The 57,131-nt window shown below is 58.0% G+C and carries 53 protein-coding genes and 2 pseudogenes (1 of these 55 running past the window's edge); 32 read left to right on the forward strand and 23 right to left on the reverse strand.

What is annotated here, in order from left to right; genetic code table 11:
- From ACM6I0_RS06655 to ACM6I0_RS06665, 3 genes are all read left to right on the forward strand, one after another.
- Nucleotides 1–265 (forward strand): hypothetical protein (locus tag ACM6I0_RS06655; protein WP_414921786.1); only part of this gene is annotated, 265 nt, incomplete at its 5' end.
- Nucleotides 258–686, forward strand: coding sequence for a nuclear transport factor 2 family protein (locus ACM6I0_RS06660; RefSeq protein ID WP_285435056.1), 429 nt, complete (start codon nt 258–260; stop codon nt 684–686). The genes ACM6I0_RS06655 and ACM6I0_RS06660, both read left to right, overlap by 8 nt.
- A gap of 222 nt (nt 687–908) precedes the next feature.
- On the forward strand, nt 909–1,973 hold the full coding sequence (locus ACM6I0_RS06665; RefSeq protein ID WP_285435058.1) for an alpha/beta fold hydrolase: 1,065 nt from the start codon (nt 909–911) through the stop codon (nt 1,971–1,973).
- 105 nt (nt 1,974–2,078) lie between these two features.
- On the opposite strand, the gene ACM6I0_RS06670 is transcribed toward ACM6I0_RS06665, so the two are convergent.
- On the reverse strand, nt 2,079–2,420 hold the full coding sequence (locus tag ACM6I0_RS06670; protein ID WP_285435059.1) for a hypothetical protein: 342 nt from the start codon (nt 2,418–2,420) through the stop codon (nt 2,079–2,081).
- A gap of 183 nt (nt 2,421–2,603) precedes the next feature.
- Between ACM6I0_RS06670 and ACM6I0_RS06675 the strand changes: the two genes are divergently transcribed.
- The gene (locus tag ACM6I0_RS06675) at nt 2,604–2,867 is read left to right on the forward strand and encodes a hypothetical protein (RefSeq protein ID WP_285435060.1); all 264 of its coding nucleotides are present in this window, start codon (nt 2,604–2,606) and stop codon (nt 2,865–2,867) included.
- Here the strand turns inward: ACM6I0_RS06675 and ACM6I0_RS06680 are convergent.
- Both ACM6I0_RS06680 and ACM6I0_RS06685 read right to left on the reverse strand, forming a co-directional pair.
- Entirely contained in the window at nt 2,864–3,025 is a 162-nt protein-coding gene (locus tag ACM6I0_RS06680) for a DUF2986 domain-containing protein (RefSeq protein ID WP_285435061.1), read from the reverse strand. The genes ACM6I0_RS06675 and ACM6I0_RS06680 overlap by 4 nt on opposite strands.
- 91 nt (nt 3,026–3,116) lie before the next feature.
- Nucleotides 3,117–4,904 carry a SulP family inorganic anion transporter gene (locus tag ACM6I0_RS06685; RefSeq protein WP_414921787.1) on the reverse strand — a complete coding sequence of 596 codons (1,788 nt, stop codon included), beginning with the start codon at nt 4,902–4,904 and terminating at the stop codon, nt 3,117–3,119.
- Nucleotides 4,905–5,203: 299 nt separating this feature from the next.
- On the opposite strand from ACM6I0_RS06685, the gene ACM6I0_RS06690 reads away from it, so the two are divergent.
- The 3 genes from ACM6I0_RS06690 (at nt 5,204) to ACM6I0_RS06700 (ending at nt 8,242) form a co-directional block, all read left to right on the forward strand.
- On the forward strand, nt 5,204–5,782 hold the full coding sequence (locus tag ACM6I0_RS06690) for a hypothetical protein (protein ID WP_414921788.1): 579 nt from the start codon (nt 5,204–5,206) through the stop codon (nt 5,780–5,782).
- Between the two features lie 64 nt (nt 5,783–5,846).
- Nucleotides 5,847–7,325, forward strand: a complete 1,479-nt coding sequence (locus tag ACM6I0_RS06695; protein WP_414921789.1) for a DUF3300 domain-containing protein — start codon at nt 5,847–5,849, stop codon at nt 7,323–7,325.
- A gap of 26 nt (nt 7,326–7,351) precedes the next feature.
- A complete protein-coding gene (locus ACM6I0_RS06700; protein ID WP_285435162.1) occupies nt 7,352–8,242 on the forward strand; it encodes a DUF2950 domain-containing protein in 891 nt (296 codons plus the stop codon).
- Between the two features lie 27 nt (nt 8,243–8,269).
- Here the strand turns inward: ACM6I0_RS06700 and ACM6I0_RS06705 are convergent, their stop codons facing one another.
- Nucleotides 8,270–8,704 carry a GFA family protein gene (locus ACM6I0_RS06705; RefSeq protein WP_414921790.1) on the reverse strand — a complete coding sequence of 145 codons (435 nt, stop codon included), beginning with the start codon at nt 8,702–8,704 and terminating at the stop codon, nt 8,270–8,272.
- 113 nt (nt 8,705–8,817) lie between these two features.
- Here ACM6I0_RS06705 and ACM6I0_RS06710 point away from each other — a divergent pair, with 113 nt between their 5' ends.
- Complete coding sequence (locus ACM6I0_RS06710) at nt 8,818–9,273, forward strand: VOC family protein (RefSeq protein ID WP_414921791.1); 456 nt, start codon at nt 8,818–8,820, stop codon at nt 9,271–9,273.
- A 57-nt stretch (nt 9,274–9,330) separates the two neighbouring features.
- Here the strand turns inward: ACM6I0_RS06710 and ACM6I0_RS06715 are convergent, their stop codons facing one another.
- The 6 genes from ACM6I0_RS06715 to ACM6I0_RS06740 form a co-directional block, all read right to left on the reverse strand.
- Nucleotides 9,331–9,855, reverse strand: a complete 525-nt coding sequence (locus tag ACM6I0_RS06715; protein ID WP_414921792.1) for a DUF3833 domain-containing protein — start codon at nt 9,853–9,855, stop codon at nt 9,331–9,333.
- A gap of 19 nt (nt 9,856–9,874) precedes the next feature.
- Nucleotides 9,875–10,426, reverse strand: coding sequence for a chalcone isomerase family protein (locus ACM6I0_RS06720; protein ID WP_414921793.1), 552 nt, complete (start codon nt 10,424–10,426; stop codon nt 9,875–9,877).
- Between the two features lie 380 nt (nt 10,427–10,806).
- Entirely contained in the window at nt 10,807–11,187 is a 381-nt protein-coding gene (locus ACM6I0_RS06725) for a fe2+ zn2+ uptake regulation protein (protein WP_285435076.1), read from the reverse strand.
- Nucleotides 11,188–11,263: 76 nt separating this feature from the next.
- Entirely contained in the window at nt 11,264–13,504 is a 2,241-nt protein-coding gene (locus ACM6I0_RS06730; RefSeq protein ID WP_414921794.1) for a TonB-dependent receptor, read from the reverse strand.
- 110 nt (nt 13,505–13,614) lie between these two features.
- Nucleotides 13,615–14,016, reverse strand: a complete 402-nt coding sequence (locus ACM6I0_RS06735; RefSeq protein ID WP_414921795.1) for a ParB N-terminal domain-containing protein — start codon at nt 14,014–14,016, stop codon at nt 13,615–13,617.
- Nucleotides 14,017–14,042: 26 nt separating this feature from the next.
- Nucleotides 14,043–14,933 (reverse strand): HpcH/HpaI aldolase/citrate lyase family protein, encoded by an 891-nt coding sequence (locus ACM6I0_RS06740; protein WP_414921796.1) that lies wholly within the window; start codon nt 14,931–14,933, stop codon nt 14,043–14,045.
- 610 nt (nt 14,934–15,543) lie between these two features.
- Between ACM6I0_RS06740 and ACM6I0_RS06745 the strand changes: the two genes are divergently transcribed.
- The 12 genes from ACM6I0_RS06745 (at nt 15,544) to ACM6I0_RS06800 (ending at nt 30,679) form a co-directional block, all read left to right on the forward strand.
- Nucleotides 15,544–16,938 (forward strand): Y4yA family PLP-dependent enzyme, encoded by a 1,395-nt coding sequence (locus ACM6I0_RS06745; RefSeq protein WP_414921797.1) that lies wholly within the window; start codon nt 15,544–15,546, stop codon nt 16,936–16,938.
- A gap of 14 nt (nt 16,939–16,952) precedes the next feature.
- Nucleotides 16,953–17,996: a PLP-dependent cysteine synthase family protein gene (locus tag ACM6I0_RS06750; protein ID WP_414921798.1), complete on the forward strand. Its 1,044-nt coding sequence runs from the start codon at nt 16,953–16,955 to the stop codon at nt 17,994–17,996.
- Between the two features lie 28 nt (nt 17,997–18,024).
- Complete coding sequence (locus ACM6I0_RS06755) at nt 18,025–19,173, forward strand: NAD/NADP-dependent octopine/nopaline dehydrogenase family protein (RefSeq protein WP_285435082.1); 1,149 nt, start codon at nt 18,025–18,027, stop codon at nt 19,171–19,173.
- A gap of 49 nt (nt 19,174–19,222) precedes the next feature.
- Nucleotides 19,223–21,073: an IucA/IucC family protein gene (locus tag ACM6I0_RS06760; RefSeq protein ID WP_414921799.1), complete on the forward strand. Its 1,851-nt coding sequence runs from the start codon at nt 19,223–19,225 to the stop codon at nt 21,071–21,073.
- A gap of 16 nt (nt 21,074–21,089) precedes the next feature.
- Entirely contained in the window at nt 21,090–22,334 is a 1,245-nt protein-coding gene (locus tag ACM6I0_RS06765; protein WP_285435084.1) for an MFS transporter, read from the forward strand.
- A 15-nt stretch (nt 22,335–22,349) separates the two neighbouring features.
- Nucleotides 22,350–23,534: an aminotransferase class V-fold PLP-dependent enzyme gene (locus ACM6I0_RS06770; RefSeq protein WP_414921800.1), complete on the forward strand. Its 1,185-nt coding sequence runs from the start codon at nt 22,350–22,352 to the stop codon at nt 23,532–23,534.
- A gap of 85 nt (nt 23,535–23,619) precedes the next feature.
- Nucleotides 23,620–24,135, forward strand: coding sequence for a sigma-70 family RNA polymerase sigma factor (locus tag ACM6I0_RS06775; RefSeq protein ID WP_285435086.1), 516 nt, complete (start codon nt 23,620–23,622; stop codon nt 24,133–24,135).
- Nucleotides 24,136–25,113, forward strand: coding sequence for a FecR domain-containing protein (locus ACM6I0_RS06780; RefSeq protein ID WP_414921801.1), 978 nt, complete (start codon nt 24,136–24,138; stop codon nt 25,111–25,113).
- A gap of 94 nt (nt 25,114–25,207) precedes the next feature.
- Nucleotides 25,208–27,622, forward strand: a complete 2,415-nt coding sequence (locus tag ACM6I0_RS06785; protein ID WP_414921802.1) for a TonB-dependent siderophore receptor — start codon at nt 25,208–25,210, stop codon at nt 27,620–27,622.
- Nucleotides 27,623–27,684: 62 nt separating this feature from the next.
- A complete protein-coding gene (locus ACM6I0_RS06790) occupies nt 27,685–28,872 on the forward strand; it encodes an ABC transporter substrate-binding protein (protein ID WP_222587472.1) in 1,188 nt (395 codons plus the stop codon).
- Nucleotides 28,869–29,930, forward strand: coding sequence for a FecCD family ABC transporter permease (locus tag ACM6I0_RS06795; RefSeq protein WP_285435090.1), 1,062 nt, complete (start codon nt 28,869–28,871; stop codon nt 29,928–29,930). The genes ACM6I0_RS06790 and ACM6I0_RS06795 overlap by 4 nt, the downstream gene beginning before the upstream one ends.
- Nucleotides 29,924–30,679 (forward strand): ABC transporter ATP-binding protein, encoded by a 756-nt coding sequence (locus ACM6I0_RS06800; protein WP_414921803.1) that lies wholly within the window; start codon nt 29,924–29,926, stop codon nt 30,677–30,679. Before ACM6I0_RS06795 ends, ACM6I0_RS06800 begins: the two co-directional genes overlap by 7 nt.
- 110 nt (nt 30,680–30,789) lie before the next feature.
- Here ACM6I0_RS06800 and ACM6I0_RS06805 read toward each other — a convergent pair whose 3' ends face one another.
- The 3 genes from ACM6I0_RS06805 to ACM6I0_RS06815 all read right to left on the reverse strand — a co-directional run bounded on the left by ACM6I0_RS06805 (nt 30,790) and on the right by ACM6I0_RS06815 (nt 34,062).
- Nucleotides 30,790–31,911 carry a P1 family peptidase gene (locus tag ACM6I0_RS06805; RefSeq protein ID WP_285435166.1) on the reverse strand — a complete coding sequence of 374 codons (1,122 nt, stop codon included), beginning with the start codon at nt 31,909–31,911 and terminating at the stop codon, nt 30,790–30,792.
- Nucleotides 31,912–31,994: 83 nt separating this feature from the next.
- Nucleotides 31,995–33,104, reverse strand: a complete 1,110-nt coding sequence (locus tag ACM6I0_RS06810) for a polyamine ABC transporter substrate-binding protein (RefSeq protein WP_414921804.1) — start codon at nt 33,102–33,104, stop codon at nt 31,995–31,997.
- Nucleotides 33,105–33,246: 142 nt separating this feature from the next.
- The gene (locus ACM6I0_RS06815; protein ID WP_414921805.1) at nt 33,247–34,062 is read right to left on the reverse strand and encodes a carbon-nitrogen hydrolase family protein; all 816 of its coding nucleotides are present in this window, start codon (nt 34,060–34,062) and stop codon (nt 33,247–33,249) included.
- 134 nt (nt 34,063–34,196) lie between these two features.
- Between ACM6I0_RS06815 and ACM6I0_RS06820 the strand changes: the two genes are divergently transcribed.
- Nucleotides 34,197–34,982 carry a helix-turn-helix transcriptional regulator gene (locus tag ACM6I0_RS06820; RefSeq protein ID WP_285435094.1) on the forward strand — a complete coding sequence of 262 codons (786 nt, stop codon included), beginning with the start codon at nt 34,197–34,199 and terminating at the stop codon, nt 34,980–34,982.
- A 147-nt stretch (nt 34,983–35,129) separates the two neighbouring features.
- On the opposite strand, the gene ACM6I0_RS06825 is transcribed toward ACM6I0_RS06820, so the two are convergent.
- Nucleotides 35,130–35,528, reverse strand: a complete 399-nt coding sequence (locus ACM6I0_RS06825) for a DUF5329 domain-containing protein (RefSeq protein WP_414921806.1) — start codon at nt 35,526–35,528, stop codon at nt 35,130–35,132.
- 194 nt (nt 35,529–35,722) lie between these two features.
- Here ACM6I0_RS06825 and ACM6I0_RS06830 point away from each other — a divergent pair, with 194 nt between their 5' ends.
- Nucleotides 35,723–37,774, forward strand: coding sequence for a phosphatase PAP2 family protein (locus ACM6I0_RS06830; protein ID WP_414921807.1), 2,052 nt, complete (start codon nt 35,723–35,725; stop codon nt 37,772–37,774).
- 25 nt (nt 37,775–37,799) lie between these two features.
- Here ACM6I0_RS06830 and ACM6I0_RS06835 read toward each other — a convergent pair whose 3' ends face one another.
- From ACM6I0_RS06835 to ACM6I0_RS06850, 4 genes are all read right to left on the reverse strand, one after another.
- Entirely contained in the window at nt 37,800–40,877 is a 3,078-nt protein-coding gene (locus ACM6I0_RS06835; RefSeq protein WP_414921808.1) for an efflux RND transporter permease subunit, read from the reverse strand.
- Entirely contained in the window at nt 40,874–42,040 is a 1,167-nt protein-coding gene (locus ACM6I0_RS06840; RefSeq protein ID WP_414921809.1) for an efflux RND transporter periplasmic adaptor subunit, read from the reverse strand. Before ACM6I0_RS06840 ends, ACM6I0_RS06835 begins: the two co-directional genes overlap by 4 nt.
- Nucleotides 42,037–43,455: an efflux transporter outer membrane subunit gene (locus tag ACM6I0_RS06845; RefSeq protein WP_414921810.1), complete on the reverse strand. Its 1,419-nt coding sequence runs from the start codon at nt 43,453–43,455 to the stop codon at nt 42,037–42,039. The genes ACM6I0_RS06840 and ACM6I0_RS06845 overlap by 4 nt, the downstream gene beginning before the upstream one ends.
- Before the next feature lie 102 nt (nt 43,456–43,557).
- Entirely contained in the window at nt 43,558–44,247 is a 690-nt protein-coding gene (locus ACM6I0_RS06850; protein ID WP_414921811.1) for a response regulator transcription factor, read from the reverse strand.
- Between the two features lie 116 nt (nt 44,248–44,363).
- On the opposite strand from ACM6I0_RS06850, the gene ACM6I0_RS06855 reads away from it, so the two are divergent.
- From ACM6I0_RS06855 to ACM6I0_RS06870, 4 genes are all read left to right on the forward strand, one after another.
- Nucleotides 44,364–45,056 (forward strand): response regulator transcription factor, encoded by a 693-nt coding sequence (locus ACM6I0_RS06855; RefSeq protein ID WP_208668519.1) that lies wholly within the window; start codon nt 44,364–44,366, stop codon nt 45,054–45,056.
- Complete coding sequence (locus ACM6I0_RS06860) at nt 45,034–46,428, forward strand: ATP-binding protein (protein WP_285435101.1); 1,395 nt, start codon at nt 45,034–45,036, stop codon at nt 46,426–46,428. The genes ACM6I0_RS06855 and ACM6I0_RS06860 overlap by 23 nt, the downstream gene beginning before the upstream one ends.
- A gap of 219 nt (nt 46,429–46,647) precedes the next feature.
- Nucleotides 46,648–46,857 (forward strand): co-regulatory protein PtrA N-terminal domain-containing protein, encoded by a 210-nt coding sequence (locus ACM6I0_RS06865; protein WP_414921812.1) that lies wholly within the window; start codon nt 46,648–46,650, stop codon nt 46,855–46,857.
- A gap of 73 nt (nt 46,858–46,930) precedes the next feature.
- Nucleotides 46,931–47,725, forward strand: coding sequence for a glycosyltransferase (locus tag ACM6I0_RS06870; protein WP_285435103.1), 795 nt, complete (start codon nt 46,931–46,933; stop codon nt 47,723–47,725).
- Between the two features lie 182 nt (nt 47,726–47,907).
- On the opposite strand, the gene ACM6I0_RS06875 is transcribed toward ACM6I0_RS06870, so the two are convergent.
- A complete protein-coding gene (locus tag ACM6I0_RS06875) occupies nt 47,908–48,219 on the reverse strand; it encodes a hypothetical protein (RefSeq protein ID WP_414921813.1) in 312 nt (103 codons plus the stop codon).
- Between the two features lie 268 nt (nt 48,220–48,487).
- On the opposite strand from ACM6I0_RS06875, the gene ACM6I0_RS06880 reads away from it, so the two are divergent.
- The 6 genes from ACM6I0_RS06880 to ACM6I0_RS06905 all read left to right on the forward strand — a co-directional run bounded on the left by ACM6I0_RS06880 (nt 48,488) and on the right by ACM6I0_RS06905 (nt 54,670).
- Nucleotides 48,488–49,432, forward strand: coding sequence for a chromate resistance protein ChrB domain-containing protein (locus tag ACM6I0_RS06880; protein WP_414921814.1), 945 nt, complete (start codon nt 48,488–48,490; stop codon nt 49,430–49,432).
- A complete protein-coding gene (gene chrA, locus ACM6I0_RS06885; RefSeq protein WP_414921815.1) occupies nt 49,425–50,783 on the forward strand; it encodes a chromate efflux transporter in 1,359 nt (452 codons plus the stop codon). The genes ACM6I0_RS06880 and chrA overlap by 8 nt, the downstream gene beginning before the upstream one ends.
- Nucleotides 50,784–50,931: 148 nt before the next feature.
- Nucleotides 50,932–51,783 carry a class I SAM-dependent methyltransferase gene (locus ACM6I0_RS06890; protein WP_414921816.1) on the forward strand — a complete coding sequence of 284 codons (852 nt, stop codon included), beginning with the start codon at nt 50,932–50,934 and terminating at the stop codon, nt 51,781–51,783.
- A gap of 105 nt (nt 51,784–51,888) precedes the next feature.
- On the forward strand, nt 51,889–52,335 hold the full coding sequence (locus tag ACM6I0_RS06895; RefSeq protein WP_414921817.1) for a GNAT family N-acetyltransferase: 447 nt from the start codon (nt 51,889–51,891) through the stop codon (nt 52,333–52,335).
- Between the two features lie 167 nt (nt 52,336–52,502).
- The gene (locus tag ACM6I0_RS06900) at nt 52,503–53,048 is read left to right on the forward strand and encodes a DinB family protein (protein WP_414921843.1); all 546 of its coding nucleotides are present in this window, start codon (nt 52,503–52,505) and stop codon (nt 53,046–53,048) included.
- Between the two features lie 989 nt (nt 53,049–54,037).
- Nucleotides 54,038–54,670: a VOC family protein gene (locus ACM6I0_RS06905; protein WP_414921818.1), complete on the forward strand. Its 633-nt coding sequence runs from the start codon at nt 54,038–54,040 to the stop codon at nt 54,668–54,670.
- Between the two features lie 54 nt (nt 54,671–54,724).
- Here ACM6I0_RS06905 and ACM6I0_RS06910 read toward each other — a convergent pair whose 3' ends face one another.
- The 4 genes and pseudogenes from ACM6I0_RS06910 to ACM6I0_RS06925 form a co-directional block, all read right to left on the reverse strand.
- Entirely contained in the window at nt 54,725–55,423 is a 699-nt protein-coding gene (locus ACM6I0_RS06910) for an ion channel (RefSeq protein WP_414921819.1), read from the reverse strand.
- 169 nt (nt 55,424–55,592) lie between these two features.
- Nucleotides 55,593–55,727, reverse strand: a pseudogene (locus ACM6I0_RS06915) (DUF6632 domain-containing protein); the annotation flags it as partial.
- A 20-nt stretch (nt 55,728–55,747) separates the two neighbouring features.
- Nucleotides 55,748–56,408 (reverse strand): annotated as a pseudogene (locus ACM6I0_RS06920) (hypothetical protein).
- A 297-nt stretch (nt 56,409–56,705) separates the two neighbouring features.
- Nucleotides 56,706–57,131, reverse strand: the 3' portion of a protein-coding gene (locus ACM6I0_RS06925) for a YybH family protein (RefSeq protein WP_285435113.1). 60 nt of this gene lie beyond the right edge of the window; the window shows 426 of its 486 coding nt (coding positions 61–486); its start codon lies off the right edge, out of view; it ends in the stop codon at nt 56,706–56,708.

Genomic DNA, 57,131 nt, shown 5'->3' on the forward strand with positions numbered 1-57,131 from the left:
GACGTCAGGGGCGCAAGCGCTTGGTTACTTGGCGCTTCTCCAAGTGACCCGCCGTCAGGGCGGAACCAATAGCCGCCGTTACCCAAGTAACGGATATGTACCCAACCCCAACCCCAACCCCAAAACATTCTTAAACGAACCACATTACAGCCCAATCCACCGAACTTTTTTTTCAGCTATGTTTAGTCCCTGCACACAATCGCCAGTGCTGCCTAACGACCCAATCGATGCCTCGCGCCAAACAACAGGAGTTGAAAATGTCTGAACCGAAACTGCATCCCAATGCCGCCCAATCCCTGAAACAGTGGCACGACATGATCCGCAAGGGCGACTTGAGCGACCTGCCCGGTTTGCTTGACCCGCAAGCGATATTTCGCTCACCAATGGCGCACAAGCCTTATTCGGGAGCCGCCGTGGTATCGATGATTCTCAACACCGTCGTCAACGTATTCGAAGACTTTGCCTACCACCGGGAATTGTCGACAGCAGACGGCTTGAACGTGGTCCTGGAATTCAGCGCCAAAGTCGGAGAGAAAGAGTTGAAAGGCATCGACATGATCCGATTCAACGAACAGGGGAAAATCGTCGAGTTCGAGGTCATGGTCCGCCCGTTCAGTGCCCTGCAAGCCTTGGGCGAGCAAATGGGACAACGCTTGGGCGCTTACCTGGCGGCCAGCAAAACCTGATGTCCTGCCAGCGTCCTGGGCTGCTAATACCAGTGCCGGACAACAACATCAGGCACCGTCGGCTGTGTATCACAGTGTGTCTGGCTATCCCCTTGATACATGAGTTTTCACCTGGCCTGCGATTCGACACAGGCCAGATACGTCACCGGGTTCAAATGCATGCAAGGTTTCAAGGGGCTCAGCCGGAACCCCTGGCCAATGGCATGCGACGGAGACATCACGATGAAGATGGCATTGCACAACAAAAACACCAAAACCCAAGGCCGTCTGATCGGCTCGTCGGTCCTCGCGCTCGCCCTGTTCGGCGTTCTCGGTGCGGCCCACGCACAAACGTCCGCCGCCGCACAGCCAACTGCGATCAAGGCCGGCACCGTCCAAGCAGAACCTTCCCCATTTGGCCCGTTGAAGCACGTCAACGCAGGTTTGCTCACCGTGGCGTATGCCGAAACAGGCCCGGCCAATGGGCCTGTGGTGATTCTTCTCCATGGCTGGCCGTACGACATCCATAGCTATGACGAGGTTGCGCCGCTGCTGGCCGCCAAGGGCTATCGCGTGTTGATGCCGTATGCGCGAGGTTATGGCGACACGCATTTTCTCTCGGAGAAAACTGTTCGCAATGGCCAGCCTGCCGCGCTGGCCAGTGACGTCATTGACTTCATGGACGCGCTGAAGATCAAACAAGCCGTGCTCGGTGGCTACGACTGGGGCGCGCGTTCGGCCGACATCGTTTCGGCACTGTGGCCAGAACGAGTGAAAGCGCTGGTCTCGGTCAGCGGCTATCTGATCGGCAACCAGGCCGCCGGCAAGAACCCGCTCCCGCCCAAGGCTGAATTGCAGTGGTGGTATCAGTTCTACTTCGCCACCGACCGTGGCCGCGCCGGTTACGAGAAAAACACCCACGACTTCGCCAAGTTGATCTGGCAACTGGCTTCGCCGAAATGGGCGTTCGATGACGCCACGTTTGACCGCAGCGCCAAGGCGCTGGAAAACCCCGACCACGTCGACATCACGGTATTCAACTACCGCTGGCGCCTGGGCATGGTCCAGGGTGAGCCTCAGTACGAAGCGCTCGAACAGAAACTGGCCACGGCGCCGTCCATCAGCGTGCCGACCATCACCCTGGAAGGCGATGCCAACGGTGCTCCACACCCCGCTCCTGAGGATTACGCCAAGCGCTTCACCGGCAAATACGAGTTCCGGCTGATCAACGGCGGCATCGGCCACAACCTGCCCCAAGAAGATCCGCAGGCGTTCGCCAAGGCGATCATTGATGCGGACCACCTCTGAAGCGCGCACAAAAAAAAGCCCCGCAACCAACTGGGCTGCGGGGCAAAAAATTGGTTGGTTGCGGCCAACCAAAGGAGCTCGATAAAAAAGTGCAGCCGGCCTGTGTCAGATGCAATCCTGTGCGGCGCGTTCAAAACTCGAAGGCAGGAAGTTGGAAGCCAGCAAATGCCGCTCGTAGATGAACACCTTGCCACCGCTGCCGGCCTTGTAAGCTTCCAGCACGTTATCCGCCGAGACTTTGCTCGGCACCACGATGCGGTAGCTGCGTTGAGTCTGTGAGACCGTCGGGGTCAACGCGCTGCCCTGCAATTTCGGCACGACGCAGTCGGCGTACTGGGCAGGCGTCTTGCGAGTCTGCAAGGTCAGGGTCGGATCGTTCGGTGCAGAGGCGCAACCGGCGAGCAACAAAGAGGCAACCGCCGTGGCAGGGACGAATAAAGCGCGCATCGGTCTCATCCTGAAATTAAAAGTTCGGTTCTTTCAGCTAATGGAGGCGATTTTCCGACGATTGCCGGCAAAGCAGAACTTGCGTTTAGTAATGGTCACTATTACTTCTAACGATAGTTGTGCGCCGCGCGCGAGAATGCACACTCCATCACCACTGGAAATGACCTTAGTGAGGATCTCACCTTGAGAACTTTTGACCTGATCCGCGACGCCGTTCTGCCCGACTTCCGTGAGCGGGTGGCCGACTACCTGACCCAATATGAAAGTGTGCTGTTGGGCGAAACAGCGGCCGAACCGGAGCTCGTGCGCGACACCGCCAATCAATTGCGTGGTTATTTGCGCGGGTTGAACACCACGCGGGTGTTGGGCATGGCGGATTGGGAGGAGTTGGATCGACGGGTGACTAATACGTGGCTGCATAAGCTGTCGGAAAACAGCCAGGATTAGCTCTCAGAGGTATTGTCTGCGTCCTGAGTGGTTTCAGCAGCCAGCTTCAGTCGGTCAGCTTTACTGATGTATTTCGATTTGCTGGCGGGTGCCAATTTGGCGCTGGCCTTTTTCGCGTGAGCCTTTAATAGCTGCGTTATCTTTTTACGACGGTTCATGTCTTTTGCTCGGCGTGTAAGTGCTCGAATGATATCAGCTTACGAAATCGGACCACATCACCACAGCGCCATTACCGCTGATCGTGATCGCCTATTCACGGTCCTCGCCCTTCCCTTCCAGCCCCTTCGCCCGAAGGGTCTGGAGATAACCGCTGACCGCCGTGTCGATCGTAGGAAAGAACGCCGTTTCGCCGAGGCGAGCGAACAATCCGAATCGCTTCATTTTGTCCTTCACCGGATCCTTCATCTCAGCCACGCATAACTTGATGCCGCTCGCGTGTAGTGTTTCATCAAGCTCGGCCAGCATGTCGGCGGACGTCACGTCCACGCTGGTGACCGGCTCCGCCGCCACGACCAGCCAGCGTACCGGCGTCGGCGATGTGGCCACGGCCTCCAGGACCCGATCATGAAAGAGTTCGGCGTTGGCAAAGAACAGCGGCGAATCCCAGCGAAACAGCACCAGGCCGGGAATAAGCTGCGCATCGGGATAACGCGTGATGTCGTGATAGCCTTCGACACCTTCGGCGCGCCCCAATACCGTCGAATAGGGACGCCAGCCATCCCACAGGAATTCGATGACAGCAATGACGATCGCCAGGCCAATGCCTTCGATCGCGCCGAATACGGCCACGCCTGCGGTGCAAGCAATCGAGAGCCAGAACTCCCAGCGCTGAATGCGATAAATGCGCCGCAGGTCGGTGATCTCGAACAGGCCGATGGCCGATGCGATCACCACCGCCGCCAGCGCACTGGTCGGCAGGTTCTTCAACAAATCGGGTTCCACCACCAACAGCAAGGCCACTGCCAGCGCACCGACGACACCGGCCAGTTGGGTCTTGGCGCCCGCCGCTTCGGCGACGGGAGTGCGTGACGAGCTGCTGCTGATCGGGAAGCCCTGGAAAAAACCGCCGGCGAGGTTGGCAACGCCGAGGCCGACCATCTCCTGGTTCGGATCGACATAGGTTTGGGTTTTCGCCGCGTAGACCCGCGAAAGCACGCTGGTATCGGCAAACGACACCAGCGCAACGGCGAAACCACCGATCAGCACCGGGACGATATCGGCTCGGCTGATCCAGGGAATGACCAGCGAAGGCAGGCCTTGGGGAAGTGTGCCGAGGACCGCTACGCCGCGTGCGGCGAGGTCGAGCATGCCAACAACGAGGGTGGCGGCGGCCACGGCGATCAGAATGCCCGGCACGCGCTTGTAGTTCTTGAGGGCCAGGATCACCACCAGGGTGGCTGCGCCGATCATGAATGTGATCCAGTTGGTTTTCCCCTCCATCACCGCGCTGGCAATCGCCCATATGTTCCGCAACGGCCCATCGGATTCGATCTTGAAGCCGAACAACTTCGGCAACTGGCTGATCAGTACCGTCAGTGCGATGCCATTCATGTAGCCATAGCGAATGGGTTTGGACAGCAACTCGGTGATAAAACCCAGTCGCGCTAACCCCGCCAGGATGCACACCGTCCCGGAGACGATTGCCATCATGCCTGCCAGGGCGATTGCACGATGCGGGTCGCCCCCGGACAGGGGCAGGATCACGGCGAGAATGACCGCGGCCAAAGACGAGTCAGGTCCCAGCACCAGAATGCGGCTGGGGCCGAACAAGGCATAGGCAAGCAAAGGAACGATGGTCGCGTACAGGCCATAAATGCCGGATACACCCGACGCCACCGCGTAGGCGATACCGACGGGCACCAGCATCGTGGTCAGTACCAGTCCGGCCACGATATCGTGCCCCAACCATTCCATCTTGTAGCTGCGCAGTGTTCGTAAACCGGGCAGCCAGCGACTCCAGCCAGAGGGCTTGGTTGTGCGGCTACGCGCAATGCGGCCGGGTTCCGGAACAGGAGACGACGTCTGCGAATCACTCATACGACTTGCCTTTTGCCATGGCCAGACAGTTCGATGCGTCGGTAACAGCGATTTGAGAGAGCTTAGTCGTTAGTTCCACAATACAAATAAAAGTAAAGGCGCCTGGTTTCGTTTGTTCTGCTGTTTCGGCATATCGTCCAGTTCGAATCAGCCTAAGCAACACCGAAAAAACATGAATATCCACGGTATGAGTGATCGAACACATCGGCAATCACTGACTATGCTTTGACCTAAGTGCAAGGCTCTGACCCGAGATACGTCGCGCTGTTTTGCCCGCCATCACATGGAATAGCAGGCTCATGAAACCGATCCGCGTTCTTGCCAACGCTGTGGCTCTTGCCTCAATCATCCTCACCGCCGGCTATACAACCCGTGCTGCCGAAGTGCCGTTGGGCAGCACTACGATGAAAGGTCACATCGTCACGCAGGTACTGGCCGTCGATCCGGCGAATTATCAGATCACCATCGAAGGCGCCGATAAAAGTCCGATGCCCCTCCAACTGACCGACAAAGCCAAGGCACTGCACAACTTGAAAGTTGGCGACAAGGTCGACATACATGTCATTCGCACAGTCGCCTACACGCTCGACACCAATGTCGACAGCACGCCAGGTATCAGCAACGAATCAAAGACCGTGCGCGCCAGCAAAGACAACCCCAATCCGGGAGGCGAGGCGATTCGTCGGGTCAAGGTCACTTCGAAGATCACTCACATTGATTTGAAAAAACATGAAGTGACTTTGCTGCCGCCGGAAGGAGAAGCAAAAGTCATGAAGGTCGAGGACCCCAAGCTACAGGCCCGAATGAAGAAGCTCCAGGTGGGTCAGACAATCAACGCTATTTACACCGAAGTCATGCATGTCAAAACCTCACGCTAGCAAGGTAGGCGGACAACACAGGCGTCAAAAAATACGGTCTGCATAACCACATGAGGGTGGAGCGATGCGTATTTCATTGTTTTACGTAGTGTCAGCGGTGCTGCTTCTCGGTGGCCCCTGGAGCCTGGCGCAGCCATTGGACGCGACCGCAAACGCTGCCGATACAGCGTCGGCGACGGCAGCGACCAAAGAGGCCGTGTTTAACCAGGAGCAACTGGATCAGATGTTGGCGCCCATCGCGCTGTACCCGGATCCACTGCTGGCGCAGGTACTGATGGCTGTCACGTACCCGGGGGAAATCGCTGAAGCGGTGACGTGGTCAAAAGCGCATCCGGACGCCAAGGGCGATGAGGCGGTCAAACAGGTGGCGAATCAGCCCTGGGACCCGAGCGTTCAGGCGCTGGTCGCCTTCCCGCAGGTCCTGGCAACGCTGGGACAGGATCCCGTCTGGGTCCAGCGCCTGGGTGACGCCTTCCTGGCGCAACCGGACGATGTCATGGGAGGCGTGCAACGCTTGCGTCATCAGGCGCAGGCCGCAGGTAACCTCCAGAGCAACCAATATCAGAATGTGACGGTTCAGAACCTCGCGCCGCCGGCCCCCTCCTCCACAGCGCCAGCGCCAGCTCCGGCTCCGGCCAGCAGCACCTCCACCATCATCATTCAGCCTTCCGATCCACAAGTGGTGTACGTGCCCAGCTATAACCCGACTACAACCTACGGCACCTGGGCCTATCCGGCATCGCCGCCCACGTACTATCCACCGCCGCCCGCTTACTACCCCGGTTCGGCATTGGTGGCCGGGCTGGCGTTTGGTACAGGTGTAGCGATCGTTGCTTCGTTGTGGGGCAATTGTAATTGGGGCAATAACGACGTCGATATCAACGTCAACCGCTACAACAACATCAACCGCAACAACCAGATCACCCAGAATCAGAACAAGTGGCAGCACAACACCGCTCATCGCGATGGCGTTCCCTATCGGGACAGCCGCAGCCGTGAACAATACGGCCGACAACTCAACGGCGCCAATCAGCGTGAGGCCTTTCGAGGGGACAATGCCCAACGAGCTCAGGCTCGAGAAAAAGCCCGTGGCTCAATGGACAAATACGGTATCGAACGACCTGCCACCAGCAATCGCCAGGCCCGTGATCAAGCGCGCAAAGCTCAGTCCACCCCCTCAGCCGGCAATCGCATGCAAGCTGGTGCCGACAGACCCAAGGCGTCGGACCGGAGCCAAGGCACTGCACGAAACACTCGGGAAAACCAGCAACCCAGGCACCAGACCGCTCAGACAAATCAACGCAGGCAGGACTACTCGCAGACGCGCCAAGGCACGCAAAATCGAACGGCTGCCAGTGCGGGCAGTGCCCGCAACAACGCATTCGCCGGCGCCCGCTCACCGTCCCAGACCAGCGCACAAGCCGCCCGCGGCCGAACCAGCGAGGCATCCGCGCGGCGCCCCACCGCCCAGCGATCGGCTGGCCATCAGATCAGCAGGCCATCCAGTCCGCCCATGCGACAACGATCGGGAGGCCGGCGTTGAAAAACCATGCTCGATTGACCGCATTCATGGGCTTGCTCCCGCTTATCCTGACGATCACCGTTAGCGTGGCGTGGTCGTGCATGGCGGCGGCACAGCAAGCATTTCCAACGCCGGAAAAGGCTGCTGAAGCGTTCGTCGAAGCGCTGGGTACGGAACACGCCGATCAGGCGCGCCTGACAGAGCTGCTGGGTCATCAATGGCGCAGCCTCATCCCGCAAGGTGGTGTGCAGCGCAGTGACGTGGATGCTTTTTTGAAGCTGTATCACGAGCAGCACAAGATCGAAAAACCCAGCGATCGCAAGGCCATTCTGTCTGTCGGCAACGATCAATGGACGCTGCCGATCCCCCTGATAAAAGCCGGGAACGGTTGGCGCTTCGATATCAAGGCCGGTGACGCCGAAATCCGTGCACGTCGCATCGGCAGGAACGAACTCGCCGCGGTGCAATCGGTGATGACCTATCACGACGCCCAGATGGACTATGCGTTAGTGGATCATAACGGTGACGGCGCACTCGAATATGCGCAGAACATCTTCAGCACACCCGGCACGCACGACGGACTCTATTGGGCGGACGACGACAGTGGTCAAATCAGTCCATTGGGCCCCCTGTTCGGCGAAACCATCGCCGGGGAGGATTGGCATGGTTACCACTTCCGTATCCTCAAGGGACAAGGTCCCTCGGCACCGGGTGGCGCCTACAGCTACCTCATCGGCAACAAAATGAGCCGTGGCTTTGCGCTGATCGCCTGGCCGGCAAAATACGCTGACACTGGTGTGATGAGCTTCATGATCAGTCACGATGGCCAAGTCTTTGAGAAAGACCTGGGACCTGAGGGTAATAAAGTGGCGCAGTCGATGAAGCGTTTTGATCCAGATGACAGCTGGCAGGACATTACCGAAGACCAGAAGCATTGATGGATTCAGATCCTGCAAGCTGGCGGGTCAGTCAACATCAACCTGGAGTTCACGCAAAAGAAACCCAAGTGAATCCGGGGCTGTGGGATGACTTTTTTCCGAGCGCTGTTGATCCCATGGCATCGCGTCATCGGTGCAGAAATCCCCGACACACGCCATGCTCGACTGGACATCGAGCAGTCCAAGCGGAATCCAGAAGTACGGCGTCTCACGAAGAATATTGGGCACGGTCGAGCCACATTGCGAGCAAAAGTCATTTCTGTAACCGCTGGGTTTACGCCAACTGGCGATCACTGTTTGCCCTTCTTCCCACCGAAAGTCGCGAACGTTGACCAGCGTCGCGAGATTATGGCCGACCCCGGTTTGCTTGCGGCACAGGCTGCAATGACAGCGATAGAAAAATCGAGGTTCAACCGTCAGGGAAAAGCGTACAGCCCCGCAAAGACATTGTCCTGATGCCATGGATATCTCCTTTGAAAAAACAAGTTATCGGTGCCTTTCCCGTAGAACTTTGGTATTGAAACAGCGGTAGCCGACATATTTACCATGGACGCAGGCTTAGCAGGAGGCATGCAATGGAACTGAAGTTCAGTCACGTCGATGTACTGGTCAAGGATCTCAAAGAAGCCTGCGCCTACTACGCGCAGATATTGAACGCGAGGATCTCAAAAACACTCGTCTGGGAACGCGGTGGCCTGCACGTGCGCTATGCAATTGCATTGATCGGTCAAGAGCGTTTCATGCTGGTACAACCGTTGGCGGGAAACCTCAAAGAGCTGATGGACTCATCGGGCGAGGGAATGATCTACCGCCACTGCTACTCGACACCGGACATCGAGCAAGCCTATGACGAATTGATCATCGCCGGCGTTCAGCCCGAGGACGAAAACGGCGCGTCATTGACCCGCGAGAATCTGCAGTCTCCTTCCGGAACACGCATCATCTGGCTGCCCAAGCGATTCGGGCATTTCTCTATCGAGATTTTGGAAGACAAGGCGCTAGAGGCGTTTATCGAGGCGGCGTTTGCTTGAGGAAGGGCCTGCACGACAGGCAAAAAAAGGCCAACAGCGGCGCAGTCAGTTTTTGAATCAAGGTTGCTTGCGAAAGAACAAGGTGATCTGGCCTACCTCCACTCCGAACTTGGACATGAACGAGCGATTGATCATGGTGTTCTTGTCCATAAGGTACATCCAGTCGTCCAACTGAACCTGATACTCCTTGCCATCCACCGGCAGGCTCAGCACATAGTTCCAGCGCAGCGTATTGCCTGCCACCTCACCCAGCGCCTCGCCCACCACGTCGCCAGCGGTTCCGCGCCATTGACTGGAGCCAACCGGGGTTAACGTCCACACGCGTTTTTGCTTGGTACCGTCGCTGTACGTAAATGATTCGTCGAGTATCAGCTTGCTACCTTCGGAGTGGCCATTGATCTCCACGTGGAAGCGCTTGGCGACCAAGCCAGAACGCTTTTGGAACATCCCCCAGGCTTCAACCCAGCCCTCGAAGAACTCGCGCAACTCAAGCGCGGGCTTCTCCTGGTTGTAGGTGTGCACATCCACCTGGCTGCAACTTGCAAGGCCAATGCAAAGCAGCAGTATGCCTATCTTCAACATGTGCATTTCCTCAACGGTCTCAGGGTTTAGCTACGCCCAGCAATTGGGCGCGCAGTTCGGGGTTGCGTGTTCGGGGGTCAAGCCATATCGCAAAAAAAGCTTTGGCGAACGCAACATCTCTCACCACATGCTGAAGGTGCTCACCGACGTAAAAACGTACGCCCTCTCCAGGCATATAAACTCCGGTAATGCGGTCACCGGCACGCACATCGACAAACGCCTTAGACATCTCCGACGCCCAGCGAGCCATCAGCTCTGGATTCGGAGTGTTGGGCGACAGGCGACGGATTTCCTTGAGGCTGGCCTCAACCAGATCCTCTCGACTGATAGCGCGAAGGTAGGTCAGCTCCAGCGCAAAAGGCACATCCGCATCCAGCGTCTCACCGGCAATAAGACGTGAGCTCCAGAACTGCGCGCTGTAGATGGAAAACCCGAATACGCGCATCTCCCCGTACCCCAACCGATGAGCGTTGGGGATAGCCTCGCGCCAATCAGCAAGCAGTTCTGCGCTCTGCAGCATCAGAGCAAAACAGATAGCGCGGCGGATGAAGCGGCCCGTCTGCATAGACATGCGAAACCCTCGATATGACTCAATAGGCGCCCCTAAAAGTTATACCAAATAATTATTTTGTACAGCTATCGTCTCAAACTCGATTACCCGCACAAAAAACCGACACCACCGTCCCGGTCAAATGACGCAATTTACACGCAATTGAACGCCATCTGCGCCGAAAAAACGAATCGAGTGCGCGATACACTTTGACGAAAATACTCCGCCGATGAGAGGTGCCAGGGTGGCTTCGGCGCGCGTTAATCAACCGCTAGCGTCGACTGGTGATATGGAGGTCAGAAATAGGTGCGGAATTGGCGATTGTCAGATGGCTTTTTTAGGCCTATTTCGCAAAAAACATATACAAACTTATCCGCCACGTACAAAAAATCAGCGGCCATTCACGCTTTTCTTAGATTTGGTTTGAGGATTTCCCACGCTTCGGTAGTAAAGCGGTAGCTCTTGTCCGCTTGAAAAACGATCACGCCTTCCTCAGCCAGACGCTTCAGTACTTCACGCACACTGACGAGCTTAAGCTCTACAGAGGACGACTCTAAATAGGCACGCACCCCACACACACCGATTGAGCGCCCCTCCAGCGTAGCCAAGACCAGTGCGTTGATAACTTTAAGACGGAACAGACTGGTGCGCAGTCCATGCAATCGCAGCAGCTCACGGATATGCACGTTCGCACTGCGATCAGACTCGGGGGGCAGTGAATGAGTCGTTGCGAGGAACGGACGACGTTTAACAGCAGAGGACAGGTCGTGGTTAAACAACATGCAAATACTCCTGTTCAGCAATGATCAGGTCGGGGGGCAACAACGCTCAATAGTCGCTCCCCCCTTCCCGTCCTTCTCAAAAATCGACCGTGGCCGATAACTGCAAGGTGCGCGGATAACCCGCCGAGAACGCGCCGTAGGAGGCGACGCCCGACCAGTACTCACGATCGAACACGTTCTGTACGGTGGCGCGGAAGGTCGTCGGCCGCCCTTCGATTTTGGTGGCGTAACGCGCGCCGGCATCAAAGCGAGTCCAGGAAGCCAGCTCCTGGGTATTGGCTTGATTGACGTATTGGCTGTCGGTGTAAATGGCGCCGCTGGTGAGGGTAAAACCCTCAAGCCAAGGCGTGTCATATTCGGCCCACAGGTTGGCTTGCACGTCTGGAACGCCTACCGGTTTGTTGCCGCGATTGGCGGCAGTCGCCGAATCGGTCAACTCACCATCGAGCAGCGTCACGCCCCCCATCAAGCGCGTGCCCGGTGCCACTTCGCCGAACATGCTTAACTCGACACCGCGGTTACGCTGCTCGGCTTGCACCGAAAACACGTTACCGGCACCGATTTCGCCACTCGGTTTTTCGATCTGAAACAACGCCAGCGTGGTCATGAACGTGCCGTGTTCATACTTGACGCCGATTTCATGCTGCTTCGATTCGTAAGGTGCGAACGTCTCGCCGGCGTTGGCCGCCGAGCCCGGTGCGATATCGCCTTTGCTCAAGCCTTCGACGTAGTTGTAGTAGAGCGAAACGTCTTCCCAGGGCTTGACCACCACGCCAACCAGCGGGGTCGTGGCGCTCTCGTTGTATTTCGAGCTGACCGAGCCTGCCGCGTTGTAATTACGTGACTCGATGTCTTGTCGACGCACACCCAGGGTCAACTGAAAGCGGTCATCAAGCATGGACAGCGTGTCGGTCAACGCGACACCGGACAAATCCGATTCGGAAACGCGCAGCACCTGGGGCGAGTTGATAAATTGCTTGGGCACTTCCACCGGATGGTAGATGTTCGAACGCACTTCAGTGCCGTTGTTGATCCCTCGGGACAGCTCATCCTGGTATTGGGTCGCCATCAGCGTCGTCGTGTGGGTGACGGGACCGGTTGCGAACACTCCGCGGATCCCTACGTCGGCGGTCGAGCGGTCGACGTTGAATTTGTAATACCCGGGAATGTTGCTGGTATCGCCGGCCTCATTGATGATTCTCGGCACCTGGTCGGACATCCGCTTGACGTCTGACTTGCCGCCCCCCGCATGGGCAAACACGGTGACCGCATCACTCAGGTCATATTCGCCGCCCAGCAATGCCGACTGCTCTTTGGTATCTGACCAACCCCAGTCCTGCGACACATTGGTCCGGCCATTGGGGGCGGAGGAAATATCAATTCCAGGCGCGACAGTGAATGGCCTCGACGGTGCATCGAAGCTTTCTTTCTGGCTGATGAAATCAAGGTTCAAGCGCAAGCGCTCGCCTCGATAATCCAGCGCGATGGCACCGATCCCCAGGTCTCGGTGCTGATCATCAACGGCAGTGTCACCGCCTTGCAGGTTGCCGTTGAAGCGCACGCCGAACTGATTGTCTTCACCAAAGCGCCGGCTGACATCCAGGTGACCGCCGACTTGGGAGTCCGAGGCGTAGCTGGTGGTAACACGGGTCAGGTCTTCGTCCAGTGGACGTTTGGGAACGATATTGATCACGCCACCGACGCCACTGTTTGGCGAAATGCCGTACATCAGGGCGCCCGGCCCCTTCAGCACTTCGACACGCTCGGCATACTCGGTGAATACCCGGTAGTTGGGCGCCACGCCATACACGCCATCGAACGCCAGTTCGCCGAGGTTGCCTTCACCCACCGGAAAACCACGGATGAAAAACGAATCGACGATGCCGCCCGTCTGACCGGTGGAGCGCACCGAAGGGTCACGTTCCAATGCATCGGCCACGGTCACCGTTTGCAGGTCGGCCAATGTCTTGGCGGTGTAACTGGTCACGCTGAACGGGGTGTCCATCACATCTTTGTTGCCCAGCATGCCCAGTCGGGCACCGCGCGCCACCTGGCCACCGGCGAAAGCTTCCGGCAACGCGGTTGGACCGCTGTAACTGGCGTTGATGTCAGTGGTGCCGAGCGTCAGCGTATTGGTGCTGTGTTCGGCCGGCGTCGCGGCCGGAGTGTTCGTGGTTGCGTCAACGGCAACGTCCTGTTGCTCAGGGGCTGCGGCCCAGGCGTTGGCGCTTCCTGCGACCAAGACAAAATTCAGCATGGCGGTACGAATGGCGAGTGTTAACACGCGCTCACCGCAAGGACGACTGACAACAGGCATGACGTGAGGATCCTTTTCAAACAGGGAAAATGGTAATCACTCCTATTGCCAGTCTGGATGCGAAAAAGTATCACTCTCAGTAGAGTTTTTTTGCCCCTGTGCCTCCAACGCTAGGCATACAGGCGCTCCAGCGGTATCGCGATCACCGGCAACGCCGGGTCAAACGCGTGCCGGGTGGTCTTGTAGGGAAAGATCTCGCCCCGAGCGATCGTGGTGAAAATCCGCGCCACTTCAAACGCCTGGCCGGACTGCCAGTGCCGCACACACACCCGCGGATCGGTGTAGTCGAGCTGGATGCAAGGCACCCTCTTCAACCCCAATTGCAACGCCGCGTTGAACCGGTGATTGCCGTCCATCACGATGCCCAGCGAGCGCTCGACGATGATCGGTTCCAGCCAATGTCCGGCCCGCATGATCGACTCGCGCAGCAACGTCACGTTGGCAGGGTCGACCTGCTCGGACTGCAGCACGTCACACAGCGGCCGCAATGCAATCTGATAACCGTGTTCCATGGTTGATCTCCTGATTCGCCGGGGCTTCAGCAAGCGTCTGCGTTGGCAATCGGCGCGTATTGGCGGGCGACATCGAGCAGACGTTGGGCGTGTTCGATCAGAGGCAGATCCACCATCTCGCCATCCACTTGCACCGCATGACTGCCGGTGGCCACGGCGCTCATCACACGATCGGCCCACGCCAATTGCCGCGAATCCGGCAGGAAGGCGCGCTGCACCGTGACCAGTTGCGAGGGATGGATGCACAGCTTGGCGCCGAACCCCAAGGAACGTGCGTAATGGGAGTCCTTGGCGACCACCGCCAAATCGTTGATCGCCGGCGTGACGCCGTCGATTGGAGACGGTAGATCCGCTGTGCGCGAAGCCAGCACGATGCGGTTTCGAGCGAACAGAAACGCTTCGGGACTCTGGCTGCAATTGATATCGAGGGAGAAATCCAGTGAGCCGAACGCCAGTCGTGCAATCCCTGGAATCGCGGCGATCGATTCCACCTGTTGCAAACCTTTGGCCGTCTCGATGATCGCAATGATCTTGAGTTCCGGTTGCCACTTGAGCAAACGTTCGACGACCTGGGTAAGGGCCTCGGGGCATTCCGCCTTGGGCAGGAAAATCCCGTCGCAACGCTCGGGATAGCGCATGTCGTTCAGCCAGGTCAGGTCCTGGCGGAAAAGCGTACTGCTGACGCTGTTCAGGCGGATGTAACGCTCGCAGGAAACCCTCGGCGTACTCTCCTGCCATGCCCAGATGGCTGCACGGGCTGCGGCCTTGCTGTCCGGATGAACGGCATCTTCGAGGTCGAGAATGATCGCGTCCGGACCCGCTTCGACAGCTTTTGAAAAACGTTCGGGGCGGTTGCCGGGCACGAACAGGTAGCTGATCGCGAGTGAGTTTTTGCTGCTATGTCGAACGGATGTCATGGCGTTACTCCTTGGCATGAAACGTTGTGAATCCGGAAAAAAATCAGGCCCTGTCAGCGGCGGATTTCCGCGCCTGCCTGTGGCTGCCAGCACCTTCCCGTAACGCCTTGTTCATCAGGGTATTACGGGATTTTTTTTAATAGGACGAACGCGTACTTGAGCGTGTAAACACGCGCCCATTCATTCGCCCTGCGCAGGTTGTTATTCAAAAATATTTGAAGACATTACTTGATAATCATTCGCGTTAGCAATATTGTTCACGTCGCCGGAGGAACTATCCCCGCTTCAAAGCACGTCATCACTAGCAATGGGAAGTACACGCCAGTAATGGCACATGAATGTCAGTTACTGATCATTCACACAGGCTGGCCATCAACTAGTGGCCAATCAGAACATCCGTACAAACCTTATGGAATGGGTTTCTCATGCAATTGTTTTGTGAATCATTTATTGCGATCCGCGCTACAAATTCGTCTTCGGGTTTCGCGTGGCATCCGCCTCCGCCCCATCTAAAAACTCGGATCTGACGAGCGAAAATACTGCTTCCGTCGATAACTTATGGTTGTCGAATATCAATGGCTAAGTTCTATTTCAAGCCAGAGGGCTAACGATGCCTGCAATTAATGCGCAAACCGTTGAACAGCGAATTGAAGTTCATCATCCAGAGACGCTAAAACCGCTTATCGACCTTGTTATTGCCACACTTATCAACCATTTTCCGAGCACACTTTCAGATCTGGTCAAACAACATGGCTCACCGTTAAACCTGGTCTGGCCACATGCTTTCGAGTTGAATACGAAGGCGCTGCAAACGGTGTTGAACCAGCACAATGTGTGTCACGCCATCTTCTATGGCGCCAAGGCCAACAAGTCTCAGAGCCTGCTCAGTGCTGCGGCAAATTCGGGCATTGGCGTCGATGTTTCGAGCATTCATGAGCTGGAGGCAGCACTGCGAGCCGGCACGCCAGCGGCACAAATCTGCGCCACAGGCCCCGCCAAAACTGTCGTGTTTCATCAAGCGCTGATCAGCGCAGGTTCACTGATTTGTGTGGACTCGCTGGAGGAATTCGATCACCTGAAAACAGTGATCGAATCTCTGGCAGCCCCCGCCAAAGCAAGGGTTTTACTGCGTTACAGGCCTGCAAGCTGTCCAAAGAGCCGATTTGGAATGGGCTTTGAGGACCTGCTTGAATGCCTTCAGCGGCTGACCCGAGAATCTGGGAGTTTTCACTTCGAGGGGTTCCATTTCCACTTGGGCGGTTACGGATTCGAATCCCGTGCGCAAGCCTTCCGTGAAGTCACCGGGTTTGTCGAGGCAGCCCGTGAAATGGGACTGAATCCGCAGATGATCGACATCGGCGGCGGCCTGCCGATTCGTTATGTCGAGCCTCAGGCCTATAGTCGGTTTTTACAGAACGACAATAAGCCCTACCATTATTACAACCATGTAGTGCCCGACTCTTATTACCCCTATGGCAGTGAACTGACCGCGCCCCAATGGTTGACATTATTCCTCCAGGCCGACCACTCGCCCGGGCTGTCCATTGCTAACTATTTGAACATGCAAAAAATAACGCTGGCACTGGAGCCCGGCCGAAGTCTGGTGGACCAGGCGGCTATTTCTTTGTTTCGCATCACACGAACAAAAAAACTGGCCGACAACAAAATCGTCATTTTTGTTGAAGGCAGTAGTTTCAGCGCCTGTGAAACCTGGTTTTCATCGGAGTACCTGGTTGATCCGATACTCATCAGCACAAACGAACTACCGAACACCCCGACACAAGCGTATATCGCTGGACATAGCTGTCTGGACGATGACGTCATTACCCATCGCCTGATCAACTTTGGCACCGCCCCGCAAGCAGGCGATTTATTGATTTACGTTAATACCGCCGGTTATCAGATGGACTTGCTGGAAAACGAGTTTCATCGCCATCCCCTGCCCCGGCGCTTGATGGCGACCTGTTGTACGGAAGGTAACTATGCATTTTCACCTGACTACTAAAGGGAATAATTGAAATGATATTGAATAAAGTTTCTGATCTTATTGGCAATACGCCAATGTTGGGTATTGATGTTCCGGATACCGACGCCAGGCTGTTACTCAAGATTGAAAAGAACAACCCCGGCGGCAGCATCAAAGACCGCATGGCACGCAACATGGTACTGGCCGCGCTCAAGTCCGGGCGCCTGAAACCGGGCGGCGTCATCGTCGAGTCGTCGTCCGGCAACACCGGCATTGGCCTGGCCATGGCTGCCGTCGAATTCGGCCTGCAGTTTATCGCCGTGGTCGATCATCACGCGGCTCAGGACAAGATCGCCGTGATGAAGGCGCTGGGCGCCGACATTCGATTCGTTAAAGGCACCTACCGCGAAGACGAAGTGGCGGTGGTCGAGCGCCAACGGCTGGCGGCTGAACTCGCGACCGATATTCCTGGTGCCGTGTTCATGAATCAATCCGACAACGCCGCCAATGCCGGTGGCTACAGCGATTTCGTCCGCGAAACGATTGCTCAGGTGCAAGGCTCTATCGGTGCCTACGTCGGCTGCGTCGGCACCGGTGGTTCGATGACCGGTATCGCCCGTGGTCTGAAACTGCACAATCCCGACACCGTGACCGTTGCGGTGGAACCGGCCGGTTCCATTGTCTTCGGCCATCCCGGCTATCCCTACTATCAGTCCGGTACCGGCACCCCGGCCGGTGACACGGTCGGTCTGGTGCTCGACTACAGCTGCATCGATCTGGGCGTGCAGGTCACCGACTCCCAAGCCTTCGAAACCGCCCGCTACATCGCCCGAAACCTGGCGCTGTTGGTGGGAGGCTCGACCGGCGGTGCGATTTTCAAGGCATTGGAGCTGATCCACAAAGGCGTGCTGACCGGCAACGTGGTCGTGCCGATCGCCGATGGCGGCGAAAAATACCTGCACACGGTGTTCGACGATAAATGGCTGCAAGAACGTGATTTGCTCGACCCGAACGTCGCGCCGCAACTGGATGCCTGGCTGAGCAAGACCCATTGGCTGGACTCCGTTTCCGCGCCGCTTCAATTAAGCGTCGCATGACCCCTCCATCACTCAGGAACGCCTCTCGATGAATCTGTTGAAAGTCGCCATCTGTGGTGGCGGCAGGACCGGCCATCTCAACGCCATCCTGTTCAAGCAGCTGCCCAATGTTCAGGTTTCAATGCTCACCAGCAATCTGGAAATTATTGAACAGCACGCTCGTCACACGCCAATGCAGGCCTTGTTGCCGGATGGCTCGACACTGGACGCCCGGCTGGATCGGGTAACCACCGATGCCAGGACTGCCGTTGAGGACGCCGACATCGTCATCATCACCGTGCCCGCCCATGCCCGGCCGCAAACCTTGCAAGCGATTGCACCCCACCTGAGCTCAAGCAAACCGGTGTACGTCGGCGCGATTCCGGGTTTTTGCGGCTTCGACTGGCTGGCCGAGGCCACGCTGGCTGATCGCCCTAACCTGGTGATCTGGGGGATGAAGGACGTCCCGCATACCGCCTTCGAGCTGACCCCCGGGCGATCAATCAAAATGGGCGGCGGCAAAAGCCGGTTGTATGTGGCGACGCACGCACGGGAATCGCAAGAATCCCGTCAGCGGCTCGAGGCAATGCTCACCGTGTTGTACGGCCCGTGCGTGACGATGCTCGACCATTACCTGGAAATAACCCTGACGCCGGGCAACCCGATCATGCACAGCTCGGTGATCTACGGGCTGATCGGCCCCTTTGGCCAATGGCATCGCAAAATTTTCCCGCAACGCATGTGCTGGTGGACCGAGTGCCCGGAACTGGGTGCCTACTTCCTCGAACGCATGGATCAGGAGAGCCAGGATCTGTGCGCCGTCATCAGCCAGCGCATGGGCATCGACCTGTCATCGGTCAAATCCTTGAAACAGGAAATTGTCGAGGCCTACGGCGAACAGATCCGCGACCAGAGCAGCATGCTTTCGATTCTGCGCACCAATCAGGCCTACAACGACATCCTTGCCCCCATGGTGCCAGCCGACGGCAACCGCGCCGGCTACGTGATCGAACGCGAGAGCCGCGCCTTCAACGAAGACGTTGCCTATGGCCTGGTGTTGCTGGTGGAAATGGCCAAACGCTTTGAACTGAAGGTGCCCTACATCGAGGAAGTCTTGCAGTGGAGCGTTGCCTACATGCAAGGCCTGCGCGATTCGGCGCTCGACTATTTCCCAAACCACTGGCCACGCACGGCATGAGCCGTGGGTTTCATCTCTTTCTTTAATTTTCGACGAGCAGACAGCAGATATGGATGACTTCAAGACACTGATCGCCTACTCCCGCAAAAACGCCATGCGACGCTTGATCCGTTGCCTCTTTGCGGAAAATATCCTCGACCGTTCGGCCCTGAACTTTTCCGTCGAGGGGAACCAGGCCACCTACCCGCTGAAGGATGCCCGCGCCCACCTGTTTTTCTCCGACATCGCCAAAGGCCCGGCCGATACCGTGGTCAATGACGGTGAAGTGGTGCTGTTGACCGACGAAGGCGTACGCCAGGTGATCACCAGCCATCAGGATATGTTGGATGTGTTGCGTGACAGCCTCGACTTCGAGCCGACCGACGAAGGCGTGGCCGGGCTCAAGGCCGACATGGAAAACAGCCTGATCAACGATGCCCACGCCCGTCAGCATCGCCAGCATTGGAACGCGCGACTGGAGCAGGCGGCCAGGGATCAGGGCCTCAACAGCTTCACCGACTACCTGCGCCAGCATGCCACGACCAAAGACGCCGCCATCCTGCTGGACCAGTGGGGTTCGCTGGAAGGCCATCCGTATTACCCGACGTGGAAATCCCGTCCGGGCCTGACCGATGCCGAGGTCGAGCAACTGTCACCCGAGTTCAACGCTCAGGTACCGCTGCGCATCGCCTCCTTGCGTGTCGAGCATTCGAAAAGCGAAAGCATGCCGCACGTGACCGGATACCACGCGTGGTTCGCCAGTAACTTCCCGGCGCAATGGGAACAATGGAAAGCCTCGCTCAACAGCAAAGGGCTGGATGAAACCCAGTGGATTCCGCTACCGATTCACGCCTGGCATTTGCAGGCCTATGTGCTCAAGACGTTTGCTGCGGAAATCGAAGAAGGCATCCTGATCACCGACGGCCCGGATATTCAAACCCTGCCGACCATGTCCTACCGCACCATGATGCCGGCGCTGGACGAATGCGCACCGTTGATCAAATTGCCGATCGCCGTGTGGATGACCAGCGAACTGCGCAGCCTGCAAGCCAAGTCGATTCACATGGGGCCGCGCATCAGCACGGTGATCACCCGGATTCTGCAGGCCGAAAATGGCTTCGGGCAACGTCTGGAAATCTTCCCGGAAGAAATCGGCGTGCGCTATAAAAATGCGATCACCCAGGACGATAATCCCGGGCGCCATCTCTCAGTGGTCTATCGCGCCAGTCAACAAGCGTTCGAGCGTAGCGACAGTTGCCTGCCGATTACCGTGGCATCACTGTTCACCAGGTTGCCCGGCAGTGGCCGGCCGTTATTTACCGATCTGATCGAACGTGATGGCGTGCGGGCCAATGCTGACCAGGTTGAAGACTGGTTCCGCGAGTACGCCAAAGTGGTCACCCACCCAGTGGTGGCGATCTATTTGATGTATGGCATCGGGCTCGAAGCGCATCAGCAAAACACCATGGTGCTGTTCTCTCCCGATGGCAAAGCACGTAGTCTGCTGATCCGCGATTTCGGCGATGGCAGGACTTATGCTCCGCTGCTGGAAGCCCGTGGCTATAACCTGCAGCCACATGTGCAGCCGGGTATTTTGCCGACGGTATTCTCAGGCGATATCGAACCGGTGCGCATGTTCGTGCTGGACGCTGCGTTCCTGACGCACCTGCACGAAATGGCCCTGTGGCTGACCAAGGAATATGGTTTGAACAACACGCGGTTGTGGGAAGTACTGCGCGAGGAAACCGATCTAGCATTTGCGGCCGTACGCGACCGTGTCTCGCCAGACCTGTGGGAAGTCGAACGTCAGGCGTTTGTGGAAGATCCATGGCCAACCCGGTCGTTGTTGCGCATGCACTTGATGCAGTACTCCAACTATCGTTTGCAACACACCCTGACCAACCCGCTCGCTAGCGTTTAACCACCGAGGCTGACTCATGTCCCATGCAGGTGCCATCCAGGGTTCTAAAGTGAGAATCCTGATTTATCTTCTATTTGCGATCCAGCTTGTGTCCATGGGCGCGATGGAAATGAGTGGGCCCTTCTGGCCCGTCCACCTGCGTGGGCTGACTTCCTCGGAGTCGGTTTTCAGCTTCGCCAGCATCGCCGTATACGTCGGGCCGATGCTGGGCATTATTCTGACCAGTGCATTCTGGGGCCGTATCGGTGATCGCTACGGCCACAAGTTGATGATGATCCGCGCCCTCGCCGGTTTGTCGTTGACCCAGCTTGGGCTGGCCCTCTTCAGCGACATCTGGGTCATTCTGATCCTGCGTTTTCTGCAAGGCGCTTTCGCCGGATACATCGCGCCGGCCCAAGCTTATGGGGTCAGCATTGAAGCCCCTTCGCGACGCGCACGCCTGTTCGCCATCCTGCAGATTTCCACCAACGTCGGCTCGTTGCTCGGCGCTGTCGTCGGCGGGCTGATCCTCGATTACGCGACGTTTTTCTGGATCAACATCATTGCCGCGGCACTGTGCGCTGTCTGCACCGTCATCGCGGCCGTTACCTTGCCCGATGTACCGCCGGTGAAGAAAACACCGGTCGCGGACAAAGCGACAACGGCCAGTCGTTCGGGCAGCCTCTGGCAAGGCTCACCGTTATTGTCATTGCTGGGCGTGATGGGCATTTTGCTGCTGGCGCGCATGTTGCCGCAGACCTCCTTCTCGCTCTACGTCAGCTCGGTATTCGAGGTCAGTAACTCGGTGGTCGGCCTGTGCTACGGCTTATTGGCGCTGGGTTTCATTCTCTCGGCAACGGCCTGGTCGCGTTACTTCGAACACCGCACTCAGCAGGAAACCTTGCACCGCATGACCTACGTCGTCATCGGCTGCATCGCCCTGACCGCAATAGCAGGCGTCACGCACAACCCTGTGGTGTTTGTCATCGCCTACTTCATCTGGGGTGTACTGCTGGGGGCAACCACGCCAGTGCTCATGGCGCTGATCTCGAAAACCGCCGATAGCTCGCAACAGGGTCACGTGCTGGGAATTGCCCAGGGCACCGCACAATTCGCTTCGATTGCGGGGATCTCGGCCGGTGGTTTGCTCAGCCAGGTCTATGGCTTGCAATACACCTACCTGTTTGTCTGCCTGGCCTACGTGTTGGCACTGATCCCGATTGTCGCGCTGCGTTACTGGCCTGCGCAGATGCTCCCGAGTCATGCCCCGCCCCAGGATTGATCAAGGAGTCTTGCTTTGAACATTGAACAACTGCGCGCCGATACACCCGGTGTCGCGAACCTGATTCACTTCAACAACGCCGGCGCGGCACTGATGCCCGGGCCGGTGATCGAGGCCATGACCCGCCACATTCAGCTTGAGGCGAACCTCGGCGGTTATGAAGCGGCCGGGCAACAGTCGGCCGAACTTGAGAATGTCTATGGCGCCATCGGCCGCCTGATCAACGCCCGGCCTGATGAAATCGCGGTGATCGAAAACGCGACCCGCGCCTGGGACATGGCGTTCTATTCATTGCCCTTGCAACCCGGTGATGTGGTGCTCACCTCAACCACCGAGTACGCCGGCAACTACATCCCCTACCTGCAATTGAAAAGGCAACGCGGCATTGAAATCCGCATCATCCCCAATGATGAGCAAGGCCAGGTGTCGCTGCCGGGGCTGAAAGACATGCTCGACGATGATCGCGTCGCATTGATCTCCCTGCCCGTGATCGCCACCAATGGCGGGCCGGTCCAACCCATCGAGCAGATCGGCGCGCTCGCTCGTGCCGCCGGCGTGCTGTTTTTGCTGGATGCCTGCCAAGGTGTCGGGCAAATGCCCATCGATGTGCAGAGAATCGGCTGTCACATGCTCGCTGCAACCAGTCGCAAATATTTGCGTGGGCCGAGGGGGATGGGATTTTTGTATGTTGAAAGCGCTCTGTGCCAGAACCTGGAGCCGGCCTTTCTCGACCTGCATGCGGCGTCCTTGCTGACATCCGACACGTTCAACATTCGCGCCGACGCACGACGCTTCGAGAACTGGGAGTGCAACGTCGCCGCCAAGCTGGGCCTCGGTGCGGCGGTGGAATACGCGCTGGCTCAAGGCATAGAGCCTATGTGGGAACGGATACAACAACTGGCCAGTCACTTGCGTGATCGACTGGCGAACATTCCGGGCATGACACCGCAGGATCTGGGCGCTATCAAATCGGGCATCGTGACCTTCACCCACCAGAACAACAGTGCCGCGCAGGTCCAGCAATGGCTGGCCGTCCAGGAAAAACGCATCAATGTCTCCACCTCGACGTTGCGCTCGACCCTGCTCGACATGCAGCACAGGGATTTGGCGGAGGTCAGCCGCGCCTCACTCCATGCCTACAACACCGAGGCCGAAATCGACACGATGATCGAAGCACTGATCCGCCTGCCACGCGTCTGAATGGGATACCAATCGCTGCTTGCGTCACAGCCGCTTTGTAATCTAGCATTGGGAATACTTCTCAATTGCATGAAAGTCCGCAGCCATGAGCGAAACCCTTTCCGCGAACAACGACGATCACCTGCGTACGATCGAAGCCCTGTACAGCGGCCATCACGGCTGGCTGTATGCGACGCTGAGAAAAAAACTGGGTAACGCCATGGATGCGGCGGATCTGGCACAGGACACCTTCACTCGGATCCTCGCCTCCCGGGTCACGGTCATCGAACAACCTCGCGCGTACCTGAGCTGCGTGGCCAAGGGCATCCTGATCAACTGGTACCAGCGCAAGGCACTGGAACGTGCCTATCTGGATGCCCTCGCTCATGTGCCCGCTCCCGAAGTGCCTTCGCCGGAATTGCGTTTCATGGTGCTGGAGACCCTGCACGAAATCGATGCGATGCTCGATGCCCTGCCGCCCCTGGTCAAACGTGCGTTCCTGCTGTCGCAAATCAGCGGCCTGAAATACGACGACATCGCCGAGCAACTGGGCGTGTCACTGATCACCGTCAAACGCTACATGAAGCAAGCCTTCGTGCAATGCCTGTTGCTGGTGGAATAAATGCTCAGTCGCCGCCAAGCACCTCATCCCGATCACCAAGCCCTTGAAGAAGCCGCAGACTGGCTGATGCGCCTCAGTGAGCGCGAACTCAGTGACGCTGAACGTGCCGAATGGGAATGCTGGAAAGTCAGCACGCCCGAGCGTGGCCGTGCCTGGGGTCGCGCGCAGTTATTGCAGAGCAAATTCGGCGGCCTGCCACCGTCACTGGCGATGTCGGCGCTGGACCGCCCAAGCAGCCCGCAGCGTCGCGCAGCGCTGGGCAAACTGGCGATGATTCTGGCGATCATGCCGGCCGGTTGGGGCAGCTTGAAGCTGGCGCAATCCCTGCAATGGTCGGCGGACTATCACACGGCTGTCGGCCAGAGACGCGAGTTGACCCTGGCTGACGGCTCGCACATCACCCTGAACACCGATACCGCCATCGACGTGCTGTTCGATGCCCACCAACGGCTCATCCGCCTGCGTGAAGGCGAAATACTGGTGCAGACCGCACCGGATATTTCTCCGCTGGCGCGGCCTTTCCTGGTCAGCACCCGCCAGAGCCGAATGCAGGCACTGGGCACACGGTTCACCGTTCGAGAACTGCAGTCACGCACTCATCTTGCGGTGCTGGAAGGCGCGGTGCAGGTCGATCTGGCCGAGAATCGCCAGGGATCACCATTGATCATCAATGCCGGCCAGCGCACCGACTTTTCGTCCGACACCTTTGGCCAGGTCACCGCCACCGATCGTTACATCGGCGCCTGGGCCCAAGGCATGTTGATGGCCGACAAGATGCGCCTGGCGGACTTCGTCGCCGAACTGACCCGCTATCGCCGCGGCTTTGTGCGACTCGATCCGGCGATTGCCGACTTGCGCATTTCCGGTGCCTTTCCGATCAGCGACACCCAGCGCACGTTGAACATGTTGACGCAGACCTATCCGATCCTCGTCAGCGGCCACTTGAATGGCTTCTGGGTCATGCTTTCCCCGGCCTGAGCCAAAAAAAGTGCGCACAGGTGATACTTTTTTTGATCTCGACTGGCTATGGGGAAGAAGAACTTTTTCGTCCTGTTTATAGGTTCATCCATTCATGTTCGCTGCACGCCTCCTGCGCCCGGATCGTCAGTTCAGCCCAGTTTTTTGCAGTGCGTTGCTAAGCCTTGTCCTGATCGGTGCCATTTGCCCGTTTGCCTTGGCCGTCGTGCCTGAGCAACTGGACGCTGTCGCGGTCCGTGCCTATGACATTCCTTCCGGCCCCCTTGGGGCGACCCTGTCGAGTGTTGCCGTGGACGCCGGCATCGCGCTGTCGTTCCAGCCATCGTTGACCGAAGGCCTGATCAGTCCCGCACTGGTCGGCACCTACTCCACCCAGGAGGCGGTCTCTCGCTTGTTGGAGGGCAGTGGCCTGGACATGGTTGCGCGCCGCGACGGCAGCTACACGCTGGTGCCGCGCCGGGTGACGCTGGATGAGACGGCCGTCATCGGCACCAACAAACGCACCGAGACCCTGCCAACCGTGTATTCCGGCGGACAGGTCGCCAACGGCGGGCGCCTGGGCATCCTGGGCAACACCGATGTGATGGACGCGCCTTTCAGTGTCAGCACCTACACCTCGACGCTGATCAAGGATCAGCAGGCCGTCACCGTCGGCGATGTGCTGGAGCGCGACTCATCGGTACGCTCTACGGGACAGACGGGAGGCATTGTCGACTCGTTTTTCATCCGCGGTTTTCCGGTTGGTGAAGGCAACCTCGGCGAACTGGCATTTGACGGCGTGTACGGCGTGGCACCCAACTACCGGGTATTCACCGAATACGCCGAGCGCATCGAGCTGGTCAAAGGCCCCGGCGCCCTGCTCTACGGCATGTCGCCCAACAATGCAGTTGGCGGCGTCATCAACGTCGTGCCCAAGCGCTCCCTCGATGAGGACCTGACCCGTTTCACCGCCAGTTACGCCATGGATTCGCAGGTCGGTGGGCACCTCGATGTCAGCCGACGCTTTGGTGAGGAACGCCGGTTCGGCGTGCGCATCAACGGCAGTACTCAGCAGGGCGACACAGCGATCGACGATCAATCCCGTCACGTCAATATCGGCGCCATATCCCTCGACTATCAGGGTGAACGCCTGCGAACCACCCTCGACTGGCTCAACCAGAAAGAACACTTCGATGCCGCCTCGAGGCCGTTTCTGATCGCCCCGGGCGTGGACATTCCCTCCGCCGCCAATGGCCGTACCAATGTGAGCCAGGCATGGGGCTGGTCCGAAACCCGTGACAAATCGGCCCTGCTCAGCGGCGAATACGACCTCAGCGACGCGTTGACGGTGTTCGCCCACGCCGGCGGTGGAAAATCGGACGTCGCGCGCATGTCCGACCAGACCCCGACCATCATCAATGCGGCCGGCGACACCTCTTCCGTTCCCGGCTATTACAAATTCGAAGTCGAGCGGTACACCGTCGACGCCGGTGCGCGCCTGCGCTTCGACACCGGGCCGATCAGTCACCGGGCCGCCCTGCAGGTCAGCCGTTATCGGGATGTACTGTCCCGGGGGATCATTTCCGGCCCCCCCATCCTGTCGAATATCTATCACCCGGTGGATCGCCCGGAACCCGCCATCCCCAAGCCGGACACGCCCAAGGTGTCCGAGAGTGAACTGACCGGCGTGGCCCTCGCCGACACGCTGTCAGTGCTGGATGAGCGCGTTCAGGTAACGCTCGGCCTGCGCAAGCAGAACATCCACTCCGACAACTACACCGCGGTCGGCACGGTCACCACCTCTTACGACGACGGCAAAACCACGCCGCTGTTCGGTGTGGTGGTCAAACCCTGGGACCACGTTTCGTTCTATTACAACTATGTCGAAGGCCTCAGCAAAGGTGACATTGCCCCCTCGGCCGCGTCGAACGCCGGCGAGATCTTTGCCCCTTATGTCTCCCGACAACAGGAAGTCGGGGTCAAGGTCGACTACGGCACGTTCACCTCGACACTTGCCCTGTTTCAAATCAAGAAACCCAGTGGCGAGCTGGTATCCGGTGTGTTTTCGGTGCAGGGCGAACAGCGCAACCGCGGGCTGGAGCTCAATGTGTTCGGCGAAGTCGTTCCAGGCACACGCCTGCTCGGTGGCGTAACCCTGCTCGATGCGCAACTGACCGAAACCGGGGTTGCCGCCAACCGTGGCAACAAACCGGTCGGCGTGCCGCAGGTGCAGGCCAACCTCTGGGCCGAATGGGATACCTCGTGGGTCGAAGGCCTGACGCTCACCGGTGGTGCAATTCATACCGGGAGCCAGTACGTGAACCAGGCCAACACCCAGCAACTGGATGACTGGACCCGCTTCGATGTCGGCGCACGCTACACCACCCGCATCGATGAACGACCGACCACGTTTCGCGCCACCGTGCAAAACGTGCTCGACCACGAATACTGGTCGGGCGTGGCCTCTTACGGCGCGTTCTCCCAGGGCTCACCGCGCACCTTATTACTGTCGGCGACTGTCGATTTCTGAAACGTTCAGCCCGGCGACGGTGTGAGCCGTTGACCGTTCTGGCTTTTGCAAAGGCTTTGACCATGGTGACTTTTGATCGACGCAGCCACGCTTTCGCTGCGCTGCTACTGGCAGGACTGCTGAGCCTGGCAGTGTTTTGCCTCGCACCGCGCAGCGTGCTCGCCGCTGAAGCGGATCCGGCGCTCACCGAGGTGACCGATCTGCTGGGACGCAAGGTCAAGGTGCACTTGCCGGTCAGGCGCGTCATTCTCGGTGAAGGCCGGCAGTTGTATCTGGTCGCCGCGCTGGACACACAAAACCCCATCGAGCGTATCGTCGGTTGGCGCAAGGATCTGATCCAGTCGGACCCGGACACCTACGGCGCCTACCTGCGCAAATTCCCCGACATTGCAAAAATCCCCACCTTCGGCGGGTTTGAAGACGGCACCTTCGATATCGAGCAGGCCATCTCCCAACGCCCGGACGTGATCATCCTCAATATTGAAGCGCAGCACGCGACCGAAGATGCGCGCTACATCGAGAAGCTCGACGCCTTGGGCATCCCGGTGGTTTACGTCGACTTTCGCAATAACCCGATCCAGAACACCGAACCGACCATGCGCCTGTTCGGCCAACTGTTCGGCAAGGAGCAACGCGCCGAAGCCTTCATCGATTTTCGCAACCAGCAGATTCATCGCGTCACCGACGTCATCGAGAAACAACATCCACCCCGCCCCAGCGTGTTCATCGAGCGCATCGGAGGCTACACCGATGATTGCTGCCTGAGTTTTGGCAACGAGAACTTCGGCCTGTTCGTCGATATGGCCGGCGGCAACAACATCGCCCGCCGAATCATTCCCACCACGTTCGGCCAGTTGAACCCCGAGCAGGTCATCGTCTCCAACCCGGCGCATGTCGTTGTCACCACCGCCAACTGGGAAGCCTTTGCCCCCGGCGGCCATTGGGTGGGTGTCGGTCCGGGCGCGGACATGGCTCAAGCCAGGAAAAAACTCGCCTGGTACACCCAGCGTCCGGCCTACGCCGGAATCAAGGCTCAGGACGATCAAGCCTTTCACGCCATCTGGCATCAGTTCTACAACAGCCCCTACCAGTTCGTGGCCATCCAGCAATTGGCGAAATGGTTCCATCCAACGCTGTTTGCCGATCTGGATCCGGACGCGTCATTTCGTGAACTGCATGAGCGCTTTCTGCCGGTGCCTTATGAGTCCGGCTACTTTGTCAGCTTGCGCCAGCCTGAGGTAAAACCATGAGTTCATTGACCGACACCGTGGTCGTCCAGCGCGAAACCTATCGTCGCCTGGTGCTGCGTAAACGCCTGATTCTCGCCGGTCTGGTGATCTTGCTGTTGTGCAGCGTATTGCTCGACCTGGCGCTGGGACCCGCGAGTTACAGCTTGCGCGAAGTCCTCGGCGCACTGTTCTCGCCGGACAGCGCTTCACCACAGGTGCGTGTGGTGATGTGGGACATCCGCCTCCCGGTGGCCCTGATGGCCGTTGCCGTCGGCGCGGCGTTGTCGCTGGCGGGCGCCCAGATGCAGACGATCCTCAACAACCCGTTGGCCAGTCCGTTTACGTTGGGCATTTCCGCCGCCGCCAGTTTTGGTGCGGCGCTGGGGCTGGCGTTCGGTGTCGCGCTGTTCCCGCTGGCAGCGCAGTTCATGGTGCCGTTGAACGCGTTCATCATGGCCATGTTGTCGGCGCTGCTGATCCACTTTTTGAGCATGCGTCGCGGCGTCACCGCAGAAACCATCGTGCTGCTCGGCATAGCGCTGGTGTTCACGTTCAATGCGCTGCTGGCGCTGGTGCAGTTCTTCGCCACCGAGCAAGCCGTGGCCGCCGTGGTGTTCTGGACGATGGGCAGCCTGACCAAGGCCACCTGGCCGAAGCTCGGGGTGATCTGCCTGGTCATTCTCATCACCCTGCCGATCTTCGCCAAACGCGCCTGGGCCCTGACGGCCCTGCGACTGGGCGATGACAAGGCCGCCAGTTTCGGCATCAACGTGCGCAGCCTGCGATTTCAGACGCTGATCATGGTCAGCCTGCTGGCCTCGTTTCCGGTGGCCTTTGTCGGCACCATCGGATTCATCGGGCTGGTTGGCCCGCACATCGCCCGCATGCTGATTGGTGAAGACCAACGGTTCTTTTTGCCGGCCTCGTTGCTGACCGGCTCATTGATTCTGTCGGCAAGCTCTGTGGTCAGCAAAACCCTGATACCGGGCGCGATATTCCCCATCGGGGTCGTCACCTCGTTGATCGGCGTGCCGTTCTTCATATCCTTGATTCTCGGCGGGAAGAAAAATTCATGGTAACGCTTCAGCTGGAGAATCTCGGTGCCCGCTACGGCCAGCGCGAGATCATTCGCGGCGTCACAACCGCGGCTTTTTTCGGTGGTCAGGTGGTCGCGGTGGTCGGGCCCAATGCCGCAGGCAAGTCCACATTGTTCAAACGCATGGCCGGGCTGATCGATGGCCCCGGGCAGGTCATCCTGCAAGACTCAAAAAAAGGCGCACAGGGCATCAGCTATATGCCTCAGGGTTTGAATGCCAGTGCCCGGCTGACGGTCTACGAGTCAGTGCTGCTGGCGCGTAAACAACTGACACCGGGCTGGGTCGTACACGACGACGAATTGAAACTGGTCGACGAGATTCTCGCGGCGCTGGGCATCACGGGACTATCGTTTCGCAACCTCGGCGAATTGAGCGGAGGTCAGCAACAATTGGTCTCGATCGCACAAACGCTGGTGCGCGAGCCGGAAATCCTGCTGATGGACGAACCCACCAGCGCGCTCGATATGTATCGGCAGGTGCAGGTGCTGGACTTCATGCGCAAACTTGCCCGTAAACGCGAGGTCATTGTGTTTATCGCCATCCACGACCTGAACCAGGCACTGCGCTTTGCCGATCAGGTGCTGGTTATCGCGGACGGCACCACTCAAGGCAGCGGCCCAAGCCACGAGGTAATCACCAAACAAATGCTGCGCAACGTATACAAGGTTGAGGCACGCATCGAGCAGTGCAGCCGCGGGCTGCATCACATACTCATCGACGATATCGTTTGATGCGTTAGCCAGTTAAGGTCAGGTCTTGAGGGCTGAAAACGGCCAGAGGCAGTCAGATGCAGGTGGCATGAACGCGGAACAAGCACACCACCTGAATACCGCTAGATCAGTTAACCATTCGCCGCTCCCGGCCAGCCGGCCTGATGCAAGGCTTTGAGCAGCGTCTCACAATCCAGTCCCGGCACGGCATGGCCGTTGCCTTCGGCGGTGTCAGCGGCTAACAAGGCATTGATTATGGCTTCTTCCACCGCTTCGGTGGCGGCCAGAAACAACTCGCTGATGTGGTCGTTGTTGACCATGCTTAGGTTGTCGCTGGTCGGCGCGCGCTTACTTTCGTAAGCGGCCGGCGGCACATGATTACCGGTGGAAAAGGCGATGAAGATGTCACCGCTGTGGTCTTCATTACCACCACCGGTGCGGGCGAGACCAAGGCTGGCGCGTTGCGCCAGGCGCGTACATTGGTGCGGCAGCAACGGCGCATCGGTGGCCAGGCAAACGACTATCGAACCCATGCCCGGGTGCGGCAGCGAAGCCTTGAGGAACGGCGAGTCGGCCTGTTCCATGTAGCGTCCGACCGGGTAGCCGTCGACGCGCAATTCGTTACGGATGCCGTGGTTCGCCTGGACGATGGCGCCAACAGTCCAGCCGCCCTGAGTGCGGCTCAGACGCCGCGAAGCGGTGCCGATACCGCCCTTAAATTCGTGGCAGATCATGCCGCTGCCACCACCAACCGCGCCTTCGATAACGGGTCCACTCACCGCATTACTCAGAGCTTCGGCCACATGCTCGGATTTCACATGGAAACCATTGATGTCGTTGAGCAGGCCGTCATAGGTCTCCAGTACCACCGGCATGTTCCAGTAGAGACGGCCGTCATCCGGCTGTTGTTCACGATCCAGCACAACCAGTGCATCGCGCACCACGCCCAGGCTGTGGGTGTTGGTGAAAGCGATGGGACTGGTCAAAAGACCCGCTTCGCGAATCCACTCCAGACCGGTGGCGTCGCCGTTGCCGTTCAACACATGGACGCCCGCAAAGCACGGTTGCTGGCTGGTGGAACCAACACGTGGTTCGATGACCGTTACACCGGTCAGGACGTCGCGGCCGTTGGCGGTGCGTCCTCGCACATTACTGTGACCGACCCGTACGCCCGGCACATCGGTGATGGCATTTAGGGGACCGGATTGCAGTTGGCCGAACTGAATGTTCAGGTCGCGGGCGCGTGGCTTCATCGTGTCTTTCATGATCTCTCTCTTGTTTTGATTTGTTTCATGACTGGGGCTTGGCCAACCATCAGCAGAACCGAGTCTGCCAATCAATTGCCGGTCTTGACCGTGTTCCACGCGCGGGTTCGAATGCGCTCCATCTTCAGCGGGAGTGGTTCTAGCGGAAACAACGTGTCCAACACTTGCTTGGACGGATACACCCCTGGGTTGTCGCGGATTTTTTTCTCGACAAGCGCAGTGGCATCCTTGTTGGCATTCGGATAGCTCAGGTAGTTGGATGACTCAGCGATGACTTCGGGGCGCAACATATAGTTGATGAAGGCCAATCCTTGCTCCGGGTTCGGCGCATCGTTGAGCTGCACCAGACTCTCCACCCACACCGGGGCACCTTCGCGTGGAATGCTGTAGACAAGGTTGCGATGGTTGCCAGCCAGCTTGGAGGCTTTTTGCGCATCGGCGACACCCCCCGCCCAGCCCAGCACGATGCAGATGTTGCCATTGGCTAGATCAGAGATGAATTTGGAAGAGTCGAAGTAAACGATATGGGGACGAAGTTTCAGCAGCAGTTCCTGGGCTTTTTTGTAATCGTCCGGGTTCTGGCTGTTGTATGGCAGTCCAAGGTAGTGCAATGCGATGGGAATAACCTCGCTAGGAGCGTCCAGCATGGCCACACCGCATTGACTAAGTTTGGCTAGATTTTCTTCCTTGAAAATGAGGTCCCAGGAATTGACTGGCGCATCTGCGCCGAGTATCGATTTAACCTTATCCGCGTCATAGCCTATGCCTGTGGTACCCCACAGATAAGGGGCCGCATAGCTATTTCCGGGATCGTTGCTCTGCAACTTGGCGAGGATGTCGGGATCGAGATGGGACCAGTTGGGTAGCTTTGAGCGATCCAGTTTTTTCAGCACACCTGCTTTGATCAGGTTCGGTAGCAGGTCGGCACTGGCAACCACTACGTCATAGCCACTGCGGCCAGCCATCAGTTTGCTTTGCATGACGTCGCTGTTGTCGAACACATCGTACACAGCGCTGATGCCCGCTTCTTTCTGGAAGTCTTTTACCGTGTTCGGGGCAATGTAGTCATACCAGTTGTAGATATGAACACTGTGCTTTTCAGCTTCATCGGCCTCGGCGCAGACCAGGCCGAAACTGAACAGCGAGACCAGCGCGAATTGCATGTAACGAATTGGTTTCATGGGGATGCTCCAGAGCGTTAGTACCGAGTCCAGGGACACGAGCACTGCTCTTGCTAGTGTGTGAATTATTGTTGTGGCAGGGGCGAGATCGGCGTTAAAGCGGAACAATCGCTGAGGTATGGTTAAACCCCTCGCGCCTGATTCAGGGGATGAGTAGTTCACGTCGGCCATCACCGTGCTCAATCTGCTCGCCGGTCAGGAGCAGGCGGCGGTCACTGAGGTAGTCATAGTCGTGGCGGGCGGTGCGCAACAGGTCGAGATCCAGCTCCACCACCTGCCGGCACTCTGCGCGCCCCGCTTCAAATAGCGTGCGCCCGAAGGGATCGATTGCTGCACTCCCACCGGCAAAGACGAGGCCTTCATCGCCGTCGCCGACTCGATTTACCATCACCGCGAATGCCTGGTTCTCCTGAGCGCGAGCCATAATCGCGGTGCGGTGGACAGGGCCGTAGGGATCCATGTTGCCGTTAGTGACAAGGATCAGCTCGGCGCCGAGTTGGCCGAGCGCCCGAGCACTTTCCGGCAACTCAATGTCGTAGCAAATCAGAATGCCGACACGGATGCCCCTCCAGAGCGCAGTGGCATAGCGGTCTCCCGGTTGGAACAGTCCGCGTTCCGACGGCCAAAGGTGAGTCTTGCGATAACTCAAGGCGATCCCTTGTGGGGTTACCAGCAAGGATGTGTTGTAGAAGGTGCCGGAGTCGTTCTCAGCCAGACCAACCACCACTGAGACGTTCCGTTCGCGTACGGCGCGCTGCACGGCCTGCACACTTGGCCCGTTAACGGGCTCGGCGATTTCGGCGAGCTGTTGCGCGCTGGCAAATCCCATCAACTGCGTCTCTGGAAAAATCAGCAGATCGGTATCCACTGCGCAAGTAGCGATGGCCTGTAAGGTACGCTCCAGGTTATAAGCAGTATCGCCATCGCGACCGGTAAGTTGTACAAGCTCAATCTTCATCGGTGATCCTTTCACGTGTATGTGGGCTCGCAATCGCAAAACTGAACAGCACCCGCCAGGGCTGAAATGGAGTATGGAGAGCCATAAAACGGAAAGTAATTACTTCGATGGGGTAACCCCATATGGGTAGAAACGTGAGCATTACATTGCAGGACATGGCCTGGCACCAGGCGATTGGCAGGCTCATAGAGGCACTTGACCGTCCTAATTTCTGGTTGACCCTGGTGCGTCTGTTGGATAGATACATTCCAGTGGACAGTTGGGTTGTGCTGATTTTCAGCAATGGCCGGCCGCAGGTGCTCGCAGAATGCCCAGGCAAGGATGGCGGGCCAGATCCACTCTTTCAGGATTACCTCAAAGGCCTGTATCTGCTCGACCCCTTTTACCTGGCCAACCGGGAAGCACCGCAGAACGGTTTGTTTTGGCTAGCCGACGCGGCGCCGGAGTGCTTCGAACAAACCGACTACTACCAACGCTACTTCCGCCTCAATGTCGTTGCCGACGAAGTACATATCAACGTCCAGCTCGACGCGGAACGCACCCTCAGCCTGTCGCTGGGAAATGAGTGTCTCTTCAGTGCGGAGCAGACCGCCCTGCTCACACTCATCCAGCCTTGGGTCGCCGCCCTGATGCGTCAGCGCATGGCATTCGAGCGGGAAGCGCTGGAGCAGAACACGTCGCCGACACCAAGCTGGCAGAGCTGGCTGGACTCCACTGACCAGCAGTTGGAAACGCCGCTCTCAGCCCGCGAACTGGAAGTCGGCCGGCTTATGCTCAGCGGCTGCTCGAACAAGGAGATCGCGCGCAAGCTGGCGATTTCCGCGGAGACTGTAAAGGTCCACCGCAAGCACATGTACAGCAAGCTCGGCATTAAATCTCAGTCCGAGCTGTTCTCACTGTTTTTGAACGCGCAGAGCTGAAGCCGTTGTTTCATAAAGGCTTCAGTTCCCAAGACAATCGGCATCGCCGCCACGCTTCCACATCAAGCGTTGACCATGCAGCCTAAAGATTTGGTTTGAGTCAGCCCGTATTGTCATCATGAAAAGGCGTCCCCCGGTGGGTAAAAATCAATGAAGCTGCCGTTGCCTCTGTAGCTCCCTCTTCAGCCAGGTACCCGCCGGTTGCACGCCTTCTGGACATCGCACCTCATAGGCGCGGCCACTCATGCTGCTTCTGGTGGCAGCAAGTTCGATGAAGTCTTCTGCGCTGTTCACCTTATTCTTGCCTTCGAGATATTTCAGCTTCTGCTCCAGATGCGCCCGAGCCCGGGGACCTGAGAATTCGTCCCCGTTGCGCACAAACAGACATTCACTATGCTCGACATAGTCCAGCAAGCTCTTTATCTCCAGAGTGGCTTGAGGTGTGGTTTGAGCCTGGACACTGGTCAAGATTGCGACAAGGCTGATACCCGCCGCCATCATCCATCGGCTGATGAGCCGTGCCGCTTCTCCTATCCACATACGCATGATTCATCCTCGCGCTGAAAGTGCAACGGTGGGGCCGTTAGTGGCCCCGCGCACTCGTTGCACCGTGGTAGCTTTGAAAGGCGTGCCGAAGTGCTCACCACTGACACGGCACCCGCTTCATAACGGCGTGCGACTTATCGGGAAGACACGCACATCGATTGCGTGCTCACCGACATTGCACAGGCTGCCTGCGAATGATGACGTCCCTGGTCTCATCGATCATCGAGTTCCTCACGGTGAATCCGCATATTGCCTATCTGGCGGTGTTTCTTCTGGCACTTTGCGAGTCAATCCCGATTATCGGCGCTGTCGTTCCCGGTACAGCGGTGATTCTCGCACTCAGTGCCTTGGTGCCCAGTGGCGTATTGCTGCTCTGGCCGCTGCTGATCGCCGCCACGTCAGGTGCCATCGTGAGCGATGGTCTTTCGTGTTGGCTCGGGCGTCGATACCACCGAGAAATTCTTGGTTTCTGGCCTTTGAACCGACACCCTGAACTGATTCAAAGCAGCGAAGCATTCTTTGAGCGTCACGGCGCCATGAGTGTGTTTTTCGCGCGCTTTGTACCGGGTGTCCGCGCCTTCATCCCGCTATTCGCCGGAATGATGGGGATGGCGGCCAGTCGATTCTATGCTGTCAATGTCACCTCGGCGTTCGCTTGGGCTTTGTCGCATATCCTCTCAGGCGTTCTCGCAGGCGCAACGTTTCGCCTTCTTGGAGCGGCTGCCAAGCCGCTTGCGATCTTGTTGGTCGTTCTACTCGCGACGGGCTGGGCAATCCTGCATATCGTGCGCTGGACGTTGCGTCACGGTGTCCCTTTCTTCATCGGCGCACTGCGGCGACTGCGGTCGTGGGCAGGCACCCACGACACACGGTTGAGCCGCGGCGTCACCCGATTGCTTGATCCTTCACGGCCCGAAGCACGGACTCTCGCATTGTCGGCAGTGCTTCTCGTCGGTGCAGCCTGGCTCTTTTTCGGCATCCTTGAAGATGTGGTCACCGGTGACCCGTTACTGCTCGCAGACAGCGCGATATTCCACGCTCTTCAGGATCTTCGTACAGCGCCAGGTGATGCAGTGATGATCGCCATTACAGAGCTCGGCGACACCCTGGTCGTGGTGGCGGTCACGACGGCTGTCTTACTGTGGCTCCTGTGGAAACGCGCCTGGCGTACAGCCATTTATTGGCTGGTAGCGATTACCGGCGCTTCGGTGCTCAACACAATCATCAAAGTCGCGTTGCATCGAGCTCGCCCCGGTGAACTTCTCTACTCTGGGTGGAGTGCATTTTCCTTCCCCAGCGGCCATAGCACGGTCAACTTCGTGTTGTACGGTTTCCTTGCTTTTCTCATCGCGCGAGAGATCCGTCCGGCATGGCGCCTGGTGGTCATTCTCGGCGCAGCAACCCTGGTATTTCTGATTGCCTTCTCGCGTCTCTACCTCGGTGCGCATTGGCTTTCCGACGTGCTCGGGGGGATGGCATTCGGGTCAGCGTGGCTGGCATTGCTCAGCCTGTCCTACCTGAAGCGCCAAGCCGGACGCATTGACTCTATGGGCTTATTCGCCGTCGGCGGTTTGGCACTGATTCTGGCCGGCGGACTCAATGTCTATCGTAGCCATGCGACAGACAGCGATCGCTATGCCATCAAGTCAGTAGAGCCGTCCATGACCGCCACGGATTGGTGGGCGTCGGGTTGGGAACAACTGCCGGCACGGCGTATCGATCTGACTGGTGAAACGAATGAGCCGCTGACGTTCCAGTGGGCCGGTGGCCTGACGGAGTTGAGGGATGTCCTGCAGCGTAACGGGTGGCGCGACTCAGCGGCCTGGACACCGTTGAGTGCCCTGAATTGGCTCTCCATCCAGACCGACTCGGCAGCGCTCCCAGTCATTCCACTTTTCGCCAGTGGTCGCCTCCCCAGTCTGACGCTCATTCGACCGAATAGTGACGGCGCGCTGACCAGCTCGCGCCTCGTGCTTCGAGTATGGGTCGTCGATTTCGAGCTCACGAACGGGCGCTCTTCAGCGCTGTGGATGGGGTCAGTTGTGGAGGAGCGCTTCTATCATCCCCTCTCCCTCGTGACGTTAACGTCGACACAGCCCGGTATGAATGCACCAAGGGGCACTCTGGCTAGCGTTTTTGACAACAGGCAACTCCTGCCTCGGCCCGAAGGAACAGCAAATGGAGATTGGGATGGCAATGTCCTGTTAGCTCGACACGGCAAGCCACAGGAAAAAATCTCCGACTGATCGCGGCGAATGCATGGCATGGGTTTCAAACGTTGACCTCTGCGGTTTCAGGCAGCGTTTTGCGGCGTCGGCGCTCGAACCAGAGATAGACCACCGGCGTGGTGTAGAGCGTCAGTATCTGCGATACCGCCAGGCCACCGACAATCGCGATGCCCAACGGCTGACGCAACTCGGAGCCGGCACCGTGCCCGAACGCCAGCGGCACGGCCCCCAGCAAGGCAGCCAGTGAGGTCATCAGAATCGGTCGCAAGCGCAACAGGCAACCTTCACGCACCGCATCCCGGGGCGACAGGCCCTGCTGCTGGGCCTGCAACGTGAAGTCGACGATCATGATCGCGTTCTTCTTGACGATACCAATCAGCAAAATGATGCCGATCATCCCCAGCACCGACAGATCCTGACCACAGAGCATCAATGCCAGCAGTGCGCCGAAACCAGCTGAAGGCAAGGTCGATATGATAGTCAGCGGGTGAATCGCATTCTCGTACAGCACGCCCAGTACGATGTAGACCGTGAGGATCGCCGCCAGAATCAGCCAGGGTTGTGACTTCAATGAGTCCTGAAAAGCCTGGGCGGTGCCCTGGAAACTGCCCAGCACGGTGTCGGGCATGGCCTCGGCCAGGGACGCCTGATTGATCGCGGTGACCGCTTCACTCAGGGCATGGCCGGGCGCGAGGTCGAACGACAGGGTAATGGCCGGGAACACGCCCTGGTGGTTGATGATGATCGGCACTTGTTCAGTCTTGACGCTGGCCAGCAGGTTCAGCGGCACCAGGGCGCCGGAACTTGCGCGGACAAATAAATGCTCAAGGGTGGCGGTGGACGTTTGCCAGCTCGGGTCGAGTTCAAGGATCACGTGGTTCTGATCGAGCTGGGTAAACATCGTCGCAATCTGTCGCTGACCGAAGGCGTCGTACAGCACGTCGTCGATGGCCTGCACCGTTACGCCCAGCCGTGCAGCCGTGGAACGGTCGATCACCAGGGTCGATTGGGCGATGGCCTGTTGCTGGTCCGACGTTACGTGCTGCAACTGCGGCAAACTCTTGAGTTTCTCCAGCAGCACACCGCTCCAGTGATCCAGTTCGACACTGTCCGGGTCTTGCAGGGTGTACTGGTATTGGGTCTTGCTGGCCCGACCACCAATCTGGATGTCCTGGTTGGCCTGCATGAACACTTTGATTCCGGATAACCGGTCGAGCGCCGGTTGCAGGCGACGGATAACGTCGGCGGCGCTGGTGGTGCGCTCGCTGAACGGCTTCAGGTTGATCATCACCTTGCCCTGACTCACGGTCGGGTTCGGGCCGATCCAGAAATACACCCGGGCCACCGCCGGGTCCTGGCCGATGATGTCGGCAGCGCGGTTGACCTGTGCACGCATCGCGATGGGTGAAATATCAGCCGCTGCTTCGGCCACACCCTGGATCAAGCCGTTGTCCTGTTGCGGGAAGAAGCCCTTGGGGATGCCGACATACAGCGCTGCCGTCGCCACCATGGTTGCGATGGCCACCGCCATGGTGATGCGCTGATGGTCCAGCACCCAATCCAGGCTACGGCGATAACCATTGTGCAAGCCTTCGAACACCCGCTCGCAGGCCTGGGCAAAGCGCCCCTCTTCATGATCGGCATGGGGTTTGAGCAGCCACGCGCAGAGCATCGGTGTGATGGTCAGGGAAACGATGCCGGACATGATAATCGCGACGCTGACGGTCACCGCAAATTCACGCATCAAGCGCCCGACAATGCCAGACATCAACAGAATCGGGAGGAACACCGCAATCAGCGACACCGTCATCGAGACAATGGTGAACGCCACCTCGCGCAAACCGTCGACCGCCGATTGCAGGCGCGACTTGCCCATCTCCAGATGCCGGACAATGTTTTCCATGACCACGATGGCATCGTCCACCACAAACCCTACGGCAATCGCCAGGCCCATGATCGACAGGTTGTCGAGGCTATAGCCCAACAAGTACATCACCCCGAACGTGGCCACCAGGGACAACGGGATGGTCAGGCTGGGAATCAGCGTTGCCGTGGCTTTGCGCAGAAACACAAAGATCACCACGACCACCAGCGCAATCGACAGCAGCAAGGTGAACTGCATGTCGTTGACCGAGGCTTCGATGGTTTGGGTACGGTCACCGACCACCTGTACCTGTACGTCTCGCGGCAACGAGGCGGTCAGCTCGGGCAGCTTGGCCTTGAGGGCGGCGATGGTCGACAGCAGGTTGAAGCCCGGCTGTTTGTGGATGTCGACGATAACCGTTGGCTCGGCACCCAATTGCGCGGCTTGTTGCGTGTCCTCGGCGCCGGCAATCACCCTACCCAGGTCACCGAGCTTGATCGGCATGCCGTTCTTATAGGCGATGACCTGATCACGATAATGCTGTGGGTCGAGCAATTGATCGGTCGCACCGAGGGTGATCGAACGGCTTTGACCATCGAGGGTGCCCTTGGGCTGATCAAGGGTGCTGACGCCGATCACACTGCGCACATCCTCCAGGGTCAGGCCACGAGCGGCCAGCGCATCGGGATCGATCTGCACCCGCACCGCCGGTTTCTGCTCTCCGTGAAAATCCACCAGGCCGACGCCGGGCATCTGCGACAAGCGCTGGGCAATGTAGTTATCGGCGTAGCGGTCCAGCTCTGGCAATGTGCGCACGGGTGAAGTCACGGCCAGTGACATCACTGTACCTTCAGCCGGATTGACCTTGTTGAAGGTCGGTGCGCTGGACATGGTCTTGGGCAGATTCGGTGTGGCCGTGTTGATTGCCGTTTGCACATCCTGCGCGGCACCATCGATGTCTCGCGACAGATCGAACTGCAATACAACCTGGGTTTTACCCGCCGCACTCGACGAGGTCATCGACGTCACTTGCGGCACGGCCGCAAAGGCGCGCTCCAAAGGCGTCGCCACCGAAGACGCCATGGTTTCGGCGCTTGCCCCAGAGAGTTTGGCGGTGACCTGAATGGTTGGGAAATCCACCGTCGGCAGCGGCGCCACAGGCAGATGAAAGTAAGCAAAGGCACCGAGCAGCAAGACCCCGATGGCCAACAGACTCAGCCCGACACGCCGTTGAATCAGTCCGGCCAGCGCATTCATTGGGCCGCCTCCGCCAAATCGGCAGCGGTTTCGGTCTTGACCGGCGTGACCTTCAGCCCCGGCGCGATGCGCGACTGGCCCTGCACCACCACGGTTTCACCAGCCGCCAGGCCCTGGCGAATCCACTGCTTGCCATCGACGACGGTGGCGGCATCGACCAGACGCGGTTGCACCCGTTGATCGGCATCCACCACATAGACGAAGTTACCCTGACGCCCCAATTGCACCGCGTCGGCCGGGACCACGGCCACGTCCTTATGCGTCTGCACCAGCAACCGCGCGCTCACCAACTCGCCCGGCCAGAGTTTCGCGGCGCCATTGTCGAATTGCGCCTTGAGCTGGATCTGGCCACTGGCGGCGGTGACCTGGCTGTCGATAAAACTCAAATGGCCGCGGGCGATTTCCTGTTGTCCATCGCGGGTCATCGCCACCACCTGCAATGCGCCTTTGGCGTTCTCTTCGAGAATTTCCGCCAGTTCATCCTGGGACACGGCGAAGGCCACGGAAATCGGGTTCATCTGGGTGATCGTCACCAGTCCGGTGGCTTCGGCGCCGTGGGCAATCGCACCGACGTCCAGCAGGCGCTGGCCGGTACGACCGGTCAACGGTGCCTTGACCTGGGTGAATTCCAGTTGCAGGCGCGCCACGTCCAGTCCCGCTTGATCGGCCTGCAAGGTGGCCTGCTGCGCGCCCAGTTGGGCGCGGTAGGTGTCGACGTCCTGGGTCGGCCCGGCCTTGGCGGCGGCCAGTTTACTGGCCCGGTCAAGGTTGACCTTCAGGTTAGCCAGTTGCGCCTGATCCTTGGCCACCAAGGCCTGTGCCTGGGCCACCTGTGCCTGATACACACGCGGGTCGATGACCGCCAGCAAGTTGCCAGCGGTGACGATCTGCCCTTCGTTGAACAGGACTTTTTGCAACTCTCCATCCACCCTCACCCGCACATTCACGCTGTTGAGCGGCTGCACATTGCCGATGGCGCTGATCCAGACGGGAAGGTCCTGACGGCTGACCTGGGTCATCTGCACCGGCACGGCGCCTGCATCGACCTTCACCGGTGCGGCATGGGCTTGCCGGGTCCATTGAAAGCCGCCGATGACAGCGGCCAGCGAGAGCACCACTGCCCCTGCGAACATAACGCGACGACGTGGGTTCAAGGCATTCATGGGTGAGCCACCTGAGCAGAAGAATTGGAAGCGAGGGTGTCCGGCGAGAAATCCCCGCCCAAGGCGCGGAACAGGCCGACGGCGGCCTGCAAATGCTGGAGGCGTACCTGCAACAGCGTGTCTTCGGCCTGGTATTGGGTGCGTTCGACGATCAGCAGTGTCTGGAAATCGGTCGAGCCGAGTCGGTAGCGAACCTGCGCCAGACGTGCGGCTTCGCGGGCAGAGTCCACGGCGGACTGGTTCAGGGCGTAGCTTTTATCGAGTTCGCGGGCCGCACTGAGCTGGGTTTCAACATCCTGCAGCGCTTCGATGATCGACTCGCGATAACTCGATGCCAGTTCCTGAACATGGGCCTGGTCGAAATGCAGTTGACCCTTGAGCTGACCACCGGCAAATACCGGTTGGCTGAGCGTGCCGATGGCGCTCCAGATCTGGCCGCCGGCGAGCGTATCGATGCCGCCCAGCAGATCCAGCGACAGGTTCGGTAAAAACGCGGCGCGGGCCACGCCCACGTCGAAGTTGGCGGATTTCAGCCGAGCTTCAGCGGCCTGGATGTCCGGCCGCTGACGCAACAAACCAATCGGCAGGCCGGTCGAAGGCTGCGGCACTTGCAAGGTTTTCAGCCCGTTTCCTTGCAGATGAAAGCCCTCGGGCTGGGCCCCCACCAGCACAGCCAATTGGTACAACGCCAGATCCCGTTGTTGCCGCAGGGGCGGCATCGCCGCTTCAAAGGTCTGCATGGCATTGCGCTGCTGGGCGACTTCCAGATTCGACACGGCGCCCTGGCTGGCCTGGACTTCCACCAGATCCAACACCTGTCGCGCATCGTCGGCAATGGATTGGGCCAGACGCAGCCGGTCCTCCAGGGACAGCACCTCGAAGTAGCGGTCGGCGATGCTCGCGCCCAGGCTCATGCGCAGGGTTTGCGCATCAAATACCGTGGCATTGGCCAACGCATCGGCGGAGTCAGCGGCAGCGCGTTGTTTGCCCCAGAAATCCACTTCATAGGTAGCTTCGGCAAATACGCTGCGTTTTTCCGTCGAGCCGTAATTGTTCTGTCGTTGGTAATTGCCCCCCAGATTCAGCGCCGGATATTGCGCCGCCCCGGCCACCTGCGCCGAGGCGCGGGCTTCATCGATGCGGCTGACCGCCGCCTTGAGGGTGTAGTTGGAGGCTTGGCCCTGGGCGATCAATGAGTCAAGTTCGGCGCTGTGAAACTCGCGCCACCACTGGCCCCCCTGAGCCGCCGAGCTGTCTGTCGGGCCATTGAACTGTTGCGCCAGGGGCAACTCGGGTTGCTGGTATTGCGGCACCATCGAGCAGCCGTCAAGCATGAGCATGCCGAACAACGTCAACGCCATGGATGAAAGACACGCAACCCGCCTGCTGCGTGCCGCCAAAGTTGATACCGACATGGGCAAGCCATCCCCCGCTAAACCTGTGTGGAGCAATCCACGAATGGGCAGAAGATAGCGAGGGGTGCCTGCCAGAGCGTTCGTCGGCAGATAAACTTTTGTTTAGCCTTGCTCCGGCGTCTCCTGAAAGCTGTAGCCGGCACCGGGAATGGTCTTGATCAGCGAATAGTCGAAACCTTCATCGAGTTTGCGCCGCAAGCGATGGATATGTTTATCGATAACGTTGTCATTGGGGTCAAAAGCGTAGTCCCAGGCGCTGTCGAGCAGCATGTCGCGGGTCACCACCTGACCGCTGTGGCGCATGAGTTTCTCAAGCAAAAGCGCCTCGCGATGCTGCAAGGCAATGACCCGGCCCTGGCGTACGGCGGTGCGTGTGGCGCAGTCGAGTTGCAGCTCACCGACTTGCAACTGTCGCGCAGGCCTCGTCGTCTGTTCGCGCCCACGCAGCAAGGCATCGAGCCGCGCCAGCACTTCGGCGAACGCGTACGGCTTGGCCAGATAATCATCGCAACCGGCCTGCAGGCCTTCAACCTTGTCGGTGGTGGACGCCTGCGCGCTGAGCATCAGGATCGGCACCCGCAACTGTTTAGCTCGCAGCGCCTTGACCAGGCCGACACCGTCGAGGCCGGGCAAACGCCGGTCGACGATCAGCACGTCATGGATTTGCTCCAGGGCCATGCCCAGCCCACTATTGCCATCGCTGGCGATATCGACGATGTGACCGCTTTCGCTCAACCCGCGTAGCAAGTACGCAGCGGTCTGGGCGTCATCTTCAACCACAAGAATGCGCAAGGCACCGTCTCCAGAAATCTACCTAAACTTTTATTTACCTGACGGGAACGTGGCACAGCCGCAGGCTTTGTCACACTATGCCACCTCTGCCCGATTATGTGAGCGGTTCATCTGCCATGACCCATGTTCTAGTCGTCGAGGACGACCTGCCTACCAGCCGCGAAATTGAAGCGGCGCTGTGTGACCACGGCTTCACCGTGAGCTGCGTCCACAACGGTCGCGAAGGTCTGCTCAAAGCCCTGAGTGAACCGTTCGATCTGATCGTCCTGGATCGCATGTTACCCGGCGGCCTCGACGGGCTTGGCGTACTGACCGCATTACGGGCGGCAAGTGTGAGCACCCCGGTGCTGATCCTCAGCGCCTTGAGTGCGCTGGACGAAAGGGTTCGCGGCCTGCGCGCGGGCGGTGATGATTACCTGACCAAACCCTTCGAATTCATCGAGCTGACCGCACGCCTGGATGCGCTGAACCGTCGCCGCGCGGAACCGGTCTCCGAAGCTCGGGAAACACGCTTGCGGGTCGGCAATCTGGAGGTCGACCTGTTGAGCCGGGTGGTCCGGCGTGGTGACCGGGTCATTGATCTGGTGCCCCGTGAGTACGCGTTGCTGGAACACTTGATGCGCCATGCAGGGCAAGTGGTCACCCGCACCATGCTGTTCGAAGCGGTCTGGAACTACGCCTACGACGAGCGCACCAACGTCATCGAAGTCCACATGGGCCGTTTGCGTCGCAAGATCGACGACGAAAACGAACCGTCGATGATCCACACCATTCGTGGAGCCGGCTATGTCCTCCGTTCGCCTGAGTGAGATCCCGCGCACCATCAGTTTTCGCACCGGCCTGCTGTTTCTAGGACTGTTCGGCTGTTCGTTTCTGGCGTTGTTCGGTTATGTCTATTGGCAAACAGCGTTCTACCTGAAAACCGAAGCGGATACCGCGCTGTATCGCCAGGTGGAAAGCCGCAGTGCACAGGACCCCGAATCGCAACTCAGGGAAATCCGCAATCACGCCGAGCAGGATACCGAAGCGCGCGTTCCCCATAGCCTGTTCGACGCGCAAGGCCAGTTCATTGCCGGGGCCATCCAGCAATTGCCGCCCTTCTCCGCCTACGACAAACCTCAGGAGTTCGATTGGCGCAAACCCAGTGGTCATCAGCGCCCGATACGCTTCATTGTCCATCACCTGGCCGATGGCAAGACCTTGCTGGTGGCCCAGGACATCCACGACATACGCGAATTTGACGAACTGCTGATCAAGGCACTGGTTTCAGGCGGCCTGCTGTTGCTGGTGGTCGGCCTGTTTGGCGCGTTGGTGTTGGGTTACTCGGCCCACCGGCGCCTGGACAAGGTCAGTCGCTCGATCAAGGGGATCATCGAAGGCGACTTGACCGGCCGATTGCCGATCCAGGGCAACAACGACGACATCGACCGCCTCGCCTCCGTGGTCAACGGCATGCTCGATGAGCTGGAACGCTTGATGAACGAGGTCAAAGGCGTGTGCGACGACATCGCTCACGACCTGCGCACCCCTCTGACTCGGTTGATCGCCGGGCTGGAGCGCACCCAGCGCCGCGGTCTCGATGAAGCGCAATACGCCGCGAGCATCGACGCAGCGCTGGTCGAAGCCAAGGCGCTGCTGCTGACCTTCAAGGCCTTGCTGCGTATCTCGGAAATCGAAAACAGCGCCCGCCGTAGTCACTTCGCGCCGCTGGACCTGAACCTGATCAGTGCCGACGCCACCGAGCTCTATGAGCCGTTGGCAGAAGAACGTGGCATCAGTCTCACGCTCAATGAAAGCCAGATTCCCGCCGTCATCGCCGGAGACGCACAGTTGTTGTTTGATGCACTCTGCAATCTGCTGGATAACGCCATCAAGTTCTGTCCCGACCATAGCCAGGTCAACCTGACCGTGATCGCCGATCATGGCTCGGTCGGAATTCGTGTCACAGACAACGGACCGGGCATTGCCGAAGGTGAGCGCGAAGCCGTGTTTCGTCGGTTGTACCGTGCCGAAGCGAGCCGACACACGCCAGGTAATGGCCTGGGGTTAAGCATGGTCTCCGCCGTGGCGCGCTTGCACGACCTCAAGCTGACTGTCAGTGACGCGGCGCCTGGCTGTCGCATCGAACTGCTTGGCAAGACGGGGTTGGCGGGCACATCCGCGCCCCTTGGCCTTGTCTGATTAGCCGGGCTCCTGTCGGTTTGGCTGGGCGTGGGCCGAAACACGCAACGCGATAAAACCTCCCGCCGTATTGATCTCCCCTCGCCCCCCAAAAATCCAGCCTCGCCGCCAACCTGTCGAAAAATTCATTTTGCGGAGAACAGGGCGAAAGGCCGTGAGCGTCAAGATGAGTTCAAGCCAACAAACAGTGTTGGCTCAACTCACTACTGGAGAACACTCATGAACAGCCTTAAAGCCCTTTTGATCGTGACCTTGATGACCGCCTCCGTCGCCGCAATGGCAGAGGGCGGTGGCGATACCGTGATGGACAAAATGGAAGCGGCAAGGGCGACCGCCATGATCTCGCTACAACAGTCAGGGTCTACCACGGCTACTGCCACTGCCAGCACCCAGAACACCTCCTCCAGTGACGTCTCGCGCTCGAATTGACCTTGTGTACGTCCCGTCACCGTTAAGAACGGTCTAGCGCGATATCGGTTAATTCATCGAGGTTCCACGGATTATGACTCGTCCAATTCCAGCGGCAGCCAACTACAGCATTGTGTTGGTTAACTACAAAACACTTGATCTGACCAGAACCTGCCTCACGCTTCTGCAGGAGGCTCTGCGTGGGACAAATGTTCCGGTGATTGTGGTGGATAACCACTCCGACGATGCGAGCAGCGAGTACTTGCGCTCGCTGGACTGGATTGAGCTGATCGAGCGCAAGCACACAGGCCCCGAAGCCGGAAACATTGCCCATGGCCGTGCTCTGGATCTCGCTTTGGCACAGGTTGAAACCGACTATCTGTTTCTGTTGCACACCGATACCTTCATTTACGATCCGGCAGTCTTTGCCATGATGCTCGACCAATGCACGGAGCACCGCGACGTGGCCGCCGTCGGATGCCTGGAGCAACTGGATCGGGGTGTCGTTCGCTCGGCCTGGCGCCTGGCTTCACGTTTTTGCAAACACTACACCCGACGGAGTTTGCTGGCGCTCGGCGTTCAGGCAAGGGCGCCCAAACCTTATCGAGAGGTCCACCTGAAGAGCTTTTGCACGCTGTGGAACGTGGCGTTCATCAAGCAACACGGCTTTCACTTTCAAATGGATAAACGTAATCCGGGCTATGAACTGCAGGATCGAATGACTGCCCTGGGCTACCAGGTACGTTTTATTTCACCGCAAAAGATCTTCCGTTACCTGGATCACATTCAAAGCGGCACCGTATCGGCGATGGGCGGTTATGCGCGAAGTCACCGGAGGGTCCGTATGTACGAGCAGGTGACCCAAGGGAAAACCCTGAGAGTCTGGTGAATGGATAGAACCGCATGCGCAAGTTCGAGGCAGCCCGGACTGTTGGCCACAACTTGCGCCGGTGCCTACAGACACACTCTGGGCCAGAGTGCAGTAGAAATGGCGTATTACCGTGTTTTGAAGGCAACCGGAAAACCCTGCTCGCACAGGATTCGCCAGCCTTTTGCAGTGAATCCGAGCGATTACGCTTTAGTGTTGATGAGCTCGCCGGTGATCTGCCCGTTACCATTCACAACACCAGCCGTTGGCGCTGCTGTGCTAGCGGGTTGATGTTGGTGCTTTTGCATCAAGCGCTGTGCCTGACGGTCACCATGCCCCGCCTCTTGTGCGGTTTGCGCGGCAGTCTCGGTAGCTTCTTTCAGTGCGGCTGCAACATTGCTGGCCGAGGAAGCAGTGGCCGTTGCCTGACTTTCTTTCGCCTGTGGCTGACTTGGGGTAGAACTCTGCCCATTGATAGTCACTGGATTTGAAGCGGATACGGCTCCGATGGACATAGGTAACCCCTGATTGAGTGAATTGCGCGTTCGTTCTTGGTTATTGCGATTACGTCAACAGTACCCATCAAGTCCCGGCTATCAGGACTGCCTTACTTGCCCTCCTCAATACCAACCCAAGGCAGCAGCCAGAGTAGGCGCGCAATTGTCTGGCCTCTGTCGGATCAATGTGAAAGCTTCGTGGTATTGAGTGACGACAGGGCAACTTTCCAATCCCCAAAACCCAGAGTAATGTAGTTGTTTCTACATAATGACCAGCTAACTCTACATGAACAATTGGCTAACCCTGATTCTTGGCTTGCCCACCGCCAATGCCACCGAACGCATGCGCGCCTGGCGTGCGTTGAGAGCTGCTGGTGCGGCAGTTCTGCGTGATGGTGTCTATCTGTTGCCGGACACCGACGCCTGTCGTGAAACCCTCGCCGCTGTCGAGCGCGACATCCTGGCGATCAATGGCACCGCATTTATCCTGCCCGTCGTCGATCCTGACGGGGAGCGTTTTGTCGAGTTGTTCGACCGTAGCGATGACTACAGCAAGCTACGCGCAGAGATCGAAGAGTGCCGTGGGCAGCTCAATCCTGAAAACGCATTGGCCATCACGAAACAGGTTCGCAAACTGCGCAAAACCTACGAGCAGTTGAGCAACATCGATTACTTCCCCGGCAAACCGAAACAGCAGATTGATGCAGTCTTGCAGGAGCTTGAGATTGCCGTCAGCAGAGCCCTGTCTTCAGACGAACCGCACAGCCACAACCAACCCATAACAGTACTCGACCGTAACGATTACCAAGGACGTGTTTGGGCAACCCGCAAGCGTCCTTGGGTTGATCGTCTGGCCTGTGCCTGGTTAATCCGCCGCTTCATTGACCCTGGCGCTAAAATCCTCTGGCTGGACACTCCACAGGACTGCCCCGCCGATGCCGTGGGGTTCGACTTCGATGACGCGGCGTTCAGTCATGTCGGCAACCGCGTGAGCTTCGAAACGTTGCAAGCCAGTTTTGCGCTTCAAGCGTCTGGCCTGGACCGCATTGCGGCTTTGGTGCATTACCTCGATGTCGGAGGCATTCAACCGGTGGAGGCTGCCGGCATCGAGCGCGTGCTCGCAGGGTTGCGTGAAACCATTCCCCATGACGACCATCTGCTGGCTGCTGCGAGCGCCATCTTCGACGGTCTGCTCGCCGTGTTTGTGAAAGAGGAACAACTCGATGAATAAGGTGGTGGCACCCATGGTTGAAGAAGAGCTGTCGAGGCCGCAAGCCGTCAGTTTGCGTGAGGCGTTCTGGTTTTGGCTGAAGCTCGGCTTCATCAGCTTCGGTGGGCCAGCGGGGCAAATTTCGATCATGCACCAAGAGTTGGTAGAGCGGCGGCGCTGGATATCCGAGCGCCGATTCCTGCATGCCCTCAACTACTGCATGTTGCTGCCCGGGCCGGAGGCCCAGCAGTTGGCAACGTACATTGGCTGGCTGATGCATCGAACCTGGGGAGGCGTGATTGCGGGGGCACTGTTTGTCCTGCCCTCATTGTTCATCCTGATCGCGCTGTCGTGGATGTATATCGCGTTCGGCGAAGTACCCGTGGTGGCCGGGCTCTTCTATGGGATCAAGCCCGCCGTGACGGCCATTGTGGTGCAGGCGGCCCATCGGATCGGCTCCCGGGCGTTGAAAAACAATTGGCTGTGGGTGATAGCGGCGGCGTCATTCACGGCCATTTTTGCGTTCAATGTTCCGTTCCCGTTGATTGTGCTGGGTGCTGCATTGATCGGTTATGTCGGCGGACGCCTGGCGCCCGAGAAGTTCAGAACCGGTGGCCATAGCGCTGCGAAAAAATCCTTCGGTCCGGCCTTGATCGATGATGACACCCCCTCCCCGGAACATGCCCGGTTCAGTTGGTCAAAACTGGCACTGCTGGCAGTGATCGCCGTCGGGCTATGGGCATTACCAATGGGCCTTTTGACCGCCGTTTTTGGCTGGGAAGGCACCTTGACCCAAATGGGATGGTTCTTTACCAAGGCGGCATTGCTGACCTTTGGTGGCGCCTACGCGGTGCTCCCGTATGTCTACCAAGGCGCGGTCGGTCACTATGGCTGGCTAACCCCAACACAGATGATCGACGGTTTGGCGCTGGGCGAAACAACACCGGGTCCACTGATCATGGTGGTGGCCTTCGTCGGTTTTGTCGGCGCCTATGTCTCGCAGGTTTTCGGGCCCGACCAGGTGTTTCTGGCCGGGGCTGTGGCCGCCTCGCTGGTGACATGGTTCACTTTCCTGCCTTCGTTCCTGTTCATCCTCGCGGGCGGCCCGCTGGTGGAGTCGACCCACAACGAACTCAAATTCACGGCGCCACTGACCGCCATTACCGCCGCAGTGGTTGGCGTGATCCTCAATCTGGCGTGTTTCTTCGGCTATCACGTGCTTTGGCCAAAGGGCTTCAACGGCAGCCTCGACTGGCCTTCAGCGTTGATCGCGATTGCTGCCGCGATTGCCCTGTTTCGCTTCAAGCGGGGCGTCATCCAAGTGTTGATGGGCTGTGCGCTCACAGGCCTGGCCGTGCATCTGCTGCGCTAGAGCACCCATAAAGGAGTTTGTGTTCTGCATAGAGGGCGATGCGCCGTTAATGTAGTATCGCCGCGCGCCGATTTTTGGATGCTGAGTGGTGATTACCCTTGCATCGCGCATCGGAATGGAGCTGGTTAATGGCTAACAAGGATATGGAATGAGTTTGCCTATAGATTTTTCTGCTGAGCAATACCTGTATCTACACCCTGACGTTAGATTGGCAGGAATCGATCCTGCAGTTCACTACTTGACGTGGGGGGTTCGAGAAGGCCGTCCTTACAAACCGAATACAGACCCTCTACTTCCTAAAGTAAAGGGAGAATTCCATTCGGATGGATTGAGGACGGTGCACAATCACGACTTCATGAGTGATCCGCGTTATATCGCTGCGTATGACCGAGGCATGGAGGCCTCAGGCGCCGACTATCAATGGTACTGGCGCGTTCATCTAGGGCTTTGGGCCGCACGGACCGCAGCGAAACGCCAAGGTGATTTTGTCGAATGTGGTGTCAATTATGGCTTTCTAAGTTCAGCGATCATGAAAGACCTGGACTGGGACAGCACCGGCAAGATGTTCCATCTTCTGGACACTTACTCGGGCATCGATGACCGGTTTTTATCTGATGAAGAGAAAGACGGCGGTGTCTCTGGTAAAAGCCAGAAGTGGGTTGACGACGGGACGTACACATCAAACATTGATGCGGTAAGAGCAAATTTCTCGGAATGGTCGAATGTAAATATCATTCAAGGCTCCATTCCTGAAACGCTGTCCCAGATCGACTCGACACAGATTGCTTACTTGCACATCGATATGAATTGCGTGCAGCCAGAAGTGGCGGCCATTGAGTTTCTGTGGGATCGACTGGTGTCGGGGGCGGTCATTTTACTGGATGACTACGCCTACTTTGGCTATCAGCCGCAAAAGGACGGGATGGATCAATGGGCCGCAAAAAGGGATATTGCGATTGCCAGCCTGCCTACTGGACAGGGACTTTTGATAAAACCATAACCGGCGGCCTACACACCTGAAGATGGCCGCTACATGGGCGTTGATGTGCTTGGTAGCGGTCTTTAGAAAGCGCAGGAACGGGAATCGCCAAGTCAGGGACGATGAATGAAACGACTTGAGATTCAACGGATCGAGCACCTTCCGCCAGAGATCCTGAACCTGGAAAAAGAGGCCATCGGGGAAGGATTCAGGTTTCTCACCCGCCTGATTGCCGAATGGAAATCCGGGGCTAATCGATTCGACGCACCAGGCGAGTGTCTGATGGCAGCGTATACGGACCATTGCCTGATAGGCATCGGAGGCCTCTCGGTTGATCCGTATGCTCAACACGATACGGCAAGGCTGCGACGGGTATACGTTGCAGCTTCATCAAGAGGACTAAAAGTCGGACAAGCGTTGGTTGATGCGCTTGTCGAGTTCGCCTCTTATCGTTTTCGGATCGTACGCCTTTCTACTGATACACCTGAAGGAGACGCCTTCTATCGGCGTTGCGGCTTCAACCGATCAGATGATGAGCATGCCACCCATACCCTGTTTCTTGGCGACGCATGATTCAGGCAGCAATTGGCCAAATGAAGACATTCGCCGAGCCAAATGCAAGCACCCAGCAAGAACGGTCCCTCCCCCAGTTGCCCCCGAAACAACAAAGCCCAACACTAGACTGGGTTTCAAGATGAGCGTGGATCGCATATCAAGTATTCATTGAAGGGATGAGCATGATGAGCCGAACCAGTCATATCCGCCTAATGGCGACCTATAACGAGTGGATGAACGCAAAGATTTATGAGGCAGCCAGAAGCCTGCCAGATGAAGAACTCTCAGTGGATAGGAAAGCATTCTTTGGTTCAATTCTTGGGACGTTGAACCATCTGGTGGCCGGCGACACTGTCTGGCTAAAGCGATTCGCCAAGCACCCAGCGAACTACTTGGCTCTGGGACCGATTCGGCAGCTTCCTACGCTCAAAAGCCTCGACCAGTTGCTGTTCTCGAATATCCGAGAACTTTCGGCACATCGAGAGTGGCTCGATCAGAAAATTGTCGAGTGGTCTTGCTCCATTGCAGAGTCGGATCTAGATCACACCCTCAATTACACAAGCATGAAGGGAATACCCGCTGACAGGGGCTTTTATGGTTTGCTCATGCATTTCTTCAATCATCAAACGCATCACCGTGGACAAGTGACTACCTTGCTTTCACAAACGGGGGTCGACATAGGTGATACGGATCTGGTCGTCCTCATTCCATCCGAGCCCTGCGCAAAGTAGAAAAGCCCAGCTCAGCCACATGTGATCTGGTCGGCGAAACAGCGCAGCCATCCGGGCTGGTTGCCGATCCCGAGTGACGTCTAATGGCCAATAGCTGACCTTGCAGATCGGCTGCCAGAAAGCCACTTTTCCACTGCTATGCTAACAACGTCTGTTTCTACGCCAGAGACGAGCAGAATGGCAGCACTAGGCATTTCTTATTCATTGCACATCGTCAGAGGAACGCCCCGCGATGCGACACTCACTTAAGCATTCGAGACTTCGTTTTGGCTTTTTACTGACTGTTATCTCAATGGGGCTTACCGCTTGTTCCAGTAACGACAATATCAATACACCTGCCACAGCCATTGCTCGACCACCGATCGATGATAGCGAGACGTCTTCTGTACGTGTCACTACCAGCTGGATACAACACTCGCTTAGTCAAGCTGAATGCCTGAAGCACGCTCAATCAGCGCTTACAAAAGCGAGATATTTTGTTGATGCCGGAGACAGGTCCGTTTTTGGGTTTCGTCAAGGGATGACTTTTTCGATCCGCTGCGACTACGAAGGCGTTGCATTTTTAGCAGTGGCTTATCGCCACAGACCCAGTGTTGAAACGCAGGATCGGATCTTGAATGAAATAACCAGGTTATTTTAAGGACTAGTGACAGACAGCAATCGGCCAGGAGCAGCCAGTCACAACCGACGGAGAACAGCCCAAAGCGCATATTCATGACCGTCCGCTATTCTCTCCAAGCAGAGGCGTAAGTGAACGGCTCCAGCAAAATTTTTGGTTCGACCCACAACCTTAAACCGTAGGGAATTACCGCCGCGTTTGTCATCAACTCCGCGGATACCGGGGTATCCAAGCATTGTGTCTTTGATAATGGGGCTTGGTAGTGAAGCCTCACTCACCTGAATTTCCACATCAGAATCATATTGCCCAATTGTCAATTTCAGTCTGACAGTACCTTGCTCGATAACGTACCGGTGTGATGGGAGCCCTTATGCAAACTTCGCTGGATCATTTAGTCATCGTGGCGCCTACGCTGGAAGCGGGTGATCGCTTCGTGAGTCAGCGACTGGGTGTGGAACTTCAACCAGGCGGTTGCCATGCGCTTATGGGAACCCACAACAAACTGCTTCGGCTAGGTACACATGTCTATCTGGAAGTGATCGCGATTAACCCAGCGGCCCTGCCGGTGAATCGGCCTCGGTGGTTTGGCCTGGACGGGCTGCCAGACAATGTGCCTCCTCGGCTAGCCCATTGGGTTGCTAAAGCCGACAGTTTGAAAACGCTTAGCCCGATGTTCACAGAGGTCGTCGGACAGGTGCAGCCGATGAGCCGAGGCGAATTGTGCTGGGATATTACAATTTTAGCGGACGGCAGACTGCCTTTGGAGGGGGCCGCGCCCAGCCTGATTCAATGGGGACAGCCGGTGCACCCTGCGACGATGCTTGAAGATAAAGGCTGCTCATTGCAGATGCTCGATATCTTTCATCCGACGCCAGAGAGGATTAGCCAGTTGCTGGAAGCCATGAATTTTTCCGGGCCAGTTCGACTTCACAGGTGCGAAAGCATTGAGGCGTCAAGCCTGGTTTCCTCTATCGAAACGCCAAGTGGCCTGAGGAATTTATAGGGCAAACATCGCACCGCCATCCAGATGCCCAGAAGTGGTACAGCCAATCGACAGTCACTTCATCTGATTTGACGGATAAAGACCGGCAAGCCGCGCAATCACAACACCCACATAAAAGACGCCTGAAAATTCTTCGACCATCACCAGTGAACGGGCGTGGTTGGTCAATGGAAGAACATCACCGTAACCGGTGGTCGTCAGCGTTGTGAGGCTGAAATAGATCAGTCTGAAGAAAGTGCCGGGCTGTACAAAGTCGAGTTGGCCAGGACCGAATGAGCCAGGACTGGATACTTCGACCAAGGCATAGACGAAGGACCAAACGAAGGCCAGCATGATGTAACCCGCTAGCGCGCCATGCAGCTTGTCGGCCGTAATTGGCCCGCGCTTGAGAATATAGCGAAGTACTCCGCTGAACGAGACGGCAAGAGACGCCGCATAAGCTATTCCGGCAAGGTCAAGCATTGCGATGCTTTCAGCCCACAACGCCGTCCATTGAAGGCCAACCCCAAGTAACGCCAGCCCTGTTTTGAGGATGAACCCCATTCGAGTCTGCCTGGTGGCGAAAGCGCCCACGAGCAGCACGATTGAAAACAGGATGCCGAGCAACGTGCGAGCAAATAGGCCTTGTTCAAGAAAGGGAAACAGGAGGATCAATCCCAGCAAGAGCAACAATAGATAGGTGCAGGGCCCTCGCCCTATGACCATCTGAGCTAAATCTTCGTCGGATTCGGCTTTATCTTGCGGATTGTTCATACCGGTATCCCAGAGATTGAAATAACGCTCGAGATCTGACGCCGCGCGGTTGATATCGGACCGGGCCTTGGAAGAGACGGCAGTGAAATTCTAGTTCGGAATACAGGTGAGAGGATTCAGCCAATCCGTCGCATCGACCGGTTGAATCCACAGCCCAAACCGGTCACTTCGGGTAGTCCGAGTGACCGACGTGCCAGGCCCAGCCGGACGGCCAGAACAACATAAGTGGGTAGAGAGCAAGGCACGCGAGGCCAGCCAAAACTAGAACGACGCGCAAATACCTGAGGCGATCAACTACGGTCATGGCGGGCTCCTCTTTGGGGCTTAGTTAACCATCACCTCGTCCAGTGCCTGCTCGAGGGTGCTGACCGTGCGCTCGATATTGTGCAGCTTTTCGAGTCCGAACAAACCGATGCGGAAGGTCTGGAAGTCGGCCGGCTCGTCGCATTGCAACGGCACTCCGGCGGCGATCTGTAGGCCATGGTTGGCAAATTTCTTACCGTTCTTGATGTCGGCATCATCGGTGTAGCTCACCACTACGCCAGGGGCCTGAAAGCCGGCTGCGGCCACGCTTTTGATGCCTTTGCCGGTCAACATTTCGCGCACCCGATCGCCCAGAGCCTGTTGTTCGTCGCGGACCTTCTCGAAACCGTAGGCTTGCGTCTCTTTCATCACCTCGTTAAATCGCGCGAGGGAATCGCTGGGCATGGTCGCATGGTAGGCATGTCCGCCCTGTTCGTAGGCCTGCATGATCTGAAGCCACTTTTTCAGGTCGCAGGCAAAGCTGCTGCTATGCGTCTGTTCGATGCGCTCGAGCGCCAAAGCACTGAGCATCACCAAAGCGCAGGGCGTTGTAGACCTGTTTCAGGGTCGTGGAAATGTTCTTCATCACGCCTTGAAATGACTGGGACATGTGGTTGAGCGAGCGGTCGGTGTAGACCACTGAGTACTCGACCAGCCCTTCAGGATCAATATGGCCCGGGATTGAGCGACTTCTGTCGAGCGGCTGGCATCATCAGGTCGATTACTGGACCTAGCAATGCTCGCAGGCGGCTGCTGAGTGGTGGGATGGTGGACCTTAAAGGTTCCGACATCGTTACGTTCGGTAGATAACGACCGGTGACGCAGGGCAGAAGCCGATCCAAAGCTGCCTGTCGCGAAGGGCTATAGCCGACCCAAAACGGGCAAATCTTATTGCACGTTATGCTTATCCAAACCACTTTCGATCTGCCGGTGGTTTCCCACCGACATTTTCCATTTCGCCTGTGACAGTTGAGTCAACTTACTGCAACCTGGGGGGATTGGTGGTCGAGAAAATATAGCGCGCAAAGCGCCATTGACCATCGGTTTCTCGGTGCAGCAGGAAGATTTCCTGGTTGCCTTCGGCGCTGGCCTGCCGGTCGCCAGACAGCGGCTTGGCCGTTCCGTTAGAGCGCGTACGCGCAAACGCCCAGTCGCGTGACATCGGTCGGATCTCATCGATGGTAAAACGTATATCGAGCTTGATTGTGTTGAAAACCTGGCGATACGCCGCGCGCACTGCGTCACGGCCTACAGCCGGCGGGCTGTGCTGTGGCATGAACACAGCATCGTCTGCATACAAGGTCATGACGCGGTCGACGTCGGATGCGTTCAGTGCGGCTTCATAGCGGTTGAGTTGCTGGGTGACGGCAGTCTTCACCGAGTTCTCGGTGGCGGACTTGGCGGC

It is taken from the genome of Pseudomonas sp. IT-P294, from assembly GCF_949767865.1.
GTDB lineage: Bacteria > Pseudomonadota > Gammaproteobacteria > Pseudomonadales > Pseudomonadaceae > Aquipseudomonas.

Excerpts from the sequence above, each read along its gene's own strand:
- ACM6I0_RS06790 (WP_222587472.1), top strand. The coding sequence starts at position 27,685 with ATGGTGACTTTTGATCGACGCAGCCACGCTTTCGCTGCGCTGCTACTG.
- ACM6I0_RS06840 (WP_414921809.1), bottom strand. The coding sequence starts at position 42,040 with ATGAATGCCTTGAACCCACGTCGTCGCGTTATGTTCGCAGGGGCAGTG.
- ACM6I0_RS06720 (WP_414921793.1), bottom strand. The coding sequence starts at position 10,426 with ATGTCTATGCAGACGGGCCGCTTCATCCGCCGCGCTATCTGTTTTGCT.
- ACM6I0_RS06895 (WP_414921817.1), top strand. The coding sequence starts at position 51,889 with ATGAAACGACTTGAGATTCAACGGATCGAGCACCTTCCGCCAGAGATC.
- ACM6I0_RS06780 (WP_414921801.1), top strand. The coding sequence starts at position 24,136 with ATGCTCAGTCGCCGCCAAGCACCTCATCCCGATCACCAAGCCCTTGAA.
- ACM6I0_RS06755 (WP_285435082.1), top strand. The coding sequence starts at position 18,025 with ATGAATCTGTTGAAAGTCGCCATCTGTGGTGGCGGCAGGACCGGCCAT.
- ACM6I0_RS06700 (WP_285435162.1), top strand. The coding sequence starts at position 7,352 with ATGGGCTTGCTCCCGCTTATCCTGACGATCACCGTTAGCGTGGCGTGG.
- ACM6I0_RS06785 (WP_414921802.1), top strand. The coding sequence starts at position 25,208 with ATGTTCGCTGCACGCCTCCTGCGCCCGGATCGTCAGTTCAGCCCAGTT.
- ACM6I0_RS06715 (WP_414921792.1), bottom strand. The coding sequence starts at position 9,855 with ATGTTGAAGATAGGCATACTGCTGCTTTGCATTGGCCTTGCAAGTTGC.
- ACM6I0_RS06825 (WP_414921806.1), bottom strand. The coding sequence starts at position 35,528 with ATGCGTATGTGGATAGGAGAAGCGGCACGGCTCATCAGCCGATGGATG.
- chrA (WP_414921815.1), top strand. The coding sequence starts at position 49,425 with ATGAATAAGGTGGTGGCACCCATGGTTGAAGAAGAGCTGTCGAGGCCG.
- ACM6I0_RS06795 (WP_285435090.1), top strand. The coding sequence starts at position 28,869 with ATGAGTTCATTGACCGACACCGTGGTCGTCCAGCGCGAAACCTATCGT.
- ACM6I0_RS06815 (WP_414921805.1), bottom strand. The coding sequence starts at position 34,062 with ATGAAGATTGAGCTTGTACAACTTACCGGTCGCGATGGCGATACTGCT.
- ACM6I0_RS06760 (WP_414921799.1), top strand. The coding sequence starts at position 19,223 with ATGGATGACTTCAAGACACTGATCGCCTACTCCCGCAAAAACGCCATG.
- ACM6I0_RS06860 (WP_285435101.1), top strand. The coding sequence starts at position 45,034 with ATGTCCTCCGTTCGCCTGAGTGAGATCCCGCGCACCATCAGTTTTCGC.
- ACM6I0_RS06900 (WP_414921843.1), top strand. The coding sequence starts at position 52,503 with ATGAGCCGAACCAGTCATATCCGCCTAATGGCGACCTATAACGAGTGG.
- ACM6I0_RS06875 (WP_414921813.1), bottom strand. The coding sequence starts at position 48,219 with ATGTCCATCGGAGCCGTATCCGCTTCAAATCCAGTGACTATCAATGGG.
- ACM6I0_RS06865 (WP_414921812.1), top strand. The coding sequence starts at position 46,648 with ATGAACAGCCTTAAAGCCCTTTTGATCGTGACCTTGATGACCGCCTCC.
- ACM6I0_RS06690 (WP_414921788.1), top strand. The coding sequence starts at position 5,204 with ATGAAACCGATCCGCGTTCTTGCCAACGCTGTGGCTCTTGCCTCAATC.
- ACM6I0_RS06775 (WP_285435086.1), top strand. The coding sequence starts at position 23,620 with ATGAGCGAAACCCTTTCCGCGAACAACGACGATCACCTGCGTACGATC.
- ACM6I0_RS06665 (WP_285435058.1), top strand. The coding sequence starts at position 909 with ATGAAGATGGCATTGCACAACAAAAACACCAAAACCCAAGGCCGTCTG.
- ACM6I0_RS06695 (WP_414921789.1), top strand. The coding sequence starts at position 5,847 with ATGCGTATTTCATTGTTTTACGTAGTGTCAGCGGTGCTGCTTCTCGGT.
- ACM6I0_RS06910 (WP_414921819.1), bottom strand. The coding sequence starts at position 55,423 with ATGAACAATCCGCAAGATAAAGCCGAATCCGACGAAGATTTAGCTCAG.
- ACM6I0_RS06830 (WP_414921807.1), top strand. The coding sequence starts at position 35,723 with ATGATGACGTCCCTGGTCTCATCGATCATCGAGTTCCTCACGGTGAAT.
- ACM6I0_RS06730 (WP_414921794.1), bottom strand. The coding sequence starts at position 13,504 with ATGCCTGTTGTCAGTCGTCCTTGCGGTGAGCGCGTGTTAACACTCGCC.
- ACM6I0_RS06660 (WP_285435056.1), top strand. The coding sequence starts at position 258 with ATGTCTGAACCGAAACTGCATCCCAATGCCGCCCAATCCCTGAAACAG.
- ACM6I0_RS06800 (WP_414921803.1), top strand. The coding sequence starts at position 29,924 with ATGGTAACGCTTCAGCTGGAGAATCTCGGTGCCCGCTACGGCCAGCGC.
- ACM6I0_RS06890 (WP_414921816.1), top strand. The coding sequence starts at position 50,932 with ATGAGTTTGCCTATAGATTTTTCTGCTGAGCAATACCTGTATCTACAC.
- ACM6I0_RS06745 (WP_414921797.1), top strand. The coding sequence starts at position 15,544 with ATGCCTGCAATTAATGCGCAAACCGTTGAACAGCGAATTGAAGTTCAT.
- ACM6I0_RS06880 (WP_414921814.1), top strand. The coding sequence starts at position 48,488 with ATGAACAATTGGCTAACCCTGATTCTTGGCTTGCCCACCGCCAATGCC.
- ACM6I0_RS06735 (WP_414921795.1), bottom strand. The coding sequence starts at position 14,016 with ATGGAACACGGTTATCAGATTGCATTGCGGCCGCTGTGTGACGTGCTG.
- ACM6I0_RS06680 (WP_285435061.1), bottom strand. The coding sequence starts at position 3,025 with ATGAACCGTCGTAAAAAGATAACGCAGCTATTAAAGGCTCACGCGAAA.
- ACM6I0_RS06740 (WP_414921796.1), bottom strand. The coding sequence starts at position 14,933 with ATGACATCCGTTCGACATAGCAGCAAAAACTCACTCGCGATCAGCTAC.
- ACM6I0_RS06710 (WP_414921791.1), top strand. The coding sequence starts at position 8,818 with ATGGAACTGAAGTTCAGTCACGTCGATGTACTGGTCAAGGATCTCAAA.
- ACM6I0_RS06855 (WP_208668519.1), top strand. The coding sequence starts at position 44,364 with ATGACCCATGTTCTAGTCGTCGAGGACGACCTGCCTACCAGCCGCGAA.
- ACM6I0_RS06805 (WP_285435166.1), bottom strand. The coding sequence starts at position 31,911 with ATGAAGCCACGCGCCCGCGACCTGAACATTCAGTTCGGCCAACTGCAA.
- ACM6I0_RS06750 (WP_414921798.1), top strand. The coding sequence starts at position 16,953 with ATGATATTGAATAAAGTTTCTGATCTTATTGGCAATACGCCAATGTTG.
- ACM6I0_RS06870 (WP_285435103.1), top strand. The coding sequence starts at position 46,931 with ATGACTCGTCCAATTCCAGCGGCAGCCAACTACAGCATTGTGTTGGTT.
- ACM6I0_RS06670 (WP_285435059.1), bottom strand. The coding sequence starts at position 2,420 with ATGCGCGCTTTATTCGTCCCTGCCACGGCGGTTGCCTCTTTGTTGCTC.
- ACM6I0_RS06725 (WP_285435076.1), bottom strand. The coding sequence starts at position 11,187 with ATGTTGTTTAACCACGACCTGTCCTCTGCTGTTAAACGTCGTCCGTTC.
- ACM6I0_RS06810 (WP_414921804.1), bottom strand. The coding sequence starts at position 33,104 with ATGAAACCAATTCGTTACATGCAATTCGCGCTGGTCTCGCTGTTCAGT.
- ACM6I0_RS06845 (WP_414921810.1), bottom strand. The coding sequence starts at position 43,455 with ATGTCGGTATCAACTTTGGCGGCACGCAGCAGGCGGGTTGCGTGTCTT.
- ACM6I0_RS06705 (WP_414921790.1), bottom strand. The coding sequence starts at position 8,704 with ATGGCATCAGGACAATGTCTTTGCGGGGCTGTACGCTTTTCCCTGACG.
- ACM6I0_RS06905 (WP_414921818.1), top strand. The coding sequence starts at position 54,038 with ATGCAAACTTCGCTGGATCATTTAGTCATCGTGGCGCCTACGCTGGAA.
- ACM6I0_RS06765 (WP_285435084.1), top strand. The coding sequence starts at position 21,090 with ATGTCCCATGCAGGTGCCATCCAGGGTTCTAAAGTGAGAATCCTGATT.
- ACM6I0_RS06685 (WP_414921787.1), bottom strand. The coding sequence starts at position 4,904 with ATGAGTGATTCGCAGACGTCGTCTCCTGTTCCGGAACCCGGCCGCATT.
- ACM6I0_RS06835 (WP_414921808.1), bottom strand. The coding sequence starts at position 40,877 with ATGAATGCGCTGGCCGGACTGATTCAACGGCGTGTCGGGCTGAGTCTG.